At 49.4% G+C, this 57,671-nt stretch carries 28 protein-coding genes (2 of these 28 only partly in view); 3 read left to right on the top strand and 25 right to left on the bottom strand.

Annotated elements, in window-relative coordinates:
* The 12 genes from bamA to NYE62_RS10480 all read right to left on the bottom strand — a co-directional run.
* A protein-coding gene (gene bamA / locus NYE62_RS10425) for a bacillomycin D hybrid PKS/NRPS BamA (RefSeq protein WP_342496922.1) crosses the window boundary here: on the bottom strand, nucleotides 1-4,283 show its beginning. It extends 7,666 nt beyond the left edge of the window; the window shows 4,283 of its 11,949 coding nt (coding positions 1-4,283); its start codon is at nucleotides 4,281-4,283; its stop codon lies off the left edge, out of view.
* Nucleotides 4,284-4,302: 19 nt separating this feature from the next.
* Entirely contained in the window at nucleotides 4,303-5,505 is a 1,203-nt protein-coding gene (gene bamD / locus NYE62_RS10430) for a bacillomycin D biosynthesis malonyl-CoA transacylase BamD (protein ID WP_342496923.1), read from the bottom strand.
* A 559-nt stretch (nucleotides 5,506-6,064) separates the two neighbouring features.
* Entirely contained in the window at nucleotides 6,065-6,850 is a 786-nt protein-coding gene (locus tag NYE62_RS10435) for a 3-hydroxybutyrate dehydrogenase (RefSeq protein WP_094032668.1), read from the bottom strand.
* A gap of 12 nt (nucleotides 6,851-6,862) precedes the next feature.
* Nucleotides 6,863-7,525, bottom strand: a complete 663-nt coding sequence (locus tag NYE62_RS10440; RefSeq protein WP_007410136.1) for a CoA transferase subunit B — start codon at nucleotides 7,523-7,525, stop codon at nucleotides 6,863-6,865.
* 17 nt (nucleotides 7,526-7,542) lie between these two features.
* Nucleotides 7,543-8,244, bottom strand: coding sequence for a CoA transferase subunit A (locus NYE62_RS10445; RefSeq protein ID WP_007410135.1), 702 nt, complete (start codon nucleotides 8,242-8,244; stop codon nucleotides 7,543-7,545).
* Between the two features lie 24 nt (nucleotides 8,245-8,268).
* The gene (locus tag NYE62_RS10450; RefSeq protein WP_064107339.1) at nucleotides 8,269-9,705 is read right to left on the bottom strand and encodes a GntP family permease; all 1,437 of its coding nucleotides are present in this window, start codon (nucleotides 9,703-9,705) and stop codon (nucleotides 8,269-8,271) included.
* Nucleotides 9,706-10,006: 301 nt separating this feature from the next.
* Nucleotides 10,007-11,203 (bottom strand): cytochrome P450, encoded by a 1,197-nt coding sequence (locus NYE62_RS10455; RefSeq protein WP_199021972.1) that lies wholly within the window; start codon nucleotides 11,201-11,203, stop codon nucleotides 10,007-10,009.
* 1 nt (nucleotide 11,204) lies between these two features.
* On the bottom strand, nucleotides 11,205-12,224 hold the full coding sequence (gene bioB / locus NYE62_RS10460; RefSeq protein ID WP_144464267.1) for a biotin synthase BioB: 1,020 nt from the start codon (nucleotides 12,222-12,224) through the stop codon (nucleotides 11,205-11,207).
* A gap of 2 nt (nucleotides 12,225-12,226) precedes the next feature.
* Nucleotides 12,227-12,928: a dethiobiotin synthase gene (bioD, locus tag NYE62_RS10465; RefSeq protein ID WP_064107337.1), complete on the bottom strand. Its 702-nt coding sequence runs from the start codon at nucleotides 12,926-12,928 to the stop codon at nucleotides 12,227-12,229.
* Complete coding sequence (gene bioF, locus NYE62_RS10470; protein WP_241458341.1) at nucleotides 12,925-14,031, bottom strand: 8-amino-7-oxononanoate synthase; 1,107 nt, start codon at nucleotides 14,029-14,031, stop codon at nucleotides 12,925-12,927. Before bioF ends, bioD begins: the two co-directional genes overlap by 4 nt.
* Before the next feature lie 43 nt (nucleotides 14,032-14,074).
* Entirely contained in the window at nucleotides 14,075-15,421 is a 1,347-nt protein-coding gene (gene bioA, locus NYE62_RS10475; RefSeq protein WP_144464263.1) for an adenosylmethionine--8-amino-7-oxononanoate transaminase, read from the bottom strand.
* A complete protein-coding gene (locus NYE62_RS10480; protein ID WP_063095115.1) occupies nucleotides 15,418-16,188 on the bottom strand; it encodes a 6-carboxyhexanoate--CoA ligase in 771 nt (256 codons plus the stop codon). The genes bioA and NYE62_RS10480 overlap by 4 nt, the downstream gene beginning before the upstream one ends.
* Before the next feature lie 276 nt (nucleotides 16,189-16,464).
* Here NYE62_RS10480 and NYE62_RS10485 point away from each other — a divergent pair, with 276 nt between their 5' ends.
* The 3 genes from NYE62_RS10485 (at nucleotide 16,465) to NYE62_RS10495 (ending at nucleotide 18,437) form a co-directional block, all read left to right on the top strand.
* Entirely contained in the window at nucleotides 16,465-16,872 is a 408-nt protein-coding gene (locus tag NYE62_RS10485; RefSeq protein ID WP_014418060.1) for a GtrA family protein, read from the top strand.
* A 6-nt stretch (nucleotides 16,873-16,878) separates the two neighbouring features.
* A complete protein-coding gene (galU, locus tag NYE62_RS10490) occupies nucleotides 16,879-17,772 on the top strand; it encodes a UTP--glucose-1-phosphate uridylyltransferase GalU (RefSeq protein ID WP_032865966.1) in 894 nt (297 codons plus the stop codon).
* A gap of 74 nt (nucleotides 17,773-17,846) precedes the next feature.
* Nucleotides 17,847-18,437, top strand: a complete 591-nt coding sequence (locus tag NYE62_RS10495) for a DedA family protein (RefSeq protein ID WP_007410125.1) — start codon at nucleotides 17,847-17,849, stop codon at nucleotides 18,435-18,437.
* Between the two features lie 54 nt (nucleotides 18,438-18,491).
* Here NYE62_RS10495 and NYE62_RS10500 read toward each other — a convergent pair whose 3' ends face one another.
* The 13 genes from NYE62_RS10500 to NYE62_RS10560 form a co-directional block, all read right to left on the bottom strand.
* Nucleotides 18,492-20,021 (bottom strand): acyl-CoA carboxylase subunit beta, encoded by a 1,530-nt coding sequence (locus NYE62_RS10500; RefSeq protein ID WP_032865964.1) that lies wholly within the window; start codon nucleotides 20,019-20,021, stop codon nucleotides 18,492-18,494.
* A 17-nt stretch (nucleotides 20,022-20,038) separates the two neighbouring features.
* Nucleotides 20,039-20,818, bottom strand: a complete 780-nt coding sequence (locus tag NYE62_RS10505; protein WP_144664844.1) for an enoyl-CoA hydratase — start codon at nucleotides 20,816-20,818, stop codon at nucleotides 20,039-20,041.
* A 13-nt stretch (nucleotides 20,819-20,831) separates the two neighbouring features.
* Entirely contained in the window at nucleotides 20,832-21,731 is a 900-nt protein-coding gene (locus tag NYE62_RS10510) for a hydroxymethylglutaryl-CoA lyase (protein WP_007410122.1), read from the bottom strand.
* Between the two features lie 15 nt (nucleotides 21,732-21,746).
* The gene (locus NYE62_RS10515) at nucleotides 21,747-21,959 is read right to left on the bottom strand and encodes an acetyl-CoA carboxylase biotin carboxyl carrier protein subunit (RefSeq protein WP_007410121.1); all 213 of its coding nucleotides are present in this window, start codon (nucleotides 21,957-21,959) and stop codon (nucleotides 21,747-21,749) included.
* Entirely contained in the window at nucleotides 21,956-23,305 is a 1,350-nt protein-coding gene (locus tag NYE62_RS10520; RefSeq protein ID WP_342496924.1) for an acetyl-CoA carboxylase biotin carboxylase subunit, read from the bottom strand. The genes NYE62_RS10515 and NYE62_RS10520 overlap by 4 nt, the downstream gene beginning before the upstream one ends.
* A gap of 21 nt (nucleotides 23,306-23,326) precedes the next feature.
* On the bottom strand, nucleotides 23,327-24,967 hold the full coding sequence (locus tag NYE62_RS10525; RefSeq protein ID WP_326245398.1) for an AMP-binding protein: 1,641 nt from the start codon (nucleotides 24,965-24,967) through the stop codon (nucleotides 23,327-23,329).
* Between the two features lie 45 nt (nucleotides 24,968-25,012).
* Entirely contained in the window at nucleotides 25,013-26,155 is a 1,143-nt protein-coding gene (locus NYE62_RS10530) for an acyl-CoA dehydrogenase family protein (RefSeq protein ID WP_144664842.1), read from the bottom strand.
* A 140-nt stretch (nucleotides 26,156-26,295) separates the two neighbouring features.
* Complete coding sequence (locus NYE62_RS10535) at nucleotides 26,296-27,834, bottom strand: family 10 glycosylhydrolase (RefSeq protein ID WP_015417586.1); 1,539 nt, start codon at nucleotides 27,832-27,834, stop codon at nucleotides 26,296-26,298.
* 121 nt (nucleotides 27,835-27,955) lie between these two features.
* Entirely contained in the window at nucleotides 27,956-28,336 is a 381-nt protein-coding gene (locus NYE62_RS10540) for a DUF1360 domain-containing protein (RefSeq protein ID WP_007410116.1), read from the bottom strand.
* A gap of 72 nt (nucleotides 28,337-28,408) precedes the next feature.
* Entirely contained in the window at nucleotides 28,409-32,212 is a 3,804-nt protein-coding gene (locus tag NYE62_RS10545) for an amino acid adenylation domain-containing protein (protein WP_342496925.1), read from the bottom strand.
* An 18-nt stretch (nucleotides 32,213-32,230) separates the two neighbouring features.
* Complete coding sequence (locus tag NYE62_RS10550) at nucleotides 32,231-43,006, bottom strand: amino acid adenylation domain-containing protein (protein ID WP_342496926.1); 10,776 nt, start codon at nucleotides 43,004-43,006, stop codon at nucleotides 32,231-32,233.
* 25 nt (nucleotides 43,007-43,031) lie between these two features.
* A complete protein-coding gene (locus tag NYE62_RS10555; protein WP_342496927.1) occupies nucleotides 43,032-50,681 on the bottom strand; it encodes an amino acid adenylation domain-containing protein in 7,650 nt (2,549 codons plus the stop codon).
* Nucleotides 50,682-50,696: 15 nt separating this feature from the next.
* Nucleotides 50,697-57,671, bottom strand: partial view of an amino acid adenylation domain-containing protein gene (locus NYE62_RS10560; RefSeq protein WP_342496928.1) — the 3' portion only. It continues 723 nt past the right edge of the window; the window shows 6,975 of its 7,698 coding nt (coding positions 724-7,698); its start codon lies off the right edge, out of view — the gene reads right to left on this strand; it ends in the stop codon at nucleotides 50,697-50,699.

Genomic DNA, 57,671 nt, shown 5'->3' on the forward strand with positions numbered 1-57,671 from the left:
AACAAATTAAAACTATTTAATTGAGCTTGCAAGGTATCCTGAATTAATTGATTCTGAGAAGCGATTATTTTTTCGAGCATATGCTCTTGATGACCTTCTCTGCGATCCGATTCAGACTGCGCTTCTGAAATGACCTGTATTTCCTGCGCCGGAACATTCTCTTGAGGGGGAGCGGATGCAAAGGACGATGGAACGGTCTCAGCCAAGTAATCTATGACACTTTGAAGGTTGTTCATCGTATCAAAAAAACGATCCATCGGGATGTCTACCCCAAATTCGTCCGCAATGGCTTTTTTGACCTGTGACAGCATGATAGAATCCATTCCGAGCCCGATAAAATGAGCATTCAGATCGAGTTCCTCCGCTCTGATCCCTGAAGCGTTGCTGATTACAGTTTTCAGGAAGGATTCAATGTGCGCTTTCGATTGATTGATATTCAATGCTGCTCCTCCTTTCTTTTCGCCCTCGTTTAAGCGCAATTGGTCAGCTTCAGCCCAGCATCGGCTCCGTTCAAACGGATACAGGGGCAATGGCGTCTTTTGTACAGTTTCACCGGAATAAAGCGCGCGCCAATCGATAACGGCTCCTTGCACAAATAATTCGGCTGCGCGATTCAGCCATGTGATCCGTTCATCTTGCGTACGTAAACGCTGCTTAATCAGAGCGGCTGCTTGTTGATTCAGCTCTTCTTTATGAGCAGGCAGCATTTCCTTCATATTCTTGTAACCGATGTATACACCGGGAAGGTTTCTGTCTCCCTGAATCAGGCGGGTCAGCTTATCCGATAGTTCTTGTTTACCGGATACAATCATGGCAATGCCATGATCCAAATGAGCCCTGCCCGTACTTGCTGTATAGCAAATGGACTTTAATGAAGCTTGGCTGTCATCCGATACATATTGCCGGTACTGCTGTGCGAGTTCATAGAGTGATTTTTCAGTATGAGCGGATAAAACAAATAGGTGCGGCCCATGTTCATCCTCGGGTGCATACTCACTTTGAGAAATATATTCTTCCAATACCACATGAGCGTTCGTTCCGCTAAAACCGAACGAGCTGATTCCGCCTCGCAGCGGCTCATCACCGGATGTGAACGCTGCAGCTTCCTGATTCACATAAAATGGTGATGAGTGAAAATGAATGAGCGGATTAGGTTCATTAAAGTGCACTAACGGCGGATTTTTCTTGTGATTCAGCATGAGGACAGATTTGATCAGCCCGACGATGCCTGCCGCTTCAAACAAATGACCGATGTTCGATTTAACAGAACCAATCGCACAAAATTGTTTTTTTGCCGTATACTTTTCAAACGCTTTACAAAGTCCGTTAAATTCAACCGGATCACCGAGCTTCGTTCCGGTGCCATGCGCTTCGATGAAAGACAGTGTTTCAGGGGCAATGCCCGCGTCTTTCCAAGCCGTTTCAATGACCTCAGTCTGAGCTGCCGGATTCGGTGCTGTAATCCCGGCGGTTGTTCCGTCTTGATTCAGCGCGCTTCCCTTGATTACGCCGTAAATATGGTCTCCGTCGCGAACAGCATCCTGCAAAGGTTTTAGCAAGACTGCGGCCGCGCCTTCACCTGTGCCCGTGCCGTCTGAATCTTTGCTGAACGTTTTCGTGTACCCGTCCGAAGATTCCATATCAAGTCCGATACAGATCGGCAAGAGCGATGTCCGGATACCGCCGGCAAGAGCCATTTCACAATCGCCGGATATTAAAGATTTACATGCCATATGAACGGCGGCAAGCGATGAGGAGCATGCCGTATCCACTGTGACCGCCGGCCCTTTTAAATTTAAGAAATAAGCGATTCGGCTGGCTAGCACGGAAGGGAGATTGCCCACGATATATTGATGAAGTTCCTCCGGATAATTCGCAGAAAGGAGACGTTCATAATCGTAGCCCACCTTCGAGTACCCCGCATATACCCCGACACGGCTCCCGTTCATGCTGCCGCCGGCATAGCCCGCATCTTCAATCGCATGCCATGCAGACTGCAAAAACAGTCTTTGGTTAGGGTCCATAAACTGAGCCGTTTTAGGAGCTAAACCGAAGAACGAATAATCAAAGCGGTCGATTTCATCTAAATAGCCGCCCTTCACAAACTGACTCTCATTGAACTCGCTTTGGATGGACTTTAAATAATCCGCCGCATCTTTCAGCCGGGATTCGGGGTATTCTCGAATGCTGTGCTCACCTTTTTCAAGCAGATTCCAAAAATCACTTTTCGTTGACGCTCCCGGGACATTGAGCGACATCCCGATAATGGCGATATCTTTCGGTGTCACATGGCTTGGTTTCGCTGCCGCGTCCTGTTTGATTTCAGCCCGGCTTTCAGACAGATATGCCGCTAAATCAGTGATAGAAGGATACGTAAAGAGATCTGAAACGGCAAGCTCGCGTCCGAATTTCTGTTCTATGCGCTCGGCAATCTGCGATAACTGTAATGAATTTGCTCCCATATCAAAATAACTGTCAGCGAGGTGAACCTTTTTCCCGTTGAGCACTTCGGAAAAGATAGACAGCAATTCCGTTTCTATCTCATGAATGGGTGTCTGTCCGGATGTTTCCGGGCTGCTCTCCAAACATTCATTGATGGCGGCAGACTCTGTTGAAAAATTCCCTGCCTCATACTGTCTGGCAAGTTCGTAGCGTTTAACCTTTCCGCTGGTTGTTTTAGGGAGTTTTCGGATCGGAAGGACTTCTTTTATGCTCCAGCCGCCCCGCTTGTACAAATGCTTTTTTATCTCTTTGACAAGCGGTGCGAATTTTTCAGGTGATTTTTTGTAAACAACAAAGAGCACGATTTCTCCGCTTTGTGTCTTTTGATCATATACACCGCAGGCGGCAACCCTTCCTAAGTCAACCTCTTCCATTTCAATCGCGACCCGTTCAATATCGTGCGGGTAGATATTTTTTCCGTTCACGAAAATAATGTCCTTTTCTCTTCCGGTTACGACTAAGTTACCACTTTCACTAATGAATCCGAGGTCTCCCGTTTTTACCCAGCCGTCAGAAGTCAGCGCTTTTTCCGTACTCTCTGGGTTGTTATAATACCCTTGCGTCACATTGTCTCCTTTGATCTGGATATGGCCGATGATTCCGTCTTCTACTCTTTCATTTGTTTCATCGGAGATCCGAAGCTGACAATAGTCAATAGGTTGTCCCACCTCGACGAATGAAGCGCAATTTTGGTCCTCTTTGCTGACTTTTACAGCTCTTTCACCAAGATTTAAATAGTCACGATGCAAATAAACGGGAACGAATTCTTTACCTATTTTAGAGAACGCTGCGCCAACCGAAGCTTCCGCTAAACCGTAAACATTCAAAATGGCGGATCTTTTCAGATTGAATGCTGCGCATCTTTTCAAAAATTCGTCACATAGCTCCGGCAATATCGGTTCTGCCCCGTTTGCGATGACCTTGATGTGGGATAAATCCCAGTCTGGTTCGTTTTTCAGAAATTTAAGGAAGTAGTTGTACCCGAAATTAGGAGATGATAGAATACTGGCTTTATGTTCATGAGCTTTTTTCATCCAAAGAATAGGTCTGCGAATAAATAATTCTGTAGGCATTAGATTTTGATTGATTCCGGTTATGAAGGGAACAAGGTGGCAGGCGATGAGCCCCATATCATGCGTTAAAGGCATCCATGATAAGAAGGAGTCTTTCGAATGAATGGCTAGGGCATTCCCAATGGCGCACGTGTTATGTATTAAGTTGTGATGCGTTAACATGACTCCTTTTGGATCTCCTGTGGATCCGGAAGAAAATTGGATAAAGGCGAGTTCATCCGCATCAGGTTCATAAAACGAAGCGGGGTAATCGTAGATTTGATCTTGAATGACGTCAGATTTTTCGTTTAATTGATGATGGAAATCCTGTAAATCGTGTTCTGCAGCGTATTTCTTTATTTTGTCCAATACTTTTTCAGAGGCAATCAGAAAGGGATGATTTAATATATTCCAAATGCGCCAGACCTTCAGCTTATGGTCATCATCTTCTCCGATACTGACCGGAACCGGGATCATTCCTCCTAATATACAAGCCCAAAAAGCAACGACAAATGATTTGTTTTCTTGGATTTGAAATACAATTTCCTGCTTCGGCTTAATGCCGAGATGCTGTAAATAGCCAAGATACCCTTGCGCCTCTTCAAACAATTGGCGGTAAGAGACAACCGTCTCGTTTTTATCGGATTCGATAAAACGGATCCCGCGATCAGAGATATTGCTTCTTTCCCGAATGACATCTACTAAGGTTTGGAATTGTCTGGTATACATAGGTCCCCTCCTGGGCGCTTTATTTTAAAATCCGCAATTCTTCCCAAGCCGGAAGCTGTTTAGCTTCACAAATTAATTTGCATAAATGGATCGAATGTTCGAGTTCTTGTTCTGAAAGCACGTCTTCATGCCTTTTCATTCTCTCTTTCAGCTCTTGGATTTGCGTAAATAATGGCGTCGTCCTATTGGAATAATCCGCTGAATCCTTGTTGTAATTTCGCGCAATGACGGATTGAATCATCAATTTATTCAGTTGTTTTTTGCGTAAATGGACAATATGTTTCTTTCTTTCCGTTGAATTGGAAAGCGGGGGAACATCAGATGTCTGTCCTAAGGGATAAGGTACAATGTGATTCGTTGTTTTTCTCAGCAGACCGGCTAAGACATTGTTCGGACCCATTTCGATGACTTCTGTGACTCCATGTAAAAGCAAGTAATGCATCGATTCCGTCCATCTTACCGGCATCGTTATGTGCTGCTTGAGATGTTCGCTGATCGAATTTCCGCTGCTGTAAGGGCGCGCGGTGACATTTGAAATGATCGGCCATGCGGCATCCCGGAAGGAATACCGGTGTAATACAGTCTGGAATTGTTCGGAGGCTGATCGTATCATCGAACTGTGAAAAGGCGCACTGACATTCAAATAAGTGTATGCCGCACCCTTTTCCTCCGCCATCTTGATGACACGTTCCACAGCTTGCCGGTGTCCGGAAATCACATGCTGCTGTTCTGAATTCATGCAGGCTACATCTGCCGGAAAGTCTTCCGTCGATACTTTCGAACATATTTCCTGCAAGGTTTGGAGAGAGAGCTGTGTCACGGCGGCCATCGTCCCCTGCTGCTGGGGATCCGCATTTTGCATAAGAATTCCCCGCTCCCTTACAAGTGTAACGGCATCCTGAAAAGAAAGGGCGCCGGCACAGACAAGCGCTGAATATTCGCCTAAGCTATGGCCTGCCAGGAAGCGGGGCTTCACCCCTATTTCCTGCATATACACTTGAAAAGCAATCACACTGACCGTTAAAATAGCGGGCTGCGCGTTCATTGTCTTTGTCAATTCATTCATATCTCCGTTAAAACACAGTTTTTTTACATCCAAGGAGATCGCATCGCTCGCTTCTTCAAACAATCTCTTTGCGAGCACAAAATCATTCCAAAATTGTTTGCCCATTCCTACAAATTGAGACCCTTGTCCAGGAAATAAAAAGGCAAGATTGTTCATGAGATTCCTCCGATCATATTGAACAGGGGATACAATATCCTACAAAATATCCCTTTATCTAACATCCTAGCATGATTATAACAAATGTGTATAGAATACTTTCGGAGGAGTTATTGTTCGTTTTCACAAACGAATTAGATATATTTATTCATAAAATAAAACATGGGGATTTCACCGAAAATCAGTCTTAAAGAGAGATGATGAAAGCCGGGGTGGAGCCTGTTACCGGCTCTTCTTCACTTCGGACGCGCTCTTCATGTTTCATATGTTTTAGGGCTATTGGCATTATTGTGTCAGAAATTACATATTTTCTGTTTATTGTAAAAAATCATTTGTATATCTGTGAAAGATTGTAAACTGATTGCGCTTGATTATAAATGCGGTGCAAGAGATGGATCTGGATGGGGAAAATCCGCAAGGACGAAATACGCCGCAGAACATGCGAATGACCCTGCCCGGATACCGATTGACGCAGTAAATCGGCCTATTGAGTGAACAAGGTTTTCAGGCATAAAAAAACAGCCGTTCAGAGCGGCTGTTTTTTTAAAAAGTATAAGAACTATTGAGCGGTATACCCGCCATCCATGACTACGGCCTGACCTGTGACCCCTTTTGCTTTGTCGCTGGCCAAAAATACGGCGTAATCAGCGATTTCCTTCACTGACAGCAGCCGTTTTTGGGGAACGAGCGGAAAGATGACGTCCTCAAGCACCCGCTCGTACGGTACATTCCTTGTTGCGGAAATGTCCTTTAACTGATTGCGGACAAGCTGAGTGTCCACATATCCCGGACAAAGCGCATTGACGGTAATGCCGTCAGCCGCGCCTTCAAGTGCGCCGACTTTCGTTAAACCGATGACGCCGTGCTTGGCGCTGTTATATGCCGCTTTCCCGTGAAAACCGATCAGTCCGTTGACAGACGCCATATTAATGATTCGACCGAATTGCTGTTTTTTCATAATGGGAAATGCATGCTTCATTGCGATAAATGGCGCAGTCAGCATGAGACGAATGAGCCGTTCAAACTGTTCGGTGGGAAATTCCTCGATGGGCGCGACATGCTGAATGCCCGCATTATTCACAAGGATATCGAGACGTCCGAATTGTTTCTCGACCGTCTGCAGCATGTCGGCCACTTGCTTTTCATTTGTTACATCGCATGTGATGCTGATTGCTTCACAGCCTTCATCTTTCAGTCTTGCCGCCGCTTCTTTCCCCGCTTGTTCGTTTACATCAGAGATGATGACGGCTGCTCCTTCACGGGCGAATTCTTTTGCGATTTCAAGCCCGATTCCTCCGGCTGCTCCTGTTACAACGGCTGTTTTTTCAATAAGCAATGAATGCATGACGGCACCTCCTCATTTTGGTCTGACCCCGTTTTTTAACGACTGGCTGACAGTAAAATGACCTTCTGTTTTCTCAAAGACCTCCTCCATTGTTACACCTTCCTGCAGTTCGGTGAGCGTCATACGGCCATCATGAAAATCGAATACAGCCAAATCTGTGATCAGCCGATCGACCACCTGCCTGCCGGTTAAAGGCAGCGTACATTCCGTTCTCACTTTAGATTCCCCATATTTATTAACGTGCTCCATAATGACAATAATCCGTTTTGCTCCGTGGACCAAGTCCATGGCGCCGCCCATTCCTTTGATCATTTTTCCGGGGATCATCCAGTTCGCCAAATCTCCCCGTTCGGACACTTCCATCCCGCCGAGGATCGCTACATCAATGTGGCCGCCGCGAATCATGGCAAAGGATTCGGCACTGTCAAAATACGAGGCTCCCTTTACTTCGGTGATGGTTTCTTTTCCCGCGTTGATCAGATCGGGGTCCTCCGTTCCTTCCGCCGGATAAGGCCCGATCCCGAGCAAGCCGTTTTCAGACTGAAGCAGGACGTTATAATCATTCGGTATCTCATTGGCTACAAGCGTCGGCATCCCTATCCCCAAGTTCACATTCATTCCGTCCTTAATTTCCTTTACAGCCCGTTTGATCATTCGTTTTCTGCTATCTCTCATTCTGTCAGCCTCCTTTATCATGCTTGCCGGACGGTGCGGCGTTCAATCCGTTTTTCATGAATCCCGCCGAGCAGCACGTGCTGCACAAAAATACCCGGCGTATGAATTTGATCCGGATCAAGCTCTCCGGCATCGACGATTTCTTCAGCCTCTGCAATCGTCACTTTGCCTGCCATTGCAGCGAGCGGATTGAAATTTCTCGCCGTCTTTCTGAACATCAGGTTGCCCAGAGGATCGGCTTTCCAGGCCTTTACGATGGCGGCGTTCCCTGTAATCCCTTTCTCCAGAAGATAGGTGCGTCCGTCAAATGTCTTATGTTCTTTTCCCTCGGCTACTGATGTTCCGACGCCCGCAGGTGTGTAAAACGCCGGAATGCCCGCCCCTCCCGCGCGAATTCTTTCTGCGAGCGTTCCTTGGGGCACCAATTCGACTTCCAGCTCTCCGCTTAAAAACTGCCGTTCAAAGGTTTTGTTTTCTCCCACATAGGATGCGACCATTTTTTTGATCTGCCGGTTTGCAAGCAAGAGGCCTAACCCCCAATCATCAACACCGCAGTTATTACTGACAACGGTCAAGTTTTTTACGCCGCTGTCCCTGATCGCGAGAATTAATTGTTCCGGAATGCCGCACAGGCCGAAGCCTCCTGCGATGAGGGTGTCTCCGTCCTTGATCAGTGCAGCAGCATCTTGATAAGAGTCCATCACTTTTCCTTTTCCCATATTCGTTTCCCCTTTCTGTTTTGGCTACACAAGGCCTGTCAGACTGTAAATGGCGATGATGACAAACACAGCGGCTGTTTTAATGACGGTAATGGCAAAGATATCCCTGTAGGATTGGCGGTGGGTCAACCCGGTGACCGCGAGCAGCGTAATGACGGCGCCATTATGCGGAAGAGTGTCCATCCCGCCGGAGGCCATCGAGATCACCCGGTGCATGACCTCCGGCGGGATGTGGAATGTATTGATTGCTTCTGTATACGCTGCTGACATCGTGCTTAAAGCGATGCCCATTCCTCCTGATGCCGATCCTGTAATCCCGGCAAGCGCAGTGGTCGTCACCGCTCCGTTGACGAGCGGATCAGTAAACGTCTGCGATATGCCGCTGCTGACCATTTTAAAGCCGGGAAGCGCCGCAATGATGCCGCCAAATCCGTATTCGGCTCCTGTATTCATCGACGCCAGCAAGGCACCCCCGATGCCCTCATTCAGTCCTTCTTTCAAATTGAAGAGGACTTTTTTCCAATCGAACAAAATCGTGGTCATGATTCCGATGAACAGTGCGAGTTCTACTGACCAGATCGCAGTGACGGAGGAAAGGTCAATCTTCCCGAACGCTTCTAAGCCGAGCGGCGCAAAATCAAATCCGTCAGGGTACCAATGCGGGAGCCACATCGTGAAGCATTTGTTCATGACTCCCACAAGGATAAGCGGAACAAAGGCGAGCACTTGCCGCGCGGGGCTGGGTTGCGGTAAAACAGGCGTATGTGTTTCATTAGCCAGACCTGACGATTCCTCTGCAGCGGAAACTTCAGATTGAAATCCAGCATAGCCTTCTCCGGCATTGGCCGCTTTTTTGCGCCGGGATTCTAAATAAATCATTCCGGCCGTAAGCACAAATGCTGCACCAATCAGTCCGAGCCAGGGAGCGGCATAAATGTTTGTTTTAAAAAAAGCGGTCGGAATGACATTTTGAATTTGCGGTGTGCCGGGAAGCGCATCCATTGTAAATGTAAAGGCGCCCAATGCAATCGTACCGGGTATCAGACGCTTGGGAATATCAGCTTTCATAAATAGGTTTTTAGCAAACGGATAAATGGCAAACACCGCTACGAAGAGACTGACGCCGCTGTACGTTAAAATCGCACCCATTAAGACGATGGCGAGAATGGCTCTTTTTGCTCCCACAAGCTTGACGATTGTTTTTGCAATCGACTCGGCGAGCCCGGATATTTCAACAACCTTGCCAAAAACGGCCCCTAAAAGAAATACGGGAAAATACAGCTTAATAAATCCTACCATCTTCTCCATAAATATATTCGAGAAGAAAGGAAGTACGAAGCTTGGATCTGTCAGGAGCACGGCAAACAGCGCACAAATCGGGGCGAATAAAATGACTGAAAAGCCCCGGTAAGCCGCAAACATCAGCATGCCTAATGCCAATAAAATAATAACAATGTCCACAAATCCCCCTCTTTTCTGCTCAATATTAGTAAGCGCTTACAAAAAATCGAGAAAATAAAGCAAAAACATGCCGGTTTTGCACAGTTTCTGAGGCTGAAAAAATGTGCATCATGGTGAATGTTCCGTTTTGGCGAAAAAGGGAGACTCTTGCTGTATTAGATTGATTGGCTGAGCAGTGAGTTTTTTTAGGGATAGTGAGATGGATCAGAGAGGATTTTTGCTTTATAAATATGTATTCTTTTTTCTTTCATTTATTTCCTGCAAGAGGAACCGATAAAATCCGGCCCTCCTGCATGGTCATTCAGCCAATGACAACCGGGAGCTCTTTGAGCGACCTAAAACCAATGAGCTTGCGGTATTCAAGGCGGTGTGCAGCCAGCCGAAGCTTAGGCATCCGCTCAAACAGTGTGAGAATTGCAATTTGTGCTTCGATGCGCGCTAATGAGGAGCCTATGCAAAAATGGGCGTTCTTTCCGAATGCAAGATGCGGGTTCGGTTTTCTTTGGATATCCATTTTGTGAGGTTGATCGAATATGCTTGGATCGCGATTGGCTGCACCTAAAAGGATATATACCTGCTCTCCTTTTTTTATGGTCTTCCCATTTATTTCGCAGTCTTCTGAGGCGGTGCGTGCCGTCAGCTGCGTGGGGCTGTCGTAGCGCAGACATTCCTCAACTGCAGTTTCAATAAGCGAGGGGTTTTCTCTCAGTGCGCTAAGCTGTTCAGGGTGTTTCAATAAAGTAAACACACCGTTGCTTATGAGGTTTACCGTCGTCTCGTGTCCGGCTATGACAAGTAAGATACATGTCGCGAGCACTTCCTCTTTTGAAAGCTGCTCCTCCATAATAATCCTGCTGATCAAGTCTTGCTGAGGGTGCGCTTTCCGCTTGTGAATCAAATCTTTGAAATATGACGTCAGCCTGCCTGCGGTGTCGCTTGCTCTGACTAACGTCTTTCTTGATCGGGTAAGATCAATGGCGTGAATGACGTCTGCCGTCCATTGTCTGAATTGATATCTCTCCTCTTTCGGCACTCCGAGTATCTCCGCAATGATAAGGCTTGCCAATGGAAAGGCAAACTCTGAAACAAGGTCCGCGGTTTTTTTGATTTGGACTTGATCCAACAAGTCATGAACCGTTTCTTTTATACAGGGGCGAAGTGATTCCGCCGTCTTTGCGGTAAATTCTTTACCGATAAGCATCCGCATCCGTTTATGGTCTGATTGATTTTTAAATAACAGCATATCGTGCTGGATATGCGATAGATTTTGATATTTCGTTGAAGCTTCCGGAAGAGGAATGCGGTTTTTAAACCGAATGTCTTTCAAAATCGCTGCCGCTTCTTTATACCCGGTGACATACCAGCCCGGATATTTTAATACGGTTCCTTTATAAACAGGATCAATGGATCGCAGTTTGTCATAAAACGGGTAAGGGTCATTCCAAAAATCCGAATCCGCATGGAGAGACGGATGTGCAATCGATAGGTCCGCCGTCATCTTATACCTCCGTATTGCAGGCGGATTGCAGGCCGGCTTTCATTTCTTCAACGGATTCGACTTCAAAACCTAAATCATGGAGCATTTGATGATCCTCTGTTTCATGCTGCCCTGCTGTCGTTAAGTAATCTCCGACGAAAATCGAATTTGCGGCGTAAAGTCCCAGCGGCTGCAGCGAACGAAGGTTGACTTCCCGGCCTCCTGAGATACGGATTTCTTTTGACGGATTGATAAAACGGAACAAGGCGAGTACTTTCAGGCAATACACCGGGTGTAATTCGCTTACCCCTTCTAACGGAGTTCCGTCAATCGCATGCAGAAAATTAACCGGGATGCTGTCGGCGTCAAGCGCTTTTAAGCTGTTCGCCATATCAATGACGTCCTGTTTCGTCTCTTTCATGCCGACGATGACACCAGAACAAGGTGACATCCCCGATTGTTTCGCCGTTTCCACTGTATTGACCCTGTCGTCATACGTGTGGGAGGTCGTAATGTTTGAGTGATTCCTTTGTGATGTATTGATGTTATGATTGTACCGGTCTACTCCTGCCTGTTTCAGCCGCTCTGCCTGTTCCGGCTTCAGCAGACCGAGACATGCGCAGATTTTTAAACCGTACGTTTCTTTAATTTCTTTGACAGCATCAACAACTTGATCTACTTCTCTGTTTGACGGTCCCCGCCCGCTGGCGACGATACAGTATGTCCCTATATTCAGGTCGTGGGCGCGTTTTGCCCCCTTTAGCAATATATGCTTATCCACCAGCCGGTAAGACTCAATCGGCGCTTTTGATATTGAAGATTGTGAACAGTACCCGCAATTTTCCGGACACAGGCCTGATTTGGCATTCATAATCATATTCAGCTTTACTTTTTTTCCGTAAAATCGTTTTCTGATATGAAAAGCGGCATGCATCAGCAATAAAAGATCCTCATCAGGACAATTTAAAATGGCCAGCGCTTCTTGATTCGTTACTTCCGCCCCGTCCAGCACTCTCTCTGCAAGATCCATCCATTGATTCATGTTTATCTCCCCATTTGTGTCAGATTCATGAAAGAGGAAACATCTATATGTTTCTCAATCATGTGTTGAATGTTTTCCGGTGAAACGTGATCCAGCTTCGGTGTGATTCCCAAAATCGGAACTTTGCATAATGTTTCAATCATGCTCGGGTTTGTCTTTTCGTCCAGCCCCGGCCGGCTCCTTACGCCGTTGATAATAATGCCGAGAACCTCTATCCCCATGTTTTTCGCATATTCAACGGTTAAATATGTGTGGTTGATGGTTCCGAGATCAGGCCTGGTGACAATCACCGCCGGCAATTCCATGGCTTTTATCAGATCACTGACTAAGTAATTTTCACCAAGCGGGACGGAAATGCCGCCTGCCCCCTCAACGATGAAACACTCATGACGATTTTTGATCTTACTCCAGTGGGCCATGACATCCGCCATGCTCACGGATTTCCCCTCAAGCATGGCGGCCGTGTACGGGGCAAGCGGCTCTTTCCATTCAAATGGCGTGATTTCTTCATGAGACAGTGCGGTTTGTGACATGTCTTTCAAGAGCGAGGTGTCACTTTCCGGATGAGTCCGCGGCACACCGCTTAAAAACGGCTTAAACACTCCGATATCCGCCTGTTTCTGCCGGAATGCCGCGGCAAGACCGCAAGAAACGATGGTTTTTCCGACGCCGGTATCTGTTCCTGTAACAAAAAAACTTCTCATTTGTTTATATTCAGCTCTTTTCTAATGGAATCAAATGCTTCTGTCAGCTCGTCTATATCCTGTAAGCTGCGATCCGCCGTAACGGTCAGCCTGATTCTGCTTTCGCCTTCCGGAACGGCGGGCGGGCGGATGGCCGGGGCGCAGATTCCCTTTTTCTCCAGCAGTGCAGCGGCTGAAACCGCTGTTTTTGTATCACCGATGATAACGGGGATAATCGGTGTATCTCCGCCTCTTACGGTAAAGCCCATATCGGCCAGACGCGTTTTTATCGTTTTGACAGACGACTGCAGCTCACGGCGCGTATCGTGCATATCTGATATGATGTCAAATGCCGTATGCGAAGCCGCACAAATTGACGGCGGGAGGGCCGTCTGAAAAATAAACGTCCGCGCCTGATTCAGCAAAAAATCAATGAAAATGTTTGATCCCGCGGCAAAACCGCCTTCCGTTCCTACAGCTTTGCTTAATGTGCCGATGACAACATCAGGACAAACACCGAAATAGTCACTGGTTCCCCCGCCGTTTTCCCCGAGTACACCGGTTGCATGCGCGTCATCTGCTATCACAAATGCCTGGTACTGCTTTGCAAGCGCCATTATGCGGTCAAGAGGCGCGATGGTGCCGTCCATGCTGAAGACGCCGTCTGTGACGATAAAGCGACGGTTCCGAGCCTGGACGGAGGCAAGTTTTTTCTCAAGATCAGCCATATCAATATGGCGGTACACGATGGTTTCCGCTTTTGATAAACGGCAGCCGTCAACAATGCTCGCATGGTTCAGTTGATCGCTTAAAATGACATCGCCTTTTTGAGGCAGTGAGGCAAGCACGCCGATATTCGCCAAGTAACCGCTTGAAAACAATAAAGCCGCTTCCGTCTGTTTAAAGTCCGCGATTGTGTGTTCAAGTTTTTCGTGCCACACAGTATTTCCTGTCGTTAACCGTGAGCCGCCGCTTCCCGCTCCGAACCGGCTCAGCGCCGTTTGCGCGGCTGTGATCAGCCGCTCATCTTTTGACAGGCCTAAATAGTCATTGGACGCCCAGGTCTGCCGCTTTTGCCCCTTGGTTTTGAGAGCGGTTTCCTGTGTTCGCAGCGTCCGATACAGCCCGTCTCTTTTCACCGCATCGAGCCTTCCGAGGAGCCATCCGTCAAAATCCACGGCCGGTCACCTCGGCTATCGCTTCTTTCATAATGGAGATCATGGCTTGTAACTGATCGGTTGTGCTGGCAAGCGGCGGCAGAAAGGCGATGACGTCTCCGAGCGGCCGTGTCAGCATACCAAGCTCTCTCATTTTTAAGGACACCTTGTATCCCATCCGCTTTTCAGGCGGATAAGGCTGTCTTGTCCCCTTATCCTGCACAAGCTCTATGCCGCACATGAAACCGAGCTGGCGGACATCGCCGACATGAGGAAGCTGCTTCAGATCATGAAGAAATTTCGCTGCCGTTTTTGATTTTTCGGCGACTTGTTCAACGATGCGCTCTGATTCGAATAAACGCAGATTTTCAATTGCCGCGGCACAGCCAAGCTGATTTCCTGTATAGGAATGGCCGTGGAAAAATGTTTTCATTTTGTCGTAGTCATCGTAGAAGGCTTCATAAATGGCTTCTGTGGCAAACGTCACAGCGATCGGCAAATAGCCTCCCGTAATGCCTTTCCCTGCCGCCATCAAGTCCGGCTGGATATTTTCATGCTCACAGGCAAACATTTTTCCGGTGCGGCCGAACCCCGTTGCCACTTCGTCAACGATCATTAACACATCATATGCCGTACACAGCTTTCGTACGCCTGCCAGAAAGCCTTCAGGCATGACGATCATGCCGGATGCGCCTTGCACCATCGATTCAATCGTAAGTGCGGCAATCTCTTCGTGATGCTTTGCAAGCAGCTGTTCGAGCGCGTGAAGGCATTCATCCCGGCACTGTACGGGGTCGCCGCTTTCAGATCTGTATACATACGGAATCGGGGCTTTGTAGCTTTCAAACATCAGCGGGCCGTACACATGGTGGAAAAGTTCTATGGAGCCGACGCTGACGGCTCCGATCGTATCGCCGTGATAGCCGTTCTGCATAGAAATAAACGTCTGTTTCTCGGGTTTCCCTATGTTTTTCCAGTATTGAAAGGCCATTTTCAGAGCGATTTCCATTGCTTCCGCTCCGCTGTCGGAGTAAAAAACGCGTGTCAGCTTTTCCGGTGTGATGCCTGTCAGCATCTCGGCAAGTTCTGTTGCGGGAACGTTCGTCATACCCAGCAAGGTCGAATGAGCGATTTTTTCAAGCTGTTTTTGAATCGCTTCATCCATTTCTTTTTTTCGGTGGCCGTGTACATTGAGCCATACTGAAGAAAAGCCGTCATAATATTCTTTGCCGCTGATGTCTTTCAGCATGATCCCGTTTCCGCTTTCAATGATTAACGGATCTTCATCGTAATCTTTCATTTGTGTGAAAGGCAGCCAAAGATGCTGTTTGCTTTTTTCGATCATTGATTGTTTCATATGTTCCCCTCCCGCTGAATGAATACAGGCTGCTTCTCTAAAAAATGGATACAGCTCTCCTTATCTATGGAGCCATCTGTAAAGAAAATCCGGCATCCGCTTTCATCTCCGGCATTCTTCATCTCGGAAATCCGCTGATATCCCAGCTTCTTTGCGGCAACGTAGCCTGTTATGTAATCAGGGTCATCCGACCAGCACAATTCAGCAATAATCCCCGGATGTGCGCAAACTTTTGCCGCGATGGCATGTGCTTCTTTTATTCGTGAATGTTCCGGCATGTTGTGAGTAAAAGCCCATTTTTGAAAATCATGTGACGGCCAATCCACTCGGGATACCCGCACACCTCTATTTCCTCTGCCGTCAATGCGTTTTCCTGCCCGGATATCAAACAGGACCGCCCCTCTTGCTTCTGCATATTCCGCAATGTTTTCGTACGCTTTCTCTATCATGTGCGGGGGGATCCCCGCCTTTTGCAGAAGCTTGCGGGCGATTGCTTGTCCTTTTTCCGGCGTGTCTGTTTGATGGAAAGCAACCGGCAAAGGGCGGATCGTTTCGATCGGTTCATTAATGCTTTCAAGCTGAATCTGCATAAAATCAGGTATCCCTCTTGAGTGCGAGAAGCCTTTATGTAATAAGCCATCTACCGCTTCCTGTAAACCGCTGTAAGTGATGAGCCGTTCTCCGCCGGAAATGTGTTTTCCGCCCTGCTCATGGGGGGCGTTTCGGGAAGCTCTCATTCTGACGCTGTAATAGGTTTCTTCCCGCATATATTCCCCTCCTTTCTCTTACTTTGAAAATTAATGTTAACAAAAATTAATTTAAGGTTAACACTTATACAGAATATTAGTGCCCTTCACGGAATATGTCAACCTAAACTATCAAAATGTTAACTTAATTAGTTTTGCAAAGCCTCATTACGTTTTCATGTTTTGTTCATATTTTAGTAATTGTTTATTCAACACTGTCCGCTAAAGTAATCCATATCAACAAATATGACAGCCATCTGATTTTTTTATGAAGGGAGGTCAACACCGGATGCCGTTATGCTGAAAGAAAAAGTAAAGACAGCAGGCCGTTTTTGCACTGTAGGCGTCGGCAATACGCTGATCGATTTTGGTGTCTTCTTTCTTCTCGCCGCTTGTCATGTCCCCTATCTTCCGGCGCAGATCTGCTCCTATTCGGCAGGGATCATCAACAGCTATGTATGGAACCGGAAGTGGACGTTTCGTGTAAAACGCAAGGCTGACGGGAAAGAGATCATGCGATTTCTCATGATTAATCTTGCCGCGTCGGGAATCACCTTTTTGCTGCTTTACGCGTTTCAAAAAGGCGGCTGTTCGCTATTGGTGAGTAAGTTCGCCGCCACTATCGGCGGGATGATGATGAATTTTATCGGAAACCGAATCTGGGTATTTGGAGATTCGCTGAAAAACATACAGGATCAGGAGTGAAGATGAATGAGAAAAAAAGTGAGAAAAGCGGTCATTCCCGCAGCCGGTTTAGGAACGAGATTTCTGCCGGCGACAAAGGCGCAGCCGAAAGAAATGATGCCGATTGTCGACAAACCGGCCATCCAATATATTGTCGAAGAGGCCGCAGCGTCAGGAATTGAAGATATACTGATTATTACAGGGAGAAACAAACGCTCGATTGAAGATCATTTTGACCGGTCGGCGGAATTGGAATTCAATCTGCAGGAAAAAGGCAAAACGGAGACGCTGAAGGAAATGCAGCGGATTGCCGATTTGGCCAATATTCATTACATCCGTCAGAAAGAACCGCTCGGATTAGGACATGCGGTGCTGTGTGCGGAGCATTTTATCGGAGATGAGCCTTTTGCCGTTCTATTAGGTGATGATATTATGGTATCTGACACTCCCGCTCTTTCACAGCTCATAGACGTCTATAACCAACACGGCACAGAAACGGTCGGCGTACAGCCCGTCGATCCTGCTGATGTCAGCAAATATGGTATTATACAGACGGGGCGGCAGAGCGGTCATGTGTACCAGGTTGAGGATCTGATTGAGAAGCCTGCTGTTGAAAAGGCGCCCTCTCATATTGCCGTGATGGGCCGCTACATATTAACCCCTGCTATTTTTAAAACGCTGAAGACGATCGGAAGAGGCGCGGGCAACGAAATCCAATTGACAGACGCGCTGCGCGAAGTGTGCCGCACCCGAAGCATTTACGCGCGGGAGCTTGAAGGAAGCCGGTTTGATATAGGAGATAAAATCGGCTGTTTTAAGGCCGGCACGGAGATCGGGCTTCTTCGGGAAGAAATGAGACCGAAACTTTTAGCTTATTTAGAAGAGGTGTTAAAAAGAGAATCTGAAGAAATCGTGCGTTAAAAAATAATTTGTAACCATTTTGCTTGTCAATCAGTCATATAATTGGGTAAAAAGATAAAGAGGTTGTGAACAGTGTGGGCAATTTTATTAGTGAAATATTATCCTGGCTGACAAGTATGGGCTATTTAGGGATTGCGCTCGGATTAATGATCGAAATCATTCCGAGTGAAATCGTTCTGGCTTACGGAGGCTATATGGTGTCAGAAGGCACGATCAGCTTTATCGGCGCCATTGTCGCCGGTGTGATCGGGGGAACGATCGCGCAGTGCTTTATTTACTGGATCGCCCGTTATGGGGGACGGCCGTTTTTGGACAAGTACGGCAAGTACTTACTTCTGAAAAAGCATCATGTTGATGTTGCGGAAAACTGGTTTCGCCGTTACGGCGCCGGCGTTGTGTTCTCGGCGCGGTTTATCCCGGTCGTCAGACATGCGATCTCCATCCCGGCCGGCCTTGCGAAAATGCCTCTTTCCAAGTTTGTCATATTGACGACGCTTGCCATTATTCCGTGGTCTGTCATTTTCGTTTATCTCGGGTATCAGCTCGGGGGACAGTGGAAAGACGTAGACAGCTATGCCGGAATGTATACAACTCCGATCATTATATTGGCTCTCGTATTTATTGTTGTTTATTTTGTTGTGAAGAAAATGAGATCAAGACTATGAAAAAAGACTGCATAAGAGCGGCTGCGAGCCGGATCTATGCAGTCTTTTTTTTATTTATACCGGGTATACGGGGTGTTTCCGGTGTGTGAATGTCAGTTGTTTGGACATGTAAGCAGTGAGGCGTTTATTGAGTTCTTCCCGCAAGGAATCAGCAGGAACAATGCCGTCAATCACCATTTCAGAGGCAAGTCGGTAAAGGTTAATGTCTTCCTTATATTCATCACGCTTTTCTTGAATAAAAGCCGGCCTTTCTTCAGGGGCTAGCTCACTGATTTTGTTTGCGTAGACCGCATTCACCGCTGCTTCAGGACCCATTACGGCAATTTGCGCAGTCGGAAGCGCTAAACAGCAGTCCGGTTCAAAAGCAGGCCCCGCCATCGCGTATAATCCGGCACCGTAGGCTTTTCTGACGATAACGGAAAGCTTCGGAACAGTCGCTTCCGCCATTGCGGAGATCATTTTTGCGCCATGCCTGATGATGCCCGCCTGCTCAACCTTCGTTCCGATCATGAATCCGGGAATGTCTGCTAAAAACAGAAGCGGAATATGGAATGCGTCGCACAAAGCGATAAATTTTGCGGCTTTATCCGCCGAATCGAGAAATAAAACCCCGCCTTTGACACGCGGCTGATTGGCGATAATGCCGACCGGCTGTCCGTGAATCCGCGCAAGCCCCGTTATTAATTCCTGCGCAAATAACGGTTTAATCTCAAAAAATGAGTCTTCATCAATGACACGTTCAATTAAATCCATCATGTTGAACGGTGCGTTTTGATGTGCCGGGATGACATCTGAGAGCGGTTTTTCAAAAGCTTTCGGGTTCTTAGATTTGTTGACGGGCGCTTTTTCAGTATAATTTGCCGGAAAGTAGCTGAGATATGTCTGCGCCATCATGATTGCTTCCTGTTCCGTCCGGGCGAGGAGATCACCGCAGCCTGATACGGAACAATGCATACGGGCGCCGCCCATTTCTTCAAGCGATACTTTCTCGCCAATCACCATTTCTGCCATACGCGGGGAACCTAAGTACATGGATGCATTGCCCTCAACCATAATGACAATGTCGCAAAAGGCCGGAATGTAAGCGCCGCCCGCAGCGGAAGGGCCGAACAATAAACAGATTTGCGGAATGCGGCCCGACAGCTTTACTTGGTTATAAAAGATGCGGCCGGCTCCCCTTCTGCCCGGGAACATGTCGACCTGATCCGTAATTCTCGCACCTGCGGAATCGACTAAGTACAAGAGCGGACACTGAAGCTTTTCCGCCGTCTCCTGAATGCGGATGATTTTTTCCACCGTTTTCGCGCCCCACGAGCCCGCCTTTACGGTTGAGTCGTTTGCCATCACACAAACGGTTCTGCCGCCGATGGTGCCGATCCCGGTAACGACCCCGTCTGCCGGAAGTCCGTCTGACATGCACTCGGCGAAAAAAGCGTCTTCAACGGATATGCCGTCATCGAATAAAAGCTTCAGCCTGTCTCTTACAAAAAGTTTTCCCTTCTTTTCGTTGCTTGCGTGATATTTCGCGGCTCCTCCCTTTTCAATCGTTTTGCTGCGTGTCTGCCGTTCTTTTTCGTAATCCATCCGAGTCCCTCCATGTTTTATTTTCCTTTGTATTCAGGGGGTCTTTTTTCTTTAAAAGCGCGCAGGCCCTCTTCTCTGTCAAGTGTGGGGATGACTTGTTCATATGCTTTTCGTTCGATTTCGAGCCCTGTATTGAGATCTGTATCAAGACCCTTGTTTATCGCGGCTTTTGCTTGTCTGACGGCGATCGGCCCATTAGCGGCGATGCGCCCGGCCAGTGCTTTTGCTTTTTCCATAAGTTCATCGGCTTCACAAACATGCTCGATCAGCTTCATGTCTTTTCCCTCTTCGGCAGAAAGCCTTCGGCCGGTATAGATCAATTCTTTTGCCGCGCCGGGGCCGATAAGCCGGGGCAGTCTCTGCGTTCCGCCCGCTCCGGGAATGATCGCAAGCCCTGTTTCAGGAAGGCCGAGGCCCGCCCGGCTGACGGCTGTTCTGATATCGCAGGCGAGAGCGAGTTCAAGGCCTCCTCCGACAGCGGTTCCGTTCAGCGCTGCAATGACCGGCTGCGGGAGAGCTTCAATGGATGCGGCCGTTTCACCGATACGCCTGACGCTTTGCTTAACTTGTTCATGATTCATCCCCGCTCTTTCTTTTAAATCAGCACCGGCGCAAAATGTGTTCCCGGTGCCGGTGAGAATGACACAACGAATGGATGGCGAGTTTTTGATGTCTTCAATCACACGCTGTAAGTGATCAATCATGTCTGAAGACAGCGAGTTGGCCGCATGCGGGCGGTTCAGCGTGATCAGACCGATCGTTTCTTGACAGACGGAATACAAGACGCAATCTCCCATGGCTTCTCCTTTCTCATTTCGTTCTGAATGCCTGCAGATTTCTGCTTGGCAGGTCTTTGCCTATTTTATCCGCGATCCAGCCTGCGGCATAAAGAAGTTTATTCATGTCCGTCCCGGTATCAATCCCCATTTGTTCGAGCATATAAATGACGTCTTCTGTGGCAGCGTTTCCTGCTGATCCAGGGGCGTACGGGCAGCCGCCAAGCCCGCCTGAGGAAGTATCAAAGGATGTGATGCCCATATCAAGAGCGGGAATGATATTCGCTAGAGCCGTTCCTCTTGTATCATGGAAATGGAGTGCGATTTTTGAGGCGGGAATTCTCGGCAAAAGGGCTTCAAGCACGGCTATGACCTGCAAGGGGTTTGCCGCGCCGATCGTGTCGCCGAGCGATATTTCATCAACACCCATTTCGAGCAGGGTGTCTGACAGGCGGATGACTTGTTCGACCGGCACGTTCTGTTCGTACGGACAGCCGAACACAGTGGACAGATAAGCTCTCGTCGCCATTTTTTCAGCTTTTGCTTCAGTAATAACCCGCCTGAGCTCTTGAACGGTCCGGTCAATCGGTTTGTTTACGTTTTTTTGGTTATGGGTTTCGCTTGCAGATAAAAATACACATGCCTGATCGATTCCGCCTTCTGCCGCATGCTCCAGTCCGATGAGGTTCGGAACGAGAGCCGCGTAGACCGTATGTTCAGATCTGGCAATGCCTTTTGCGACGTCCAGGCTGTCACGAAGAGCCGGAATCCATCTCGGATGCACGAATGATGTCACTTCGATATAGGGAAGGCCTGTTTTTGACAGCATATTGATCCACTCAATCTTATCTTCTGTATCCACCCACGCCGATTCATTCTGCAAGCCGTCACGCGGTCCTACTTCATTGATGCGGACATGTTTCGGACAGTTCATGCTGCACCTCCCGTTTTATTGAAGTTCAATCAGGACCTCTCCTTCATCAGTGAAATCACCTTCTGATTTTTTCACTTCTTTCACCGTACCCGCTGCATCAGCGATAATCGGAATTTCCATTTTCATAGATTCCAAGATGGCCACTTCCTGTCCTTCTTCAATGACATCACCCGGCTTCACATGAATTTTCCACAGGTTTCCCGCCATTTGAATTTTTATGACGCTCATTTGGATGCCCCCTCGTTCATTGTTTGTAAAAAACCGGTTGTTGCCTCGCCCTTTTCAAACACTTCTGAATGAGCAATTTTTGTCAGCAGCGGAATGTTGGTTTTAATCCCTTCTACATGATATTCGCCAAGGGCGGTTTTCAGTTGTTCAATGGCTTGTTTTCTCGTATTCGCCGTGACGACCATTTTGGCAATCATCGGATCGTAAAACGGAGAAATGACGCTTCCCTTTTCGACGGCGCATTCGTGTCGCACTGACGGGTGTCTTAAAACGGAAAAAGACGAGATGGTACCGGGTGACGGGTAAAAGGTGACCGGATCTTCCGCATAGATCCGCACTTCTATCGCATGACCGCGGTGGTTGATATCTTTCTGCGAGAAAGTCAGCGCCTGCCCAGCGGCAATTTTCAGCTGTTCTTCCACAAGATCCAGTCCTGTAATTTCTTCTGTCACCGGATGCTCCACCTGCAGTCTGGTGTTCATCTCTAAAAAATAGATTTGTTTCTTTTGGTCGACGAGAAATTCTATTGTGCCTGCATTTTGGTAGCCGATCGATTTTGCGGCTTTAACGGCGGTTTCACCGAGTCTTTGTCTTAATTCATCGTCAACAAACGGCGACGGCGCTTCTTCTATCACTTTTTGGTGGCGCCTTTGGACTGAACAGTCACGTTCAAACAGATGAACGGTGTTGCCGAAAGAATCTGCGAGTATCTGAATTTCAATATGACGGGCATTTTCAATGACCTTTTCCATATACATTGCGCCGTCTCCAAAAAAGGAGGCGGCCCGCTTTTGATTGCCTTCAAACGCTTTGGCCAGCTCTTCTTCTGAATGTACGATCTGCATGCCGATTCCGCCTCCTCCTGCGGACGCTTTCAGCATGACCGGAAAACCGATGGCACGGGCTTCGGCTAAGGCGGAGTGAACATCGGGCAATGGCTCTGAAACACCGGGAACGATCGGGACCTTTGCTTTTTGCATCGTTTTTCGGGCTTCAATCTTGTTGCCCATCTTGGCGATGATATCACCGGGCGGACCGATAAATGTGATTTGTTCCTTGCGGCAGCGTTCGGCGAACAGGCTGTTTTCTGACAGAAGCCCGTAGCCCGGATGAATGGCGTCCGCTCCGGCGGATTTGGCGGCTTCTATGATTCTGTCGATATGTAAATAGCTTTCATTTACTCTCGATTTACCGATCGGATAGGCCTCATCAGCCGCTTTTACATGCAGCGCGTCCCGGTCGGCTTCTGAATACACAGCTGCCGAGGGGATGCCGAGACGTTTGCAGGTGCGGATAATTCGTAAGGCGATTTCTCCTCTGTTGGCAATCAGGACTTTTTTAAACAAATGTGAAGCACTCCTTTTTCATTAAGTTAACTTGAGCTCTTCAATCGTTTTTTCCCGCAACTTGAATTTCTGAATTTTTCCTGAGGCTGTCATTGGATATTCATCTGTAAACAAAACATACCTGGGGACTTTATAGCGGGCGATATGTTCTTTGCAAAAGGTTCTGATGTCTTCTGCGGAAGCGGTTTGTCCGTCTTTGAGCCTGATCCACGCCGCGGCCTCTTCTCCGTATTTCGGATCAGGAACGCCGACGACCTGAACGTCTGCTACCGCGGGATGCCGATATAACATTTCCTCAATCTCGCGCGGATAGATATTTTCGCCGCCCCTGATCAGCATGTCTTTCAGACGGCCCGTGATTTTGCAGTACCCGTCCTCGTCCATGACCGCCAAATCACCGGTATGCAGCCAGCCGTCTTTGTCTATCGCTTCTTCGGTCGCTTCTTGATTTTTATAATAGCCTTTCATGACATGATATCCGCGGGTGCAGAGCTCTCCTTGTTCGCCCCGGGCGGCTTCTTGGGATGTTCCGGGCCGAACGATTCTGACTTCGATATGGGGAAGCGCGCGCCCCGCTGTTTCCACTCTTCTTTCAAACGGATCATCTGTTCTTGTCTGCGTAATGACAGGTGATGCTTCGGTCTGTCCGTAGGCAATGGTAATGTCAGTCATCCCCATTTTGCCGATCACTTCTCTCATGACTTCCGCCGGGCATGGCGAGCCTGCCATAATCCCGGTTCGGACGTGGGAAAGATCATATTCAGAAAAACGGCTGTCATTTAGGAGGGCGATAAACATCGTCGGTACACCGTGCAGAGCCGTGCAGGCTTCTTGCTCCACCGTTTTCAGAACGGCCGGCGGAGAAAACTGTTCGATCGGAATCATCGCCGCACCCGCGGAAACACATGCCAGCACGCCGAGCACGCACCCAAAGCAGTGGAAAAACGGCACGGGAATACATAAACGGTCACATGAAGTAAGCTTCATGCATTCTGCGATATTGGCCGCGTTATTTACGATATTAAAATGTGAGAGCATGACGCCTTTCGGAAATCCGGTCGTACCTGATGTATATTGCATATGAATGCAATCATCCTTTTTCAGGCTGTCCATCCTTCCGTCAAGCGCTGCATCCGTTACAGACTCGGCATTATCCAGCAATGAATCCCAACGGTGCATCCCGGGCAGGCTTTTATCACCGATATATAACACCGTCCTTAAAAAGGGATAACGTTTCGAACGCAGCCTGCCGCGCTCACAAGTTTTCAGCTCCGGAATTAGCTTATTCACCATCTCAACATAAGATGTCTGCCGGTAGGAATCCATGATTATCAAGGCCGAGACGTCTGAATGCGCCAGCAGATAATCGAGCTCTGCGATTTGAAAATTGGTATTAATGGTGACCAGAACGGCGCCGATTTTCGCCGTTGCAAATTGCGCCGCGAGCCATTCCGGAATGTTGGATGCCCATATGGCAACATGATCTCCTTTTTCAACTCCCAGCTTCATCAGCCCTTTTGCGGTTTGCCGGCATAACCGGTCAAACTCGGCATACGTATAACGAAGGCCGCGCTCAGGGTAAACAACCGCTTCACGATCCGGAAAAAGCTCCGCGGTCCGCTCAAGCAGCTTTCCGGCTGTTAAATGGATAAGTTCAGCCATATGACCTGCCCCCCTTCCATCCCTGTCTTAGTAAACGTTTTCATTTCACTTCAAAAGCTGTCTTGCGATGACCATTCTTTGAATTTCTGACGTTCCTTCGCCAATCTCCATCAGCTTTGCGTCACGAAGCATACGTTCGACGCCGCATTCCTTCATATAACCGGAACCGCCATGAATTTGGATGGCCTGAAGGCATGTTCTGACGGCCATTTCTGAAGCATAAAGCTTGGCGAATGCAGCTTCTTTCGTAAATGGCAGGTTTTGATCCTTCAGCCATGCCGCTTTAAGCACCATCTGTTTGGCAAGGTCAATTTCCATCGCCATATCGGCCAGCTTAAATTGAATGGCTTGAAATGACGATATCGGACTGCCGAACTGCTTGCGTTCCTTCGCATATGACAGCGATGCCTCCAGTGCGCCTTGAGCGATACCGACAGCCAGTGCCGCAATCGAGATCCGCCCGCCGTCTAATGTATATAAAAATTGTTTAAAACCTTTTTCAGGATCACCGAGCAGGTTATCGGCAGGCACCCTGACATCCTCCAGCACAAGTTCGGCCGTATCCGACCCTCTCACACCCATCTTGTCGTACGGATTTGTGATCGTAAATCCCGGTGTGTCTGTCGGGACGATGAGAGCTGAAATGATCGGTTTTCCGGCGGAGTTCTTTCCCGTAACGGCGGTGACAATGACCGTGCGGGCGTAATTTGCGTTTGTGATCCAGCATTTCTCTCCGTTTATCACATAGTCATCGCCCTTTTTCTCGGCTTTTGTCTGGGTTCCGCCGGCATCGGAACCGGCATTCGGCTCTGTCAGCCCGAATGATCCGAGCGCTTTTCCCGAAGCAAGCGGAATAAGATGTTCTTGCTTTTGCTGTTCAGTACCGAAATAGTATAATGGGCTTGCGCCGAGTGACACGGCCGCCGCGTAGCTCAGCCCCGTGCTGCCGCAGGCTTTTCCGATTTCTTCGACCGCTGCTGCATATGAAATGGTGTCACCGCCCGCCCCGCCGTATTCTTCAGGAAACGGAATTCCGAGCAGCCCGAGTTCGCCTATTTTTTTAAATGTGTCTATCGGGAAGACGGCTGATTGATCAACCTCATGGGCTTTCGGGGCAATTTCATTTTTGGCGAAATCTCTGACCATTTCGCGCACCATCTGCTGTTCTTTTGTCAGTTGAAAATTCATTAACCTTCCTCCTTCTGCTGCTTTCTACATTTTATTAATGGGGGTCTTTATTCATTCCATCCAAATAAAGTCTGAACATTCGGACTCATCCGCTACAAAAAAACTGACAGCGCCGCAACTGTCAGTTTTATTAATAATGGCTATTTAATTGTCCGTTTTGCGGAGGGACGGCTCTCATGGTGAAGCCTGTCAACGGAAGTAACGAAATAGGTGCAGGCTTCTTTCGCCCGAATATCAGTATCTGAAAATGTCTGCGTCCGTGACGATGTTTTTCTGACTGTATCCACTAAATAAGGCTGCTTTCCCTTTTCTGCGCGGTAAATGGCGTAATAAGCCGTTTTTTTACCGTTGGATTTCGCATCTTCGATATAGAGTGTATGGCCTGAAGCGTTCTTCTCCGCCCGTTTGACAGCCGGTTTTTTTAAAGCGGAATGTCCGAGCCAAGGCATCTCCGGAATTAATGCGGGCCGGCTGTACATGTCTTTGATCAAACGGTTTTTCACATCGAGCGGATTACGGTTTAAATCCTTTAAACTGAAATGCATGCTGCCTTTAATCCAAGCTGATCCCCTGTTAAGAGCAATCTGTCTTCCGTATTCCCCCGGGTCGGCCCAGGCCGGATCAGCGTTGTTGTTGATTTTATAAGCTGCCTGCCCGATATATAAATGCACCGGCCGATTGTTCACTTCTTTTCCCCACCAATCCGCTAAGACGTCATATGCCGCCGCTTTAAATCCGATGCTCCAGTAAATTTGCGGTGCGATGTAATCAATGTATCCTTTTTGGATCCATTCTCTCGTATCAGCATATAAATCATCATAGTTCCGCACCCCTGCGGCCGTTTCGGAGCCTGTCGGGTCATCTGCGGCATTTCTCCATACGCCGAACGGGCTGATTCCGAATTTGACATAAGGTTTTTCTCGTTTGATGGTTTGGTTGATTTCTTTTACAAGCCGGTTGACGTTATCCCTGCGCCAGTCATCAACTGATGCAAAGTGAGCTTTTCCGTACCGTTCGTATTCCGCCTGATCGGGGAATTCCTGTCCGGCAATTTTATAAGGATAAAAATAATCATCCATATGAACCGCATCAATGTCATAACGGCTGACCACCTCTTTGATTCCATCCGTTATAAATTGTCTTACTTCCGGAATGCCCGGATTATAGTACAGCTGTTTTCCGTATGCAGCGACCCAGTCCGGATGCGAACGCGCGGGATGATCATCTGAAAGCGCATTCAAATTTGTGTGATTCATCGTGATTCGGTAAGGATTGAACCAAGCGTGAAATTCAAGATTCCGTTTATGTGTCTCTTCAACTAAAAAAGCAAGCGGATCGTAGCCGGGATTTTTGCCTTGTGTTCCTGTCAGATACTCTGACCAAGGCCCGTAATCTGATGGATAAAAAGCATCAGCCGCAGGCTTAATTTGGACGATAACGGCGTTCATTCCCATCTCCTGAACGTCATCCAGCAGCTTGCTGTATTCTCTTTTTTGCTCTTCCGGTGACAGCCCTTTTTTAGAGGGCCAGTCGATATTGGTGACAGACGCGATCCATACGGCTCTCATTTCTCTCTCCGGCTGAGTGCCGCTTGCTTGTGCGGATGCTGAGAATGTAAAGATGCCGGCTGTCAGTACAACGGCCAAAAACCATATCATGCTAAAACGGCAGCTTTTCATGTTTTTCCCCCTCTCTGCTTTACGGTATTCCGAAGCATTCCGGGCGGTGAATCAGAAAGCCTGCTTTGCTCCTCTCAGCCTAAAAGGGAAAGAAAAAAGTCCTAAAGCGAATCAAAACGCTTCAGGACTTTTTATGTTTCATGGCGGCGAGCACGTCAATGACCTTCGTTCCGACGCCGACACACGTTTCAAGAATGGCCTGCGCTCCGGCGATGGACAAAATGAAAATAACCGGATGTGCATAGCGGGGCCAGACCAAGTAGCAGATGCCGATCAATATGGCGCACCAGACGCCCGCACACCAATAACATTGCAGCATATAACCGAATGCGGAGGAAGGAACTTTTTTTTGGACGGCGCGCCCGTTTTGATCGACGGTTTTTTCTTGCTTTATAAAGGGTTTTCTTATGAATTCCGTAATCTTATCAAATACGATCAAATGGGTCAGCCGGTAGCTGGCAAGAATAATCATTACATACGTAAGCCAAGATAGGTTCGTCATGTCAAAGCCTCCAAAAAACTGGTTTGATTCCCCTATCTTGCCCTCTGTCATCCTGAACCATTCTGCCGGATGTTACAGATTCCGCGCCAAGCGTCTTCCGCTGTTTGCAATGATGTCGAGTATGACCTCAGCATTTTGCTGTGCAAAGGCGGGTTCAAACATATCTTTATGGGCGCCCTCGCCTTGATATTCCTGATAGAGTCCCGTTGTGGCGCCTTCCCATTTCATCGGCTCGGTCTTATCACTGTGCTCTTCCTTTATGCCGGCCTCGATAAAATGGAGGTTTGCCGCGATTTGGCCGTCATTTATCAGTTCCGCCCAGTACGTTTGATAGCGCTCTGTTTTTCGGATGACCGCTTCCCTGACGGCTTCCGGGACATTTTCCGCTGTCGCGTTTGTTGGCTGCGGCGGAAATGTGTCAAGCTTTCTGTACGCGTCTGCGATAATGACGTCGCTGATTTCTAAGCCGCGCTTTTCCATCGCTTTTGCCGCCTCGAATGCCGTATTGCCGCCTGCCGAATATCCGAAGAGAATATAAGGGCCTTCCGGCTGGATTTCCAGCATTTTATCAATGTATTGTTCCATTCTGTTGTCTTCTTCAATAAAGTTAAAACCGTACACAGCAGCCCGTTCGTTTAATGCCGCCGCAAGATCTTTAAAGAAAATCCCGAAACCTGAGATAGGTGGAAAACAGAAAAGATTTCGGCCTTTCGGCTGGTTCAGTCTGCTGATATGCTGCTCTGCAGCTTCTGTCAGTGTGTTTGAATACAGCTTTTCAGCCAATTGTTCAATTGTCGGATATTCAAATATCATTTCAATCGGCACATCCATCTGCTGCCTGGTCTTCAGCTGATGAATCACTTGCAATGCTTTCAAAGAATGGCCGCCCAGCTCAAAGAAGTCATCCTGTATGCCCAGCTCCCTGCAGCCGAGGATCGGCGTCCAAATGTCGATCAGCTCACGCTCTACCCAGTTTCGTGGCGGAACGGCTTTTGATGACGTTTTTTTCCGTTCCGGCGCAGGCAGCCCGCGGCGGTCCACTTTGCCGTTTGCGGTAAGCGGCATACGGTCAAGCTTCATCACATACTGAGGAATCATATAGTCGGGAAGCGACCTGGCCAACAGGGATCGAATGGCTCTTTCTTCAACATGTGCGCCCGTATAATACGCACAAAGGATTGCTTCTTGTCCTTCATCTGACACGATGACTGCCGCTTCCCTGATTCCATCAATTTCAGTCAAGCGCGCTTCGATTTCGGCCGGCTCAATCCGCTTCCCGCGAATCTTGAATTGGCGGTCGATACGGCTGATGTATCCGATGCTTCCATCAGGCAGCCAGTGTGCCAAGTCGCCTGTTTTGTAGATCTTTTCTTCAGGATGAACCGGGTGGCTGACAAATGCTTCACTTGTTAAGTCAGGCCTGTTTAAATAGCCTTTGGCAACCCCGTCACCGCCGACACAAAGCTCACCGGGCACGCCGATCGGCGCAAGTCCGCCATTTTTATCAATGATATACGCAGCTGAATTGCTGATCGGTTTTCCGATCGGGATCGGCTGAGAAAAATCGTGCCTGATTTCGTAAAAGGTAGAAAATGTCGTATTTTCCGTCGGTCCGTATATGTTATAAAGGCTGAGATTCGGACAGCGGTGTCTGACCTTATTGATGAGCGCCGGGGACAAAGCTTCTCCGCCGACATATAAGGTGTGCAACCCAGAAAACATCTCCGGATCTGCCTGGGCGAACTGGTTAAAGAGTGCCGTCGTCAAAAACAGAATCGTAATACGGTTGGAAGAAAGATAATTGCCGAACCTCTCAGGGGCAAGCATTGTCGAGCGGTCAACCACATGAAGACATGCTCCGTTCAAAAGTGCTCCGAAGATTTCAAACGTCACTGCGTCAAAACCGATGGACCCTGTCAGAATGAGACGGTCCGACATGCCAGCCGACGTGTAATTGCTGTTTGACACGAGCGATATGACGTTTCGGTTGGAAATCATCACGCCCTTCGGTTTTCCTGTTGAACCGGATGTATACATAATATAGGCAAGGTCATCAGGTGCTGTATCGGTATTCAGTTTTCCCGCATCAGGTGTTTGTTTTTCAGCTGCAGCCGGGATAGAGATGATGTGAGAAAAGTCAATGTCAGTCTCAATTCCTTTTTGTACCGTTAACAGCTGTGCTCCGCTCTCAGTGAGCATATCGGCGATCCTGTCGGTTGGCAGTTCTGCATCAAGGGGAAGGTACGTCCCTCCCGCTTTCAATACAGCGAGAACAGCGATGATAAATTCCGGTGAGCGTTCGGCCAGAATCCCGGCAATTCCCTTTGGCGCCAGACCGTTTTCCAGCAGGGTGCGGGCGAATGCAGTTGACCGTTCATCGAGCTCCCGGTACGTCATCGTCAGCCCGTCGGCGTGAAGCGCCTGATGGTTCGGGGTTTTCTTCACCTGTCGGCTGAACAGGCTGATGATGCTTTCATCTCTTTCATAAGTTGTTTTCGTGTCATTAAATTCGCCGATTATTCTTGATTTTTCCTTTTGTCCGAGCATCGGAAGCCGATCAGCGGGAACATCGGGATTGAAGGCGGCGCCGCGCAGAGCTTCTTCCAAGTGTCCTTTTACGCTCTCTATCCATACTTCGTCATAAACGTTCGCATTGTAGCTGAATTTGATGAGCAGCTCATCGCCAGGCGCTATGATGAGGTTAAAATCGTAGCCCGATTGTTCCGAAACGTTGACATTCCCGATCCGGAATGGTGCATCCGATTCCTTTTCCGCGTCTTTCATCTGCTGCTGAATCGGATAATTTTCAAACACGATAATATGGTCGATTAAATCCTGTTTCAGCTCAGTCTGCGATTGGATGTCAGCAAGCGGATGATAGCTGAACGCCTCTGAATCAAGCATTTCTTTCTGCAAGCGGCCCAGCAGTTCTCTAAAGCTTTCGTCACCCGTTTTAATGCGTACCGGAACGGTATTGATAAACAACCCGATCATGCTTTCCACGCCGTCAATGACGGAAGGCCGCCCTGATACGACGGCGCCGAATACGGCATCGTCCGTCCGGTTGTAGCGCTGCAGCATCAGACCCCATACAGTCTGCATAAGAACCGCAAGCGTAGCGCCCTCTTCTTTGGCGATGGTTTTCAGCTTGTCCGTCAGGTTTTGATCTAAAGAAAACAGCAGCTCTTCCTTGCGGTAGCCTTTTTCCTGGGGACGGGCCGATATTTTCGGGAGTCCTGAGGGTGTCTCGCAGCCTGCTAAATATCCTTTCCAATATTCAGAAGCCGCGTCTTTGTCCTGATCAGTCAGCCATGTAATATAAGAGCTGTAAGGCTTTGCGGGCGCCAGTGTGACAGGTGAGCCTGTTTCAATCGCCCGGTACATATGCATGAATTCTTGAAGGACGATGCCGAGGCACCAGCCGTCCATAAGGATGTGATGGTGGCTCCAGACGCATACATATTTTTCGTTAGCCGTTTTAAACAAAGAAACGCGCATCAGCATATCCTTTTGCAAGTCAAAGCCTTTTAAGCGGTCACGTTCCTTAAATCGCTGTAAATAGATGCTCTGTTCCGCTTCGTCCAAATGTGTAAGATCTTCGCGGTGCAGCCGGAATTCCCGCTCACGCAGCACAACTTGACGGGGGCCGTTCAGCTGAGCGACATGAGGTAAAAAAACCGTTCTGAAAATATCGTGGCGGCTGATGACAGACTGTACGCTTTGCTCAAACAATTCCGGACGAAGCCGGCCTTTTATGGTGAAAACGGATTGCTCGATATATGCAGCCCCCTCCTTTTGCAGAAAGGAATGAAAAAGCATTCCTTCCTGCATTCGGCTGAGGGGATAAATATTTTGGATATTTTTTGTTTTGTCCATGTGTTCCTCCCGCTCGGTTTAGTGGAAGCTGAGTAAGTCGGCAATATCCTGCAAGGCTTCCTCAGTCAGCTCCCGATCATCAAAGTCACTGACGGTCTTCTCCGTATCGGTTTTGCTGAGGCAGTGTTCCGACAGTTTCAGGAGATAATACCGGCAGCTTTCGGACAGCCGTTCGATCGTATCTTGCCGGAAGCGCTCCGTTTCATAGGAAATGCTGACGGTCATCCGGCCTTTTGCCGCAATCGCGCTGATTTCAAGTGACTGCTCCCGTTTCCATGTATCTGTCACATCATCTCCGCCTCCCAAAGGAGAAAACTGAAACGCGTCAGGCTGTTCCGTTTCTGCCGGGTTCCCGCCGGGCGCATCGAATTGTCCGAGATAATTAAAGCTGATCTCCGGTGCTTTCCCGAAAGTCATCCCGGCAAGCTTCGGCGGTGTTAAATATTTGAGGACGCCGTATCCGTTCCCTTTATCCGGAATGCGCCGCAATGTGTCTTTGACGGTTTTCAATGTGCGAATTTCATTTTCTTCAAGAGGTTCATAAACTCCGCTCCGGAAAAGCACCGGGTAAATGGAAGTGAACCACCCCACTGTCCTGCTGATGTCCGCACCTGCCTGCTCCGATTGGCGTCCGTGTCCTTCAAGGGCGATTTTCAAAGCGTGCCGCGGCGACCACTTTTGAATGGCAAGCACGGCGGAAGCCAAAAGCACATCTTGCGTATCCGTATTGTAGGCACTGTGCACATCTTTCAACAGGGCGTCCGTTTCACTTTCTGTCAGAGTGAAGGATACCGTGTTCCGTTTTTTTGCAGGAGTTTGAGATAAATCTGCCTGTTCGTAAGGAAGACTTTCTGTTTCATAGTGTTCAATCTCCCGCCAATACTCCGCCTGCTGAAGAAGCTGTTTACTTTCGGCATAATCGGCCAGCTGCTCCGTATATGTTTTGAATGACATGGTTTTCGGAGGGAGTTTGATTTCCTGTCCAGAGATGGCCTGTTCATAAGCAGAAGCCAAATCTTCCAATAAAATCCGCCATGATATCCCGTCGACAGCGAGATGATGGACCGTCAGAAACAAGTAATCTTCTGCTTCAGAGCGGAACAGCCCCGCCTGTACCAGCGGCCCGTTCTCTAAATCCATGTTTCTCTGAAGCTCTGCGACGCGGCGTTTTACAAAACGTTCCTTCTCATGCTCATTGCCTTCCATTTCTAATATGGTCAGGCTGTAAAGCTGCTCATCTGCGAGGTCAGCCGGTCTGTTGAAGAGGAGAAGACCTTTCTCTTCGTCTTTTTTGCAGACAAGGCGCAAGGCATCATGATGAACGGTAATGGCTTTTAACGTTTTCCTCAGAGCCTCTTCATCTATTGAATTTGCTCTCGTCAGCATGACAGACTGGTTAAAATGATTTGCTTCCTTCATGTCTTGTGTGAAGAACCATTTGTGAATCGGCGACCACTTCACTTCTCCTTCTGCAGGAGCTTGGCTGACCGGCTGCCGCTCTGTACGGACATAAGGCGCCAGCTCCCTAATTGTCGGCCGGCTGAAAATATCTTTTACAGCGATCTGTTTTCCTGCCTGATGTAATCGGGCTGATACTTGCAGGGCTTTGATGGAATCGCCGCCCAGTTCAAAAAATGATTGATCCGCGGCAATGTTTTCAGTTCCGAGCACTTCGCTCCAAATCGCGGAAAGTTCTTTTTCTATGTCGCTTTCAGGCTCGGTAAATGCCCGTCCGGTGTGCGCTTTTTTCCGCGGCTCAGGAAGCGCGCGGCGGTCAAGCTTCCCGTTCGGTGTGACAGGCAGGGCTTCAAGTGTTTCAAAGAACGCCGGCACCATATAAGCGGGCATTTCATTTCTGAGTGCTTGCTGCACAGTTTCACTTTCTGTTCCTTCTTCTGTCACGATATAAGCGCATAGTTCCGTTTGGCCTGCTGATGCGGGCAGAGCGGTGACGGCTGCTTCTTTGACACCTTTTATGCCTGTTAAGGCGGATTCAATTTCTTTCAGTTCCACCCGGTAGCCTCTGATTTTGACTTGCTCGTCTATTCGGCCGATATATTGCAGCGTGCCGTCCGGCAGCCATTTTGCCAGGTCGCCCGTGCGGTACATGCGCCGGTTCTTCTGGAACGGGTCTTGGACAAAGGCTTGGGCCGTTTGCTTAGGAAGATTGCGGTACCCTCTTGCAAGGCCGGAACCCGAGATGCAAAGTTCTCCCGTTACACCGATCGGCTGCGGATGATCTCCGTTTAAAATATAAACGTGTGAATGCTCAATCGGACGGCCGATCGTGATGTTCTCACTTTGTTCTATATGTCTTGCCGCTGTAGTGGCGACGCTGTTTTCCGTCGGGCCGTACTCATTGGCAAGCTCCGTGTGTGGACAAACTGATAAACTGCGGCTGATAATGTTTTGGTCGACGGCTTCTCCGGCTAATGTGACAATTCTGAGAGACTCTGCATCCCCCGGCTCCAGTACGTCAAGCAGTGTACGGTACAGTACGGGAACAATGATCATGTGAGTGATGCGGTAAGATGCAAGATAGTGTTTAATAGCAAGAATATCTCTTGCTTCATCTTCGGCTAAAACGGCCGCTTTCGCACCGGAAATCAGCGGTGTGAACATGCTTGTTACAAACCCGTCAAATGAAAATGAAAAGAGCTGAAGAATCGTATCTTTCTCATTCAGATCATAAAATCCGCTTCGCCATTGAAGGGTTTGGCTGACGGATCGATGTTCGACCATAACCCCTTTCGGCCTGCCTGTCGTTCCCGATGTATAAATGATGTAAGCCAAATCTTCCGGTCCTGATAATGACTGGACCGGCGAAGCATCCTGTTCTTGGATATCCTCCAGTGCGAGCACTTCACCGTTAAAACGATCAGGCACTTGTTCTATCGCACCGTGTGCGGTAAGGAGAAGCGCTGTGCCGCTGTCTGAGATGATATATTGCTTGCGTTCCTCCGGATATTCAGGATCTATCGGGACGTAGGCTCCTCCGGCTTTCCAAACCCCGAAGACTGCCGCTACTTGTTCCGGCGATCTTGGTATCACAATGCCGACGGCTGCATCAGGTCCGATCTGCCGTTTTTGCAGGGCTCTGGCGATTTTATTCGACCAGTCATCTAATTCTTTGTATGTGATCAATGTTTCCCCGCTGATAAGGGCCGCGGCATCAGGTGTTTTTCGCGCCTGGGTGATGAACAGTTCATGAACTGTTTTTTCAGGCAGCTGTTGATCCGTCATGCCGTTAAAGTCCGAAAGAATCCGGTTCCGTTCCGGAGCAGTCAGCATGCTGATCGCTTGTAAAGAAGTTTCCGGTTCACGGACAATGTGTTCAAGCATCGTCATAAAGTGGGAAGCCCAGCGCTGCATTGTTTCTCTCCGGAATAAAGACGCTGCATATTCAAACAGAAAATGAATCTGTCCCCCGCCTTCAGAAGCCTGCAAAGTGACATCAAATTTGGAAACCGGACGGGACACGTCCGCAGGCTGAATATGCAAACCGTCCAACAGCAGTTCCTCATGCTCTATATTCTGGACGACAAGCATGGCGTCAAACAGCGGATTGCGGCTTGTGTCCCGCTGCACGCCGATCCGTTCCACAAGCTCTTCAAACGGGTAGTCCTGATGCTCATACGCTTCAAGCGCGGCTTGGCGGACTTCCGTCAAGTAATCGGTAAACCGTTTGTCTCCTTTCGGCTCCGTTCTGATGGCCAGCGTGTTGACGAACATGCCGAGAATCGGTTCAAGGTCTTTGTGCGGACGCCCGGCAATCGGGGAGCCGACGATGATGTCTTCCTGCCCGCTCAATCTCGCGAGTAACGTATTGTACGCGGCGAGAAGCACCATATACAAAGTGGAGCCGTGATCCCGGGCGATGCGGTGAAGGCCGGATGCCGTTTCAGCGTCAAGCGCGCACGATACGCTGCCGCCCGCAAAGCTTCTGACAGCCGGACGGGGCTTGTCAGCCGGAAGCTCAAGCACCGGAAGCTCTCCTTCAAGCCGCTTCAGCCAATAAGCTTCCTGCTTCTGGTACCCTTTTTTCTCCTGAAATGACCGCTGCCAGACGGCATAGTCTTTATATTGAAGGCGCATCGGCGCAAGCGAACGGCCTGCGTACAGCTCGCCGAATTCTTTAATCAAGGTGTTGACGGACACACCGTCAGAAATAATATGATGCATATCCGTTAATAAAAGATGACGTTCGTCTGATTCTTTCACGAGGGCCGCACGGAAGAGCGGCGCTTCCTCCAGACAAAACGGCCGGACGAATGCGTCAGCTGACTCGGCCTCATCCAGCTGAAACGGCACGCTGTCATGGATGCGCTGCACCGGTTCGCCGTCAGGCCCCGTTTCAAAGGACGTTCTGAGCGACTCATGCCGCTCAACAAGCTGCCGGAACGTCTCCTCCAGCCGGCCGCGGTCAAGCGGGCCCGTCAGTTCCAGCACAGCCGGCATATTGTAGCCGACACCGCCGTCTTCAAGCTGCTGGAGCACATACATCCGTTTCTGCGCCGAAGACACCGGGTAGGTGTCCTGTGTTTGCGCAGGCTGAATCGCTTCATACGGGCTTTCTTCCAAGTCCTGAATAACCGAAGCGAGCTCTTCCACCGTCGGCCGGGCGAAGATGTCCTGTAACGGCACCTGAACACCGAACTCTTTGGCGATGCGGGAGACGAGAGCCGTCGCTTTTAACGAATGGCCGCCCCGCTCAAAAAAGTGATCCCGGATGCCGACGGGGCCGTTTTTCAGCACCTCTTCCCAAAGGGCGCAAAGCTTCATTTCCGTGACGTTCCGCGGGGCGGTGTACGCTTGTCTGTCTGCCGCTCCGTCGGGAGCCGGCAGCGCGCGGCGGTCAAGTTTTCCGCTCGGCGTGACCGGCCATTCGCTCATCTCTATAAACTGAGCCGGCATCATGTAGGCCGGAAGGCGTGTCGCAAGCTCCGCCCGCACATCATCACTTTCCCGTCCTTCGATATAGGCGTAAAGCGCGGTTTCGCCGTGTTCGTTCCGGGCGGTGACCGCGGCCTCACGAACGCCGTCGATGCGCCGGATCGCCGCTTCGATTTCCCCCGGTTCAATCCGGTAGCCGCGGACTTTCACCTGTCCGTCTGAACGTCCGAGCCATTCGACTAGGCCGTCTTCTGTCCAGCGTGCGATATCGCCCGTCTGATACATGCGTTCTCCCGGGTAAAACGGATCATTGAGAAAGCGCTCCTCCGTCAGCTCAGGCCGGTTCAGATAGCCCCGAGCCACCCCTGTCCCCGCGATGTACAGCTCTCCGATACAGCCCGGCGGCAGAAGCTGTTTCTTTTGATTTAAAATATAAAGCCGCATGTTATGCCCGGAAATGCCGATCGGAACATTGTGAAATTCTTTTCCTTGCGGCAAATCAAAGTACGCCGCTTCTACTGTCGCTTCCGTCGGACCGTAGGAATTTGTCAATTCCGTTCCCGCAAGAAGGTCATGAAAACGGGAAACCAGGTGCGGGCCCAGTTGTTCGCCGCCGGCAAAAACCCTTTTTAAGCAGGTTTTTTTGATCGGCTGTTTTCTGGAATTTATATATTCCAAGAAAGCATGAAGCATGGATGGCACAAAATGAGCCGCCGTTATGCGGTTATTCTCCAATGCGTTCAGTATCATTTCAGGGTCTTTCTCGCCGCCTTGCGGAAGGAGGAAAACAGAAGCTCCCGCGATCGGCCACCAAAACAGCTCCCAAATCGAAGCGTCGAAAGAGTATGATGTTTTATGCAAAATGATGTCAGAATCACTTAATCCATAACGCGTTTGCAGTGAGTATAAAAAGTTTACGGCTGACCGATGTTCAACCTGCACGCCTTTTGGGCGTCCCGTAGAACCGGATGTATAGATGATATAAGCCAATGAATCAGGTTTTACCGGAACGTTAGGGTTGGCCGCAGCTTCAGGGTTTCCTGTTTGTCCGCTTTTCAGAGAGATCGTTTCTCCCTCAAAAAGATCTGGTGCGAAAAGTTCTGGTTCTGCCAGTAAGAATTTCACGCCGCTGTCTTTCAGTAAAAAGCGAATCCGCTCTTCCGGGTAATCCGGATCAATCGGCAGATATGCACCGCCTGCTTTTAAGACAGCGTAAATGCCGATCATCATGTCAGGAGAACGTCGGCCCATAATGGCAGTTTTATCCTCCAGCCTTATCCCGCGCTTGATCAGCTGGTGCGCAAGCTCGTTTGCCCTTTCGTTCAGTTCCTGATACGTAATCGAAATGTCATCAGTTAAAATTGCCGGACGGTCCGGCGTTTTTTCCGCCTGCTGTTCCAGCAGATCATGAAGAGACTGATGAAGCGGAAACGCTGTTTTCTGCAAGGGGCTGAAATCTTGAAGCAGAGACGCTTCTTCTTTTTCTGTCAAAACAGAAATATCGTCTAATTCCAGGCCCGGATCAGCCGCGGCGTTTTCGGCAAGTGTCGTAAAAAATCCCGCCCATTTTTGAATCGTTTTTCTCTTAAACAAATCGGTGCTGTATTCAAACTGGCAGTATAATTCACCGGCGTTTTCAGAGATGTACAGCGATAAGTCAAATTTAGAAATCGGCAGGCTGACGTCTGCCGGCTGCAGTTCAAGTCCGGCTGCCCTAAGCTTCTGCTGTTCCATATTTTGCAGCGCAAATGTTGTGTCAAACAGCGGATTTCGGGACATGTCACGCGGCACACCGAGCTTATCGACGAGCTCTTCTAACGGGTAATCCTGATGTTCGTAAGCCTCAAGCGCTGTTTGGCGAATTTCCTTTAAATATTCTTTGAATGTCATGCTTCCGTCGGGACGCGTCCTGAAAGCAAGCGTATTGACAAACATGCCCAGAACGGCGTCAAGGTCGGCATGAGGCCTTCCTGCAATCGGAGACCCGACAATCATATCTTCCTGTCCGCTTAAACGGGCTAACAGAACTGTGTACACACCAAGCAGCGTCATATACAGTGTGCATTTGTTTTCTTTCGCCAGCTTTTTCAACTGAGCTGTATGTTTTTCATTGATGACAAATGACACCCTGTCTCCGGAAAAGCTCCGCACCGGGGGACGCGGCTTATCAGCCGGCAATTCAAGCACGGGAATCTCACCGGCAAGCCGGTTCAGCCAGTACTCCTCTTGTTTCCGATATGCGGCGCCCGCCATAAATGATTGCTGCCAGACGGCATAATCTTTGTATTGAATCCGTAACGGCGGCAGACTTCTCTCAGCATACAGCTCACTGAATTCACGTATCAAAAGATTGACGGATACGCCGTCTGAAATAATATGATGCATGTCAGCTAAAAGCAGATGCCGGTCTTTTTCTATTTGGACAAATCCCGCCCGGAAAAGGGGCGCTTTGCCGAGATCGAACGGCCGGATAAACGCTTCGGCTGATTGTTCTTTTGTAAATGCAAACGGCACGTCGTCATGAATCCTCTGCACGGGCAGGCCGTTTTTTTCTTCAAAGGACGTTCTGAGCGGTTCGTGCCGCCGGATCAGATCCTTGAACACGGCTTCCATCCTGTCTCGGTCAAACGGCCCCTTCACCTCTAAAACGGCTGGAATGTTATAGCTGACACCGCCATTTTCAAGCTGGTGAAGGACGTACATCCGTTTTTGGGCGGATGAGACAGGATATGTTTCTTTCATTTCTGTCTTTTCTATGGATGCGAACGGGTTCTCTTCTGCTTCACTGATGATTTTGGCGAGTTCTTCTACAGTCGGATGGCTGAAGACATCGCTCAGCGGGATTTGCACACTGCACTCTTTAGCTATTTTTGCAACGAGTGCCGTCGCCTTTAATGAATGGCCGCCAAGCTCGAAAAAGTGATCGTGAACGCCGATCGGGCCGCTTTGAAGCACTTCTTCCCATATGCGGGTAAGCTTCAGCTCCGTCACATTCCGGGGAGCTGTATATTGACGGCCCGCTGCGTACGCCGAAGCTTCCGGAAGGGCCCGCTGATCGACTTTTCCGTTCGCAGTGAGCGGAATCGAGTCAACAAAAGCCCATTTGACCGGAATCATATAATCAGGCAGCTCTTTCGCCAAATCTCTTCGCAGCTGAGAAGGATCAGTCGCTTGTGAGACGCTGCAGTAGGCGCATAATTCATTTTCGCCCGACTCATTCGTTTGAATCAGAACAGCAGCTTCTTTCACGGCATGATGATTTGCCAGGACAGTTTCAATTTCCTTCGGTTCAATCCGGTACCCTCTGATCTTCACTTGATCATCTGTCCGGCCGATGTATTCAATTTGGCCGTCCGCACGCAGTCTTGCCAAATCTCCGGTCCGGTACATGACGGCGTCCGTTCTGAACGGATCCGGCAAAAATTTCTCTTCGGTCAGCGCCGGATTGTTCACATAGCCTCTTCCTGTATTCGCGCCGGAAATATACAATTCTCCCGCAATTCCGAGAGGCTGAAGCTGCCTATTTTTGCTGAGAATATACATCTTGTTATGATGGATCGGTTTCCCGATCGGCGGATGTTCAGGTATGTCATCTCCCGCAGAAATCGTATACGTTGAAACCACATGAGTTTCTGACGGGCCGTAATGATTATGCAGATGCATACCGTGTAAACGGAGCGTCTGCCTGAACAAACGCGAAACGGTCAGCTGCTCCCCGGCCGTAATGACATGCTTCACACAGCGGGGAAAAGACTGTGCATAACCTTCTTCATTGAAAAGCATTTTGACAAACGCAGTCGGGAAAAACACAACTTCCGTGTTGTGCTGATCAATAAACGAAAACAGCTGAGAAACGTCTCGTTTGATTGATTCCGGCACGATACAAAGGGTGCCGCCGCTCAAGAGTACTGAAAATAACTCCTGATAGCAGACGTCAAACGCAACAGATGCGTACTGCAGCACATTTGTGCAAAAATCAATGTCTGTGTTCGTCAATTGGTGAGAAAGCAGGTTGGCCATATTTTTATGTTCGAGCAGCACACCCTTCGGTTTCCCTGTCGTTCCCGATGTATAAATCATATAAAGGAGGTCGTCTGCCGTATTAATGGATTGCACATTGCTTCCGTCCGCTTCCGTCCCGGCGTCTTCTATGTATGTAACTTGCAGCGTTTGTTCCGCGGGCACTGACTGATGCCGCTCTGTTACAACATGGACGCAGCCGCTGTTTTCAATGACATATCGGATACGCTCCTTTGGACTGCCCGGATCTATCGGGACAAAGGCGCCGCCCGCTTTTATAATACCGAGAACAGCCGCCGCTAAAGAAGGGGAACGGCCGAGAATGACGCCTGCCGGTTCCTCCCGCTTTAATCCGCGCTTTTGCAGCAGGCGGGCCAGCTTATTAGCCGATTCGTTCAGCTCTTTGTACGTCACTGACTCACCTTCATACCGAATCGCGATTTGATCTGGTGTTTTTGCAACCTGCCGTTCAAACATTGCATGAACCGTGTCATATTCAGGCTTTTCGGTCTCTTCAGAAATCGGCGCAAGCAGCTGCGCTTTTTCCCCTGGAGTGATGATTGCAAGCTTGTCCGGCGTGATGTCCGGTTTGTCGAGAACTTGGGAGACGATATGTGCCAAATGGCCTTTGATATTTTCAATAAATTGGCGGTCATACACGCTTGAATCGTATCTCATTTTCAAATGAATCTCGTCACCCGGCGCCACCATCAGGTAAAAACTGTAGTTGGTTTCGTCTTCCATGCTGAAATCATGGATGTGAAAAAGGTCTTTCGTGTCCCCCTTGCTGTTCAGCACATCAAGCTCCTGTTCAACCGGATAATTCTCAAAGACAAGAATATGATCAATTAAGCCTTGTTTTACCTGTGAATTCGCCTGTATGTCATAAAGCGGGTGATAGCTGTAAGCCTGTCCTTTCAAAGCGTCCTTTTGCACGTTTTTGATCAGCTTTTGAAACGGGATGTTTGCCCCGCTGATCCGGACAGGCACGGTATTAATAAACAGGCCGATCATTCGCTCGATGCCTTCGATTTCAGACGGCCTTCCGGAAATGACAGAACCAAAAACCGCATCTTCTGTCTGGTTATACGCCTGAAGCAAAATGCCCCAGAGCGTGTGGAAAATGGTGCTCAGCGTGACCTCTTCTTTTACGGCCAGCTCTTTCAGCTTAGCCGTGTCCTCTTTTGAAAAGGAAAACGTCACTTCCTCTTGTCTGCTTTCGCCGGCTTTTTTCTGCTTCGGCAGAACAGTCTGCTGCTCAAAGCCTTCAAGGTACCGCTCCCAGTACGAAGCGGCTTTTTCTTTATCTTGCTCCATCAGCCACTTGATGTAGGTCCCGTACGGCACAGCGGGCTCAAGCGTTAACGGTGTCCGGCGGAGCCGCGAGGCGTATATCTGGAAGAACTCTTTCAGCACGATTCCGAGACACCAGCCATCCATAATGATGTGATGGAAACTCCATATGCACGTATATTCACATTCACCGGTTTGAAGCAGCGTCACCCGCATCAGCATGTCTTTTTGCAGATGAAATCCTTTCTTACGGTCTCTTCGTTTGGCTTCTTCAATATGCTTGATTTGATCAGCCTTGTTTAAATTGGTGAGATTTTCCTCAATGATGCTGACGTTCCGCTCTTTTAATACGACCTGCTGCGGCACTGACACGTTCTGGCTGATAAAGATCGTTCTGAAAATATCATGTCTTTCGAAAAGGGCATGAACGCTCTCTTCAAACACGCAGGTGTCAACCTTCCCCGTTATTGAAAAGGAGGCCTGCTCGGCGTAAGCCTGTGATTCCTTTTGCAGGAGGGAATGAAAAAGCATTCCTTCCTGCATATAAGACAGCGGATAAATATCCTGAATTGCATTCTTTTTTGTCATGTTATAATCTCCCCGTCGCCTTTTTCTACAGTTCCTCGACAAAACTCGCTATGCTGTCCAAATCATCAGATGTTAACGTTTTGCTGCTAAAATCACTAACGGTTTTTTCTGCTTCCTCTTTGCCGGTGCAGTGCGCCATAATATCACGCAAATATTGCTGTAAAGTTTGCAGCAGCTGTTCCATCGTTTCTTTGCGGAAGCGGCTCGGCGGATAGCTCAAACTGAAGTGAAGTTTGTTTTGTGCGGCCATCGCGCTCATTTCCACCGCTTGTTCCCGCTGCCATGTCGGCGTGATGTCGTGCCCGCTTGCAAGACCGGACAGACTGAACGTGTGCTGATCTTCTGTATCATTGAATTGCCCTAAATAGTTAAAGCTGATTTCAGGCGCTTGTCTGAAGCGGATTGTTTTTTGTTCAGGCGGTGTCATGTATTTTAAAATGCCGTAGCCTATTCCTTTATCCGGTATTCTTCCGAGTGTGTCTTTGACCGTTTTTACCGACGTTCCAAGCTCAGCGCCTGCTGTGTTCAAGTCAATGAGCACCGGATACATGGAGGTAAACCAGCCTACGGTGCGGCTGATGTCGAGCTCCGGCATGATGTGCTCTCTCCCGTGCCCTTCCATCGCGATGCGCAGTCTGCCGCCCCCTGTCCAGTCCCGTAAAGCCAAAGCTGCGGCAGTCACAAGAATATCTTGCGTATCGGTATGGTAGGCCCGGTTGACCTGCTGAAGCAAAACGGACGTTTCTTCTTCTGTAAGCGTAAAGCTTACCGTTTGCCGAATGCTGTCGGCTCCCGTCTGATGCTGCGGTTTTTCATAAGGAAGTTCGGCGGCTGTTTCTTCTTCAATAAAACGCCAATATTCTTCTTCACGCATCAGCTTGCTGCTTTTTGCGTATTCTGAAAGCCTTTCAGCGTATTGCTTAAACGAATCGGTTTTTGGCGGAAGCTGAACCGGCTGACCTTTTACGGCTTGAGTGTAAGCAGCTGATAAATCCTCCAGCAAAATACGCCATGACACTCCGTCAACCGCCAGGTGATGTATGGTGATGAATAAATAATCCCCGGACCGGGTTTTGAACCAGCCGGCTTTTAATAACGGGCCTTTTTCAATATCCATCCGCTGTTGGAGCGCAGCCACTTCAGTTTCTATTTCTCTTTCCCAAGTATCTGTCTCAGACAGATCCCAAATGTCCAAGCTGTACAGTTCATCTTTTTGAATACCGTGATTGATTTGTCTGAAACTTTCGTTTTCTGCACTGACGGTGATCCGGAGTGCATCATGATGAATGACAAGATGCTCCAAGGCTTCTTTGAGCGGCTGTTTATGCAATGCGTCAGAGCTGAACATCATGACGGACTGATTGAAATGATTTCTGTTTTCCATCCGCTGTGATAAAAACCAGTGCTGAACGGGTGTCCAAGGTATGTCTCCTTCCACCGGCCGCTGATCGATGACTCTTTCCGCTTTCCGGATAAGTGGCGCGAGCTCCTTAATGGACGGATGCCGGAATAAGTCGCTTGCCGTCATTTTCCACCCATAGCGTCCGAGTCGTGCGGAAACTTGCAGCGCTTTGATTGAATCGCCGCCCAACTCAAAAAATGAGTCCTCAATCCCGACTTGTTTTGTGCCGAGCACTTCCTGCCAGATCACGGAAAGCTGTTCTTCAAGCTCATTGCGGGGAGCTGTGTACGCGGTTTGAAGCGCGAGCTCCGGTTCGGGCAGATTTTTCCGATCCAATTTACCGTTCGGCGTAAGCGGCAGCTTCTCAAGTTCCATCATATAGGCCGGAACCATGTAATTCGGCAGTTGCTTAGACAGTGAAGAACGCACTTTTTCTGTATCCATGTCCGCATGCAGACTCATATATGCGATCAGTTCTTTATTGCCGGACTGCCCGGTTCTGACTGACACGGCAGCTTCTTTCACGCCGTCCAGGCTCCTCAGTGCGGCTTCAATCTCTCCCAGCTCCACCCGATAACCGCGGATTTTCACTTGATCATCCATCCGCCCGGCATATTCGATCGTTCCGTCCGGCAGCCAGCGGGCTAAATCTCCGGTGCGGTACATCCGTTCTCCGGGAACAAAAGGATTAGGGACAAATTTTTCTTCCGTCAGCTCAGGGCGGCCAAAATATCCTCTTGCCACACCGTCTCCGCCCGTGCACAATTCGCCGATGACGCCGATCGGCTGCGGTGTTCCCCTGCTGTTTATGATATATGCGGTTGAATTTCCGACAGGGCGCCCGATCGGGATTGAATGATCGTATGATTGTTCAATCAAAAAGCAAGTCGAGAACGTCGTGTTTTCAGTCGGTCCGTATCCATTCCATACTGAGAGATGCGGCAGCGCATTCCGAACCCGGTTTACATGGCTCGGGGACAGTGCTTCCCCGCCGATAATCAATCGGGATAATCCGGAAAACACGTGTTCATTTTGTTCTGATAAATGGTTGAACAGAGACGATGTCAGCCACAGTGTCGTAATGCCGTTTTGCTGTATAAATGTTTCCAGAACATCCGAGTCGAGATAGGTTTCCTGGTCACTTACATATAAAGAAGCGCCGTTTAAGAGCGGACCGAATATTTCAAATGTCGTAACGTCAAATCCTAATGATGAAGTAAACAACAGTCTATCTTCCGGCGTAAAATCGATATAATTGCTGTTTTTCACAAGGCGGATCACGCTTCGCTGTTCAATCATGACGCCTTTTGGCGCACCTGTTGACCCGGACGTATAAATCATGTAGGCCAATGATTCAGGTCCGCCGAGCGGTTCGGGATTTTCCGAACTCAAGCCGGCCTTTGTTTGAATATCCTCTATGAATAAACGTTTTCCTGAAAGCGGCAGACCGTCAAGTTTATCAGATTGGAGAAGAATATCAGCTTTACAGTCTTTAAGCATCCATTCAGCCCGTTCCCGCGGCACATCGTCACCAATAGGCAAGTAGGCGCCTCCCGCTTTTAATATTCCGAGGATTCCGGAAGCAAGCTCTGTTGTGCGGCCGGTTAATAATGCGACAACGCTTTCCGGACCGACGCCATTTGATCGGAGAGCCGCCGCTATTCTGTTAGCCCGTTCGTTCAGCTCACGGTATGTCAAGATTTGTCCATCATATACAACTGCCCGGGCATCGGGGGTTTCTTTTGCCTGACGCTCAAATAAACGGCTGATGGTTTCGTGTCTTGGGTAATCGCTTTTCGTCTGATTAAACTGATAAATGACGCAATTTGTTTCAGCATCATCCAGTACGTGAATGTCACCAAGCGGTATCGCTTGGTTTTCAATTACTTTTGTAAGAATACGAGTAAAATAAGAAAGCCATTTTTCAATTGTCTGTTTTTGATAGATATCTGTATTGAATTCAAAATCAAAGCTGATGGAACCGTCAGACCCTTCTGACGCGTAAAGCGTGGCATCAAACTTTGCGGTTTTATGACTTGTATCCGCAGCTTGAGCCAAATGCAGTTTATTTAACACCAGGGATTCACGCTCCATATTTTGGAGCACAAACATCACATCAAACAGCGGATTGCGACTCATGTCCCGCTGCACGCCGAGCCGTTCCACCAGCTCTTCAAACGGGTAGTCCTGATGCTCATACGCCTCAAGCGCAGCCTGGCGGACTTCCGCCAAATAATCGGTGAACCGTTTGTCCCCTTTCGGCTCCGTTCTGATGGCGAGCGTGTTGACGAACATGCCGAGAATCGGTTCAAGGTCTTTGTGCGGGCGCCCGGCAATCGGCGAGCCGACGATGATGTCTTCCTGCCCGCTCAATCTCGCGAGTAGCGTATTGTACGCGGCGAGAAGCACCATATACAAAGTGGAGCCGTGATCCCGGGTGATGCGGTGAAGGCCGGATGCCGTTTCAGCGTCAAGCGTGCACGATACGCTGCCGCCCGCAAAGCTTCTGACAGCCGGACGGGGCTTGTCAGCCGGAAGCTCAAGCACCGGAAGCTCTCCTTCTAGCCGCTTCAGCCAATAGGCTTCCTGCTTCTGATACCCTTCTTTCTCCTGAAATGACCGCTGCCAGACGGCATAGTCTTTATATTGGAGGCTCATCGGCGCAAGCGAACGGCCTGCGTACAGCTCGCCGAATTCTTTAATCAAGGTGTTGACGGACACACCGTCAGAAATAATATGATGCATATCCGTTAATAAAAGATGGCGTTCGCCCGATTCTTTCACGAGGGCCGCACGGAAGAGCGGCGCTTCCTCCAGACAAAACGGCCGGACGAATGCGTCAGCTGACTCGGCCTCATCGAGCTGAAACGGTACGCTGTCATGGATGCGCTGCACCGGTTCGCCGTCAGGCCCCGTTTCAAAGGACGTTCTGAGCGACTCGTGCCGCTCCACAAGCTGCCGGAACGTCTCCTCCAGCCGGACACGGTCAAGCGGGCCCGTCAGTTCCAGCACAGCCGGCATGTTGTAGCCGACACCGCCGTCTTCAAGCTGCTGGAGCACATACATCCGTTTCTGCGCCGAAGACACCGGATAGGTGTCCTGTGTTTGCGCAGGCTGAATCGCTTCATACGGGCTTTCTTCCAAGTCCTGAATGACCGAAGCGAGCTCTTCCACCGTCGGCCGGGCGAAGATGTCCTGTAACGGCACCTGAACACCGAATTCTTTGGCGATGCGGGAGACGAGAGCCGTCGCTTTTAACGAATGGCCGCCCCGCTCAAAAAAGTGATCCCGGATGCCGACGGGGCCGTTTTTCAGCACCTCTTCCCAAAGAGCGCAAAGCTTCATTTCCGTGACGTTCCGCGGGGCGGTGTACGCCTGTCTGTCTGCCGCTCCGCCGGGAGCCGGCAGCGCGCGGCGGTCAAGCTTTCCGCTCGGCGTGACCGGCCATTCGCTCATCTCTATAAACTGAGCCGGCATCATGTAAGCCGGAAGGCGTGTCGCAAGCTCCGCCCGCACGTCATCGCTTTCCCGTCCTTCGATATAGGCGTAAAGCGCGGTTTCGCCGTGTTCGGTCCGGGCGGTGACGGCCGCCTCACGAATGCCGTCGATGCGCCGGATCGCCGCTTCGATCTCTCCCGGTTCAATCCGGTAGCCGCGGACTTTCACCTGTCCGTCTGAACGTCCGAGCCATTCGACTAGGCCCTCTTCTGTCCAGCGTGCGATATCGCCCGTCTGATACATGCGTTCTCCCGGATAAAACGGATCAACGACAAAGCGCTCCTCCGTCAGCTCAGGGCGGTTCAGATAGCCCCGGGCCACGCCGGTCCCTGCGATGTACAGCTCTCCTGCCACGCCCGCAGGCTGGATGGTTCCTCCGCTATCTAATACATACAGACGGGCACCCGGAACGGGTTTTCCGATCGGAAGCCTTGTCCGTCCGCTGTCCCGTTTTCGGTCACAGACGTAAAACGCCGCATCAACCGTCGCTTCCGTCGGTCCATAGCCGTGAATAAGCATGGTCTCCGGCAGAAGATCGGCAAACCGGGCAGCCGTAAGCGGGGAAAGAGCTTCCCCTCCGGCGAACACGCGTGTCAGTGTTCTGCCGAGGCGTGTTCTTGTTTCCGCAGGCACTGTTTCCAGCGCGTCTAAAAAGCTGTTGACCATCGCCGGAATAAAATGCGCGGTCGTCACCTTTTCTGAGGCAAACGCTTCAATCATCCGCACAGGATCTTTCTCCCAGCCGGCCGGAAGCAGATACACGGAGGCGCCGGACATCGTCCACCAAAACAATTGCCAGATGGAAGCGTCGAAAGAAAAGGATGATTTCAGCACGATAATATCCTCTTCCGTCAACGGGAACTGCCCTTGCATCCCTGATAAAAAGGCGGCGGCCTGACGGTGTTCAACAGCCACTCCCTTCGGTGTTCCCGTCGAACCGGACGTATAAATGATATAAGCGAGCGAATCGCTATCCGCTTCTTCAGAGACAGCCCCTGTCTCCGTCTTGCCTGTCAGAGCAGAAAGAGACACTTCAAGCGTCTCGCCGGAAAAACCGGAAACGGATAACCCCGGCTGTGCAAGCAGGAGACAAGCGCCGCAGTCATCGAGCATATAGCGCAGCCTGTCCTCAGGATACTCCGGGTCAAGCGGCACGTAGGCGCCGCCCGCTTTTAACACGGCAAGCACTGAAACCACCATCTCCGGCGAGCGTTCAGCGAGCACGCCGACCATGCTTTCTTTGCGGACGCCTTTTTGTCGGAGCCGAGCGGCGAGCCTGTCTGTGTACTGGTCAAGCTCGGCGTACGTCAGCATGCCGCCCGGAAAACGGAGCGCCGGACGATGCGGCGAAAGCGCGGCGCGGCGGGCAAACAGCCCGTGAAGCGTCGGAGCCGGCGGTTCAACCGCTTCTGTACGGTTAAACGCATCCAGCATATTTCTGGCTTCACACGCATCAAGCAATGCGATCTCGGAGGCGCTCATTTCAGGGTCGGAAATGACTGACTTCATCATATGCCGTAAAAATGTTTCAATATTCTTCATAAAAACACGATCGTATATACCGGTATCAAAGTTTAAGCGGATATAAAGAGAATTTCCCGGAATCACCTTTATGCTGCATCCGTAGTTTGTGACTTCCTCCATCGAGAAATCTTCTACCGCAAAATCAAATGAACCGGCCTGACTCACATTTTCAATTTCACGCTGGGCCGGCACATTTTCAAACACGATAATGTGGTCAAACAGCGCTTGCTTCAGAGGGCTTTGCGCCTGAATGTCATACAGCGGATAATAGCTGTACGCTTCTGCTTGCAGCGTCTCCTGCTGCAAATGCCTGACGAGCTCCAGAAAAGAAAATGAACCGCTTTTCACCCGCACGGGAATCGTATTAATAAACAGTCCCACCATTTTTTCCACGCCTGCGAGATCCGACGGCCGGCCGGAAACGACAGAACCGAAAACGGCGTCATCACAGCGGCTGACACGCTGGAGCAAAATGCCCCACAGTGCCTGGAACACTGTATTCAGCGTTGCTCCCGCCCTTGCCGCAATGTTCTTCAGCTCATTTGTCTGCTCTTCAGAAATGGTGAAAACCGCCTGCTCAAGTTCGCCATTTGGTTCCGCGGATTTTTTCGGAAGAGACGCCGATTGCTCAAGATCGGCAAGTCTCGTTTTCCAAAAAATCTCGGCTTCTTTACGATCCTGCTTCATGAGCCATTTAATATACTTTCCATATGGCTGAACAGGCTCGAGAGACGGGAGCCGTCCGTCTCCGAGAGATTGATAGATCATCAGAAATTCCTTCATGACAATTCCGAAGCACCAGCCGTCCATGACGATATGATGATGGCTCCAGATACAAACATAGCGTTCAGGCGCTTTTTTCAAAATGGAGACTCTCATGAGAGGGTCTGATTGCAAATCAAAGCCTTTATCTTTATCTTCTTTTCTGAACCGGTCGGCATATTTGTCTTGCGCCTTCTCGTCCAAATGAGAAATATCATGAAACTGAACGCGGCTCGGCCTGTTTTTCAACACGACTTGGCGGGGCTTCGCCACATTCTTATGAATAAATGTCGTACGGAAAATATCGTATCGTTCAAAAACAGCATCTATACTTTTTTGGAATCGTTCCCGGTCAAGCTGTCCGTTGATCGTAAACACCGCTTGTTCGAAGTAGGCTCTTGAGTCATGATCCAACAGAGAATGAAAAAGCATGCCCTCCTGCATAAAAGATAAAGGATATATATCTTGTATTTCCGGTTGCTGCCCCATTGCGCCACTCCTTTTCTATAGTTTGTTGACGGCTCCCATAATGTCACTCAGATCTTCCAGCGTTAACTCCTCGTCACTGAAATCAGCGGCGCTCCATTCACGCTCCTCTTTGCCTGTGCAATGCGAGATGATCTGCTTGAGAAAGGCATGAAAATATCCCGTCAAAACTTCAATCGTTTCTTTTTGATACTGAAAACGGTTGTACACGACATGCATGCTGAGACATTCCGACGATACGGAGCCGCTGATATCAAGTGTGTACGGACGTTCCCAGTCTGGGCTGACTTCATTTCCCGCTTTTACGGGAGAAACACCAAAGCCGCTGGAACGGATCTCCCTGTCAAACTGCCCTAGATAGTTAAAACTGATTTCAGGAGAATCGGATTCAGTCTCTTCCCAGAGTTTGCTTATATACTTCAGCACCCCGTATCCCGCTCCTTTATGCGGAATGCGGCGCATCATGTCTTTTGTCCGCTTAATGTGATAGCCGAGCCGCTCGCCGTCATCAGCCTGATCTTGAAAACTTGCGTCAACCAATACCGGATAAATTGACGTAAACCAACCGATTGTTCTGCTGATATCAAGATGCTCCAAGTGCTCTTCCCTTCCGTGGCCTTCCATGCTGATTTTGAATGTCTCGTTTCCGGTCCATCTGTTCAGCGCAAGGCTTAACGCGGCAAGCAATAATTCACCCGTCTCTGTTGTGTATGCTCTGTTCGCTTCCGTTAACAGCTGCTCAGTCTCCTGTTTCGTCAATGTAACGGTCATCACATCTGTATCTTTCAGAAGATTGGAAGAGATGCGGGCATCTTTCGGAAGCGGTTCGACCGCCGCTCTTTCTCTTTCGGACCAGTAGTCTGCTTCCTGTAACAGCCGGCGGCTTTTAGCATAATCAGAGATTTGCTTCGCGTAAGTCTGATAGGAATCGGTTTTTGCCGGAAGCGCGGTTTCTTTTCCTTCGAGCACCTGCCTGTAGCATGCGGTGAGATCTTCAAATAAAATCCGCCATGACACCCCGTCAATGACAAGGTGATGAATGGAAAGCAGCAGATGATCGCCATCATTAGCGTGAAATAATCCGACAGCTACGAGCGGACCCGTCTCCAGCCGAATGGAAGTTTGAATACGGGCGGCCGCCTGTTCAATTGCGGCGTGCTCCTCTTGTAATGACCCTTTCCCTCTCACGTCATGCGTTTCAAACGTAAAGAGTTCTTCTTCAGAAAGGTTTTCCGCTCTGTTGTATTGAGTCACCGATCCGTTTTGCGTGCAGCATACCATCCGTAATGCGTCATGATGAACCGCAAGCTGTGCCAACGCTTTTCTCATAGCAGATTCATTGATTCTGTCCGCACTGCGGAGCATAACCGACTGATTAAAATGATCATGCGGCAATGATTGCGAAAAGAACCAGTGCTGGATCGGCGTCAGCGGCACGTCTCCCGTGACGGGAGCCTGATCAATCACGCGGCGGACTTTCCGGAGCCGCATCGACACTTCTCCCAGTGTCTGATGCTCGAACAGCTCGCGGACGGTCGTTTCATAGCCCTGCTGTTTCAGCCTCGCACATACTTGCAGCGCTTTAATCGAATCCCCGCCGAGATGGAAGAAATGAGCATTGGGGCCGAGTCCTTCAACACCTAACAGTTCTTCCCAGATGTCAGCCATCATTTCTTCAGTTTCATTTCTCAGGCTGATATCATCTCCAAGGCTTTCATTTAATTCAGGCTGCGGGAGCGCCCTCTCGTCCAGCTTCCCATTCGCCGTCAAAGGCAGTTCATCAAGCTCTATCAAGCGGGCGGGAATCATATATTCCGGCAGAAAAGCTCTGAGAGAGGCCTGAATCTCTGCTTCTTTTATCTTTTCGTTCCCGTGTAAGACCGCGTATGCGTAAATGGAGTGCTGACCGTGCTGATCAGCACGTGTGATCACGGCGGCCTCTTTCACGGAGGAAAGCTCTTGCAGCGCTGATTTAATTTCTCCCAGCTCAATTCTGTGGCCTCTGACTTTTACTTGCGCATCTTTCCGCCCGACATATTCCAGCTCGCCATTTGAGAGCCTTTTGGCGATATCACCCGTCCGGTAGAGCCGCATGCCGGAAACGTGCGGATTCGTGATGAAACGGGAGGCGGTTAAATCATCCCTGTTTACATATCCCCTCGCGACGCCTTCCCCGCCGATATAAAGCTCACCGGGAATTCCGATCGGCTGCGGATTCATATAGGCGTCCATAACAAAAGCATGAAGGGTTTCCAGCGGTCTGCCGATATTGCTTTTGTTTCTCTCAATATCATCCATATTCAGTTTTTTGCATGTGACGTGAACCGTGGTTTCCGTAATACCGTACATATTAACAAGCTCCGTTTCCGGGTACTTCTCTTTCCAGCTTTTCAGCATGCCGGGCTGAAGCGCTTCTCCGCCGAAAATGACATATCGAAGCTTCAGCTTGTCCGTATGCCCGGCCTCTTCATGAATGAGTCCGGAAAAAGCCGTCGGCGTTTGGTTCAGCACCGTTACGCCTTCACTTTGCAGCAGCTGCCGGTACAAATGCGGATCACGGGCTGTGTCTTTCGGCACGATAACTACCTTTCCGCCGTATAAGAGCGCGCCGAATATTTCCCAGACAGAAAAATCAAAGCAATAGGAATGGAACAGCGTCCAGACGTCTTCAGAGCCGAAATCAAACGGCAGTCCTTTATGTGTGATAAGGCTGATGACATTGCGGTGTTCCGTCATAACGCCTTTCGGTTTTCCGGTTGTGCCCGATGTATAAATCACGTAAGCCGGCTGTTCAGGCGTTATCATTTCTTTCGTTCTGTCTGCTGAAACGGATTCAGGCTTATCGATGTATAAAACCGGCAGCCCGTCCATTCCGGATATCCCAAGACCCGATTGCGTCAACAGAACACGCGCGCCGCTGTCAGTCAGCATAAATGAAATCCGCTCGTCCGGATAGTCAGGATCAATCGGCAGATAAGCTCCTCCCGCTTTTAAAATACCGAGAATCCCAATCAGCATATCCAGAGATCGTTCGGTCATAATTCCGACAATCTGTCCGGAGCGGATGCCGTTTTCCGACAGCATATCGGCGATTCGATCCGCCTTTTCATTGAGCTCGCGGTAGGTGAGACGCTCATCAGACATGACGGCTGCAATTTGATCCGGCATTTTTTCCGCCTGTGCTTCAAATAAACTGACAATCGTTTCATGCCTCGGATACTCCGCCGTTTGATTTTCCGCTTGAAGAAGCATCTGCCGCTCGTTTATGCCCAGCAAATGAATGTCAGACAGCTTCCGCTCATCATCCGATGCGATTTGTCCTAAAAGCTCTTTAAAATGACCAGCCCACCGTTCAATCGTATCTTTTTCAAACAACGCGGTACTGTATTCAAAATGAAAATCCAGTGAGCCATCCGGCCGTTCCTCGGCATGAAGCGTCAAGTCGAATTTTGAAATGTCATGCTTCACTGCATGTGAAGAAACGGATAAGCCCGGAAGGTTCACTTCGAAATCATCACTGTTTTGCAAAACGAGCATGGCATCAAACAGCGGATTGCGATTGACTTCCCGGTGTGTATCAAGCTTTTGGGCAAGTTCTTCAAACGGGAAGTCCTGATGTTCGGCCGCGCCGAGGGCGAGCATTTTCACCTCTTCTAAATAAGCGCGGAATGTCTTATCCCCTTTCGGCCTGCTTCTCATTGCCACGGTATTTACAAACATGCCGATGACCCCGTCAAGCTCAGCGCGGCTTCTGCCGGCCGCAGGTGAACCGACGACAATGTCTTCCTGCCCGCCCAATTTAGAAAGGAACAAGGAGTAGCTTGCCAAAAGAATCATATACAGTGTCGAACCCGTCTCATCCATGAGCCGGCGCAAGTTCTCCGCCGTTTCCTTTTGAAGGCGCGTTCGAACAACGGACCCGCTGAAATCAGGAAGCTGCGGGCGCTTTTTATCGAGCGGCAGATCAAGAACGGGAATGTTTTCCCCGATCGCATCCAGCCAATAACGCTCATGTCTTTTGAATTCTTCAGCGGCAAACCGCTCATGCTGCCAGACGGAAAAATCTTTGTACTGGAGTTTTAACGGCCGCAACTCTTTTCCTCTGTACAAATCCGTCAATTCTTGAATCAGAACACTCATTGACACACCGTCTGCGATAAGATGATGCATATCAAGCAGCAGAAAATGACGTTCTTCAGTAACTTTGGCTAAAGTCACTCTCAAAAGCGGCGCTTTTTCCACGTCAAACGGTTTGACGAAAGTTTCCATCACCTCTTGAAGAAGGTTCCCGGATGGCATGTGAATCTCTGTGAGGTCAAGATCGACATGTGCATGTATGTGCTGCATCGGCTCCCCGTTTCGTAAAACAAATGATGTGCGTAACGCTTCATGCCTTTGTAACAGCGCTGAAAAGGCTTCGTGCAGCCGATCCCGGTTGAGTCTGCCGCTCAGTTCCAGACAAGCGGGCATATGATAGCCCGTACTGTCCGCTGCAAGCTGATGAAGGGCATAGAGCCTTTTTTGCGCAAAAGATAGCGGGTACAAGTCCTTTGCCACAGCAGGCGTGATTTCTGCATATTCTCCTCTTTTCCTCTGTTCAAGGAAGCGGGCCATGCTCTCGATGGTCGGATGTTCAAAAACATGGCGGACGGCAAGTTCAATTTGGAGCCGTTTATGTATGTTTGAAACAAGCGACGCGGCTTTCAGCGACTGTCCGCCGATTTGGAAGAAATCATCTCTCATACTGATATGTTCCCGTTTCAGCACTTCTTGCCAAATAGACAGCAGCTCGGTCTCAAGCATTGTGCGCGGAGCTTGATAATCACCGGTTCTCTCAGCTTCTTTCGGCTCAGGAAGTGCGGCCCGATCAAGTTTTCCGCTCACAGACAGCGGCATTTCCGTCAATTTCGTAAAGCTTCCCGGTATCATATAAGCAGGTAATCTCCCGGCCAATTCGGCATGAGGGTCAAATGTCACACCCGCGTTTTGCAGTACGACATAAGCTGCAAGCTCCTGTTCCCCGTCCGCCGTTTTGCGCACGGTGACTGCCGCCTCTTTTACCCCGGACAGACTTCTGAGTGCCGTTTCAATTTCTCCTAATTCAATTCTGTAACCTCTTACCTTCACCTGATCGTCAAAGCGTCCCATATATTCAATCGTTCCATCCGGTAAAAATCGGGCTGCATCTCCCGTTCTGTACAGCCGTTCACCTTCACGAAACGGATGAGGGGTAAAGACTTTGTCCGTCAGCTCTTTTTGCTGAAAATATCCGTCCGCCAGACCTTTTCCGGAAATACACAGTTCACCGACGGCTCCGACCGGCTGCAGCCGATCTCCGTGCATCATATAGACAGAAGTGTTGGCAATCGGGCGCCCGATCGTAATCCGGCTGCTTTTTTGCAGGTTGCGCAGAATCGTCGTGGCCACACTGTTTTCCGTCGGCCCGTATTCATTCAGCAGCTCGGCATTCGGGCATATGCCGCGGCTCGCTTCCACGATATCAGGAGTGGCCGCTTCCCCGGCAAATGTCACCGCTTGAAGCGTCTGCGCATCCTTTTTCGTCAGCGAATCAAGCAGAACGCGATACAGAGACGGAACGATCAGAAGATGGCTCACTCCGTGGCGGGTGATTTTCTGTTTTATTGAAAGGACGTCTTTCGCATCATCTTCATCAGTTAACAATACACAGGCGCCCGACAGAAGCGGAGTGAAAAGACTCGTTAATGACCCGTCAAATACGTATGAAAAAAGATGAAGCGCTATGTCCCCTTCTGTCATCCCGTATTCTTCACGCCGCCATTGCAATGTATTGCTGATCGCTTTGTGTTGTACAAGCACCCCTTTCGGCCGGCCTGTCGTTCCGGAGGTGTAAATGACATACGCCCAATTTCCGCTGTCAGATACCGGCGGAAGCGGTGAAGTCTGCTGGGAAACCGTTTCCTCCATGATGACGACGCTGCCCTTGAAATGCGGCGGAATGAGGGGGAGCAGGTCCTTTTCGGTCACGAGCAGTGAGGCTTCACTGTCTCTCAGTAAAAATGAAATCCGTTCAGGCGGGAATTCCGCATCAATCGGCATATAGGCGCTGCCCGACTTCCAAATTCCGAGCAGAGCGGCAACCGTACTCATTGATCGGCGCAGCATAACAGCGGTGATCTGGTCGGGGCGTGCGCCTTTTTCCCTTAACGCATGCGCAATCTGATTCGCCCGCTGATTTAATTTCTTGTAGCTCCAGCTTACCCCGTTATATCTCAACGCCTCTTGGTCAGGCGTTTTTGCCGCCTGTTCTTCAAACAGCCCATGAACGGTTGTCTCAGGGTATGGACGGTTCGTTTCGTTAAACGAATGAATCAAGGCTTCTTCCTCCGGAGGCACGAGACTGATGCTTGATAAAAGCCTGTCCGGATCTTCCGTTACACAGGAGATGACCTCCAGAATATGCCCTTTGATCCGTTTCATGTCTTCCCGATCGTAGATGCCCGCATTGTAGCTGAATTTCACATAAAACTCTTCTCCCGGAACGATGACGACGTTAAGATCGTAATTGGTTTCTTCCGCCATCGAAAAGTTTTCAAGTGAGAGCGCACTGCTTTCCGTTTGCTTCCAGCCGTTTACCGCAGTCTGCATCTGAACCGGATAATTCTCAAAAACCAGGATGTGGTTCAAGAGATCTTTTTGCAGGCCGCTCTCGTTTTGGATGTCATACAGCGGATAATAGCTGTGCTCTTCCGCAGCGAGTGACTCTTTTTGCACCTTTTTGAGAAGAGAAGAAAAAGTCATATCCCCAGCCGCGCGCACCCTTACCGGCACGGTATTGATAAACAGTCCGGCCATGGATTCGATGCCGGCGATAGCTGACGGCCTGCCGGAAACAACTGAACCGAATACCGCATCTTCAGTCCCGTTGTAACGATGGAGAAGCAGCCCCCAAATGCCCGTAAATATAGTATTCAGCGTGACCCCGATGCTTCGGGCAATGTCTGTCAGCTTTTG

The sequence above is a fragment of the Bacillus sp. FSL K6-2861 genome (genome assembly GCF_038630725.1).
GTDB lineage: Bacteria > Bacillota > Bacilli > Bacillales > Bacillaceae > Bacillus > Bacillus velezensis.

Bases quoted from the DNA above. Each gene is read 5' to 3' on its own strand.
- bamD (WP_342496923.1), bottom strand. From the start codon at position 5,505: ATGAACAATCTTGCCTTTTTATTTCCTGGACAAGGGTCTCAATTTGTA.
- NYE62_RS10435 (WP_094032668.1), bottom strand. From the start codon at position 6,850: ATGCATTCATTGCTTATTGAAAAAACAGCCGTTGTAACAGGAGCAGCC.
- NYE62_RS10440 (WP_007410136.1), bottom strand. From the start codon at position 7,525: ATGAGAGATAGCAGAAAACGAATGATCAAACGGGCTGTAAAGGAAATT.
- NYE62_RS10445 (WP_007410135.1), bottom strand. From the start codon at position 8,244: ATGGGAAAAGGAAAAGTGATGGACTCTTATCAAGATGCTGCTGCACTG.
- NYE62_RS10455 (WP_199021972.1), bottom strand. From the start codon at position 11,203: ATGACGGCGGACCTATCGATTGCACATCCGTCTCTCCATGCGGATTCG.
- bioB (WP_144464267.1), bottom strand. From the start codon at position 12,224: ATGAATCAATGGATGGATCTTGCAGAGAGAGTGCTGGACGGGGCGGAA.
- bioD (WP_064107337.1), bottom strand. From the start codon at position 12,928: ATGAGAAGTTTTTTTGTTACAGGAACAGATACCGGCGTCGGAAAAACC.
- bioA (WP_144464263.1), bottom strand. From the start codon at position 15,421: ATGAAACAATCAATGATCGAAAAAAGCAAACAGCATCTTTGGCTGCCT.
- NYE62_RS10480 (WP_063095115.1), bottom strand. From the start codon at position 16,188: ATGCGGGAAGAAACCTATTACAGCGTCAGAATGAGAGCTTCCCGAAAC.
- NYE62_RS10485 (WP_014418060.1), top strand. From the start codon at position 16,465: ATGCTGAAAGAAAAAGTAAAGACAGCAGGCCGTTTTTGCACTGTAGGC.
- galU (WP_032865966.1), top strand. From the start codon at position 16,879: ATGAGAAAAAAAGTGAGAAAAGCGGTCATTCCCGCAGCCGGTTTAGGA.
- NYE62_RS10500 (WP_032865964.1), bottom strand. From the start codon at position 20,021: ATGGATTACGAAAAAGAACGGCAGACACGCAGCAAAACGATTGAAAAG.
- NYE62_RS10505 (WP_144664844.1), bottom strand. From the start codon at position 20,818: ATGGGAGATTGCGTCTTGTATTCCGTCTGTCAAGAAACGATCGGTCTG.
- NYE62_RS10510 (WP_007410122.1), bottom strand. From the start codon at position 21,731: ATGAACTGTCCGAAACATGTCCGCATCAATGAAGTAGGACCGCGTGAC.
- NYE62_RS10515 (WP_007410121.1), bottom strand. From the start codon at position 21,959: ATGAGCGTCATAAAAATTCAAATGGCGGGAAACCTGTGGAAAATTCAT.
- NYE62_RS10525 (WP_326245398.1), bottom strand. From the start codon at position 24,967: ATGGCTGAACTTATCCATTTAACAGCCGGAAAGCTGCTTGAGCGGACC.
- NYE62_RS10530 (WP_144664842.1), bottom strand. From the start codon at position 26,155: ATGAATTTTCAACTGACAAAAGAACAGCAGATGGTGCGCGAAATGGTC.
- NYE62_RS10535 (WP_015417586.1), bottom strand. From the start codon at position 27,834: ATGAAAAGCTGCCGTTTTAGCATGATATGGTTTTTGGCCGTTGTACTG.
- NYE62_RS10540 (WP_007410116.1), bottom strand. From the start codon at position 28,336: ATGACGAACCTATCTTGGCTTACGTATGTAATGATTATTCTTGCCAGC.
- NYE62_RS10545 (WP_342496925.1), bottom strand. From the start codon at position 32,212: ATGGACAAAACAAAAAATATCCAAAATATTTATCCCCTCAGCCGAATG.
- NYE62_RS10550 (WP_342496926.1), bottom strand. From the start codon at position 43,006: ATGACAAAAAAGAATGCAATTCAGGATATTTATCCGCTGTCTTATATG.
- NYE62_RS10555 (WP_342496927.1), bottom strand. From the start codon at position 50,681: ATGGGGCAGCAACCGGAAATACAAGATATATATCCTTTATCTTTTATG.